This window comes from Streptomyces sp. NPDC053474 (assembly GCF_044544845.1).
Lineage (GTDB): Bacteria > Actinomycetota > Actinomycetes > Streptomycetales > Streptomycetaceae > Streptomyces.
Map to the genome: position 1 here is coordinate 432,382 of NZ_JBITXV010000002.1, position 55,014 is coordinate 487,395.

General features: G+C 71.8%; 58 protein-coding genes, 2 tRNA genes and 1 pseudogene (2 of these 61 cut by a window edge). 23 read left to right on the top strand and 38 right to left on the bottom strand.

Going from position 1 to position 55,014, the window contains the following annotated elements; all coding sequences use genetic code 11:
• A protein-coding gene (pknB, locus tag ACIG3E_RS05535) for a Stk1 family PASTA domain-containing Ser/Thr kinase (RefSeq protein ID WP_399611595.1) crosses the window boundary here: on the top strand, nucleotides 1-149 show its final stretch. The gene continues 1,894 nt to the left of window position 1, outside the view; 149 of the gene's 2,043 nt are visible here — the last part of the coding sequence; its start codon lies off the left edge, out of view; it ends in the stop codon at nucleotides 147-149.
• Nucleotides 150-244: 95 nt separating this feature from the next.
• On the opposite strand, the gene ACIG3E_RS05540 is transcribed toward pknB, so the two are convergent.
• From ACIG3E_RS05540 to ACIG3E_RS05560, 5 genes are all read right to left on the bottom strand, one after another.
• A complete protein-coding gene (locus ACIG3E_RS05540; RefSeq protein ID WP_399611597.1) occupies nucleotides 245-979 on the bottom strand; it encodes a class E sortase in 735 nt (244 codons plus the stop codon).
• 36 nt (nucleotides 980-1,015) lie between these two features.
• Complete coding sequence (locus ACIG3E_RS05545) at nucleotides 1,016-2,086, bottom strand: class E sortase (RefSeq protein ID WP_399611599.1); 1,071 nt, start codon at nucleotides 2,084-2,086, stop codon at nucleotides 1,016-1,018.
• Nucleotides 2,083-2,721 (bottom strand): aminodeoxychorismate/anthranilate synthase component II, encoded by a 639-nt coding sequence (locus ACIG3E_RS05550; RefSeq protein ID WP_030683943.1) that lies wholly within the window; start codon nucleotides 2,719-2,721, stop codon nucleotides 2,083-2,085. The genes ACIG3E_RS05545 and ACIG3E_RS05550 overlap by 4 nt, the downstream gene beginning before the upstream one ends.
• Before the next feature lie 228 nt (nucleotides 2,722-2,949).
• Complete coding sequence (locus ACIG3E_RS05555) at nucleotides 2,950-3,651, bottom strand: class E sortase (RefSeq protein ID WP_399611603.1); 702 nt, start codon at nucleotides 3,649-3,651, stop codon at nucleotides 2,950-2,952.
• A 23-nt stretch (nucleotides 3,652-3,674) separates the two neighbouring features.
• On the bottom strand, nucleotides 3,675-4,466 hold the full coding sequence (locus ACIG3E_RS05560) for a DUF881 domain-containing protein (protein WP_399611605.1): 792 nt from the start codon (nucleotides 4,464-4,466) through the stop codon (nucleotides 3,675-3,677).
• A gap of 143 nt (nucleotides 4,467-4,609) precedes the next feature.
• On the opposite strand from ACIG3E_RS05560, the gene crgA reads away from it, so the two are divergent.
• A complete protein-coding gene (gene crgA / locus ACIG3E_RS05565) occupies nucleotides 4,610-4,867 on the top strand; it encodes a cell division protein CrgA (RefSeq protein ID WP_138960810.1) in 258 nt (85 codons plus the stop codon).
• Nucleotides 4,868-5,308: 441 nt separating this feature from the next.
• Here crgA and ACIG3E_RS05570 read toward each other — a convergent pair whose 3' ends face one another.
• Entirely contained in the window at nucleotides 5,309-6,202 is an 894-nt protein-coding gene (locus tag ACIG3E_RS05570) for a rhomboid family intramembrane serine protease (protein ID WP_399611610.1), read from the bottom strand.
• A gap of 162 nt (nucleotides 6,203-6,364) precedes the next feature.
• Nucleotides 6,365-6,898 carry a peptidylprolyl isomerase gene (locus ACIG3E_RS05575; protein WP_399611612.1) on the bottom strand — a complete coding sequence of 178 codons (534 nt, stop codon included), beginning with the start codon at nucleotides 6,896-6,898 and terminating at the stop codon, nucleotides 6,365-6,367.
• Between the two features lie 376 nt (nucleotides 6,899-7,274).
• Here ACIG3E_RS05575 and ACIG3E_RS05580 point away from each other — a divergent pair, with 376 nt between their 5' ends.
• The gene (locus ACIG3E_RS05580) at nucleotides 7,275-7,988 is read left to right on the top strand and encodes a DUF5324 family protein (RefSeq protein WP_399611615.1); all 714 of its coding nucleotides are present in this window, start codon (nucleotides 7,275-7,277) and stop codon (nucleotides 7,986-7,988) included.
• 126 nt (nucleotides 7,989-8,114) lie between these two features.
• Here the strand turns inward: ACIG3E_RS05580 and ACIG3E_RS05585 are convergent, their stop codons facing one another.
• The gene (locus tag ACIG3E_RS05585; protein ID WP_399612177.1) at nucleotides 8,115-8,330 is read right to left on the bottom strand and encodes a hypothetical protein; all 216 of its coding nucleotides are present in this window, start codon (nucleotides 8,328-8,330) and stop codon (nucleotides 8,115-8,117) included.
• A gap of 307 nt (nucleotides 8,331-8,637) precedes the next feature.
• Here ACIG3E_RS05585 and ACIG3E_RS05590 point away from each other — a divergent pair, with 307 nt between their 5' ends.
• Nucleotides 8,638-9,420 (top strand): M23 family metallopeptidase, encoded by a 783-nt coding sequence (locus ACIG3E_RS05590; protein WP_399611617.1) that lies wholly within the window; start codon nucleotides 8,638-8,640, stop codon nucleotides 9,418-9,420.
• A gap of 21 nt (nucleotides 9,421-9,441) precedes the next feature.
• Here the strand turns inward: ACIG3E_RS05590 and ACIG3E_RS05595 are convergent, their stop codons facing one another.
• Nucleotides 9,442-9,726 carry a hypothetical protein gene (locus ACIG3E_RS05595; RefSeq protein WP_242719953.1) on the bottom strand — a complete coding sequence of 95 codons (285 nt, stop codon included), beginning with the start codon at nucleotides 9,724-9,726 and terminating at the stop codon, nucleotides 9,442-9,444.
• A 223-nt stretch (nucleotides 9,727-9,949) separates the two neighbouring features.
• Between ACIG3E_RS05595 and ACIG3E_RS05600 the strand changes: the two genes are divergently transcribed.
• Nucleotides 9,950-10,234 carry a chaplin gene (locus ACIG3E_RS05600; RefSeq protein ID WP_399611621.1) on the top strand — a complete coding sequence of 95 codons (285 nt, stop codon included), beginning with the start codon at nucleotides 9,950-9,952 and terminating at the stop codon, nucleotides 10,232-10,234.
• Nucleotides 10,235-10,315: 81 nt separating this feature from the next.
• Here ACIG3E_RS05600 and ACIG3E_RS05605 read toward each other — a convergent pair whose 3' ends face one another.
• The 8 genes from ACIG3E_RS05605 to ACIG3E_RS05640 all read right to left on the bottom strand — a co-directional run bounded on the left by ACIG3E_RS05605 (nucleotide 10,316) and on the right by ACIG3E_RS05640 (nucleotide 15,557).
• Complete coding sequence (locus tag ACIG3E_RS05605) at nucleotides 10,316-11,185, bottom strand: tyrosinase family protein (RefSeq protein WP_399611624.1); 870 nt, start codon at nucleotides 11,183-11,185, stop codon at nucleotides 10,316-10,318.
• A gap of 45 nt (nucleotides 11,186-11,230) precedes the next feature.
• Nucleotides 11,231-11,623, bottom strand: a complete 393-nt coding sequence (locus ACIG3E_RS05610) for a tyrosinase family oxidase copper chaperone (protein ID WP_399611627.1) — start codon at nucleotides 11,621-11,623, stop codon at nucleotides 11,231-11,233.
• Between the two features lie 143 nt (nucleotides 11,624-11,766).
• A complete protein-coding gene (locus tag ACIG3E_RS05615; protein WP_399611629.1) occupies nucleotides 11,767-12,273 on the bottom strand; it encodes a hypothetical protein in 507 nt (168 codons plus the stop codon).
• Between the two features lie 175 nt (nucleotides 12,274-12,448).
• Nucleotides 12,449-12,952, bottom strand: a complete 504-nt coding sequence (locus ACIG3E_RS05620) for a DUF5949 family protein (protein ID WP_399611632.1) — start codon at nucleotides 12,950-12,952, stop codon at nucleotides 12,449-12,451.
• Nucleotides 12,953-13,237: 285 nt separating this feature from the next.
• A complete protein-coding gene (locus ACIG3E_RS05625; RefSeq protein ID WP_399611634.1) occupies nucleotides 13,238-13,477 on the bottom strand; it encodes a chaplin family protein in 240 nt (79 codons plus the stop codon).
• Between the two features lie 132 nt (nucleotides 13,478-13,609).
• The gene (locus ACIG3E_RS05630) at nucleotides 13,610-13,888 is read right to left on the bottom strand and encodes a hypothetical protein (protein ID WP_138960796.1); all 279 of its coding nucleotides are present in this window, start codon (nucleotides 13,886-13,888) and stop codon (nucleotides 13,610-13,612) included.
• 335 nt (nucleotides 13,889-14,223) lie between these two features.
• Complete coding sequence (locus tag ACIG3E_RS05635; RefSeq protein WP_399611637.1) at nucleotides 14,224-14,976, bottom strand: hypothetical protein; 753 nt, start codon at nucleotides 14,974-14,976, stop codon at nucleotides 14,224-14,226.
• A gap of 341 nt (nucleotides 14,977-15,317) precedes the next feature.
• Complete coding sequence (locus tag ACIG3E_RS05640; protein ID WP_030683987.1) at nucleotides 15,318-15,557, bottom strand: chaplin; 240 nt, start codon at nucleotides 15,555-15,557, stop codon at nucleotides 15,318-15,320.
• 833 nt (nucleotides 15,558-16,390) lie between these two features.
• Here ACIG3E_RS05640 and ACIG3E_RS05645 point away from each other — a divergent pair.
• The 8 genes and pseudogenes from ACIG3E_RS05645 to ACIG3E_RS05680 all read left to right on the top strand — a co-directional run bounded on the left by ACIG3E_RS05645 (nucleotide 16,391) and on the right by ACIG3E_RS05680 (nucleotide 26,090).
• Complete coding sequence (locus ACIG3E_RS05645) at nucleotides 16,391-17,554, top strand: glycosyltransferase (RefSeq protein WP_399611640.1); 1,164 nt, start codon at nucleotides 16,391-16,393, stop codon at nucleotides 17,552-17,554.
• A complete protein-coding gene (locus ACIG3E_RS05650; RefSeq protein ID WP_399611642.1) occupies nucleotides 17,551-19,107 on the top strand; it encodes a sugar transferase in 1,557 nt (518 codons plus the stop codon). The genes ACIG3E_RS05645 and ACIG3E_RS05650 overlap by 4 nt, the downstream gene beginning before the upstream one ends.
• Before the next feature lie 6 nt (nucleotides 19,108-19,113).
• Nucleotides 19,114-20,499: an O-antigen ligase family protein gene (locus ACIG3E_RS05655; protein ID WP_399611645.1), complete on the top strand. Its 1,386-nt coding sequence runs from the start codon at nucleotides 19,114-19,116 to the stop codon at nucleotides 20,497-20,499.
• Entirely contained in the window at nucleotides 20,496-22,241 is a 1,746-nt protein-coding gene (murJ, locus tag ACIG3E_RS05660; protein WP_399611647.1) for a murein biosynthesis integral membrane protein MurJ, read from the top strand. Before ACIG3E_RS05655 ends, murJ begins: the two co-directional genes overlap by 4 nt.
• Nucleotides 22,231-22,959 (top strand): annotated as a pseudogene (locus tag ACIG3E_RS05665) (polysaccharide deacetylase family protein); the annotation flags it as partial. The gene murJ and the pseudogene ACIG3E_RS05665, both read left to right, overlap by 11 nt.
• Before the next feature lie 230 nt (nucleotides 22,960-23,189).
• Entirely contained in the window at nucleotides 23,190-24,338 is a 1,149-nt protein-coding gene (locus tag ACIG3E_RS05670) for a glycosyltransferase (protein WP_399611649.1), read from the top strand.
• Nucleotides 24,331-24,975, top strand: a complete 645-nt coding sequence (locus ACIG3E_RS05675) for a lipopolysaccharide biosynthesis protein (RefSeq protein ID WP_399611652.1) — start codon at nucleotides 24,331-24,333, stop codon at nucleotides 24,973-24,975. The genes ACIG3E_RS05670 and ACIG3E_RS05675 overlap by 8 nt, the downstream gene beginning before the upstream one ends.
• A gap of 17 nt (nucleotides 24,976-24,992) precedes the next feature.
• Nucleotides 24,993-26,090, top strand: coding sequence for a GNAT family N-acetyltransferase (locus ACIG3E_RS05680; protein ID WP_399611655.1), 1,098 nt, complete (start codon nucleotides 24,993-24,995; stop codon nucleotides 26,088-26,090).
• Between the two features lie 34 nt (nucleotides 26,091-26,124).
• Here the strand turns inward: ACIG3E_RS05680 and ACIG3E_RS05685 are convergent, their stop codons facing one another.
• Complete coding sequence (locus tag ACIG3E_RS05685; RefSeq protein ID WP_399611657.1) at nucleotides 26,125-27,417, bottom strand: glycoside hydrolase family 26 protein; 1,293 nt, start codon at nucleotides 27,415-27,417, stop codon at nucleotides 26,125-26,127.
• Nucleotides 27,418-27,544: 127 nt separating this feature from the next.
• On the opposite strand from ACIG3E_RS05685, the gene ACIG3E_RS05690 reads away from it, so the two are divergent.
• Nucleotides 27,545-28,777 (top strand): ATP-grasp domain-containing protein, encoded by a 1,233-nt coding sequence (locus ACIG3E_RS05690; protein WP_399611660.1) that lies wholly within the window; start codon nucleotides 27,545-27,547, stop codon nucleotides 28,775-28,777.
• Nucleotides 28,778-28,854: 77 nt separating this feature from the next.
• Here the strand turns inward: ACIG3E_RS05690 and ACIG3E_RS05695 are convergent, their stop codons facing one another.
• From ACIG3E_RS05695 to ACIG3E_RS05705, 3 genes are all read right to left on the bottom strand, one after another.
• Complete coding sequence (locus tag ACIG3E_RS05695; protein ID WP_399611662.1) at nucleotides 28,855-30,138, bottom strand: chaplin family protein; 1,284 nt, start codon at nucleotides 30,136-30,138, stop codon at nucleotides 28,855-28,857.
• Between the two features lie 120 nt (nucleotides 30,139-30,258).
• Nucleotides 30,259-30,516 (bottom strand): chaplin, encoded by a 258-nt coding sequence (locus tag ACIG3E_RS05700; protein WP_399611664.1) that lies wholly within the window; start codon nucleotides 30,514-30,516, stop codon nucleotides 30,259-30,261.
• Nucleotides 30,517-30,841: 325 nt separating this feature from the next.
• On the bottom strand, nucleotides 30,842-31,252 hold the full coding sequence (locus ACIG3E_RS05705; RefSeq protein WP_399611666.1) for a rodlin: 411 nt from the start codon (nucleotides 31,250-31,252) through the stop codon (nucleotides 30,842-30,844).
• 340 nt (nucleotides 31,253-31,592) lie between these two features.
• Between ACIG3E_RS05705 and ACIG3E_RS05710 the strand changes: the two genes are divergently transcribed.
• Together ACIG3E_RS05710 and ACIG3E_RS05715 are read left to right on the top strand one after the other, a co-directional pair.
• Entirely contained in the window at nucleotides 31,593-32,003 is a 411-nt protein-coding gene (locus tag ACIG3E_RS05710; RefSeq protein WP_399611669.1) for a rodlin, read from the top strand.
• 581 nt (nucleotides 32,004-32,584) lie between these two features.
• Complete coding sequence (locus ACIG3E_RS05715; RefSeq protein ID WP_399611673.1) at nucleotides 32,585-32,992, top strand: rodlin; 408 nt, start codon at nucleotides 32,585-32,587, stop codon at nucleotides 32,990-32,992.
• Between the two features lie 690 nt (nucleotides 32,993-33,682).
• On the opposite strand, the gene ACIG3E_RS05720 is transcribed toward ACIG3E_RS05715, so the two are convergent.
• Nucleotides 33,683-34,024: a hypothetical protein gene (locus ACIG3E_RS05720; protein WP_399611675.1), complete on the bottom strand. Its 342-nt coding sequence runs from the start codon at nucleotides 34,022-34,024 to the stop codon at nucleotides 33,683-33,685.
• A gap of 401 nt (nucleotides 34,025-34,425) precedes the next feature.
• On the opposite strand from ACIG3E_RS05720, the gene ACIG3E_RS05725 reads away from it, so the two are divergent.
• Nucleotides 34,426-35,226, top strand: a complete 801-nt coding sequence (locus tag ACIG3E_RS05725; protein WP_399611677.1) for a hypothetical protein — start codon at nucleotides 34,426-34,428, stop codon at nucleotides 35,224-35,226.
• 51 nt (nucleotides 35,227-35,277) lie between these two features.
• Here ACIG3E_RS05725 and ACIG3E_RS05730 read toward each other — a convergent pair whose 3' ends face one another.
• The 5 genes from ACIG3E_RS05730 to ACIG3E_RS05750 form a co-directional block, all read right to left on the bottom strand.
• Nucleotides 35,278-36,579, bottom strand: a complete 1,302-nt coding sequence (locus ACIG3E_RS05730; protein WP_399611680.1) for an NAD(P)/FAD-dependent oxidoreductase — start codon at nucleotides 36,577-36,579, stop codon at nucleotides 35,278-35,280.
• An 84-nt stretch (nucleotides 36,580-36,663) separates the two neighbouring features.
• A complete protein-coding gene (locus tag ACIG3E_RS05735) occupies nucleotides 36,664-37,077 on the bottom strand; it encodes a DNA-binding protein (RefSeq protein WP_399611683.1) in 414 nt (137 codons plus the stop codon).
• Nucleotides 37,059-37,343: a hypothetical protein gene (locus ACIG3E_RS05740; RefSeq protein WP_399611684.1), complete on the bottom strand. Its 285-nt coding sequence runs from the start codon at nucleotides 37,341-37,343 to the stop codon at nucleotides 37,059-37,061. The genes ACIG3E_RS05735 and ACIG3E_RS05740 overlap by 19 nt, the downstream gene beginning before the upstream one ends.
• A gap of 174 nt (nucleotides 37,344-37,517) precedes the next feature.
• The gene (locus ACIG3E_RS05745; RefSeq protein ID WP_399611687.1) at nucleotides 37,518-37,937 is read right to left on the bottom strand and encodes an arsenate reductase ArsC; all 420 of its coding nucleotides are present in this window, start codon (nucleotides 37,935-37,937) and stop codon (nucleotides 37,518-37,520) included.
• Nucleotides 37,938-37,987: 50 nt separating this feature from the next.
• Complete coding sequence (locus ACIG3E_RS05750) at nucleotides 37,988-38,623, bottom strand: three-helix bundle dimerization domain-containing protein (protein ID WP_399611690.1); 636 nt, start codon at nucleotides 38,621-38,623, stop codon at nucleotides 37,988-37,990.
• Nucleotides 38,624-38,697: 74 nt separating this feature from the next.
• Between ACIG3E_RS05750 and ACIG3E_RS05755 the strand changes: the two genes are divergently transcribed.
• Both ACIG3E_RS05755 and arsB read left to right on the top strand, forming a co-directional pair.
• Nucleotides 38,698-39,009 carry an ArsR/SmtB family transcription factor gene (locus ACIG3E_RS05755; RefSeq protein WP_399611692.1) on the top strand — a complete coding sequence of 104 codons (312 nt, stop codon included), beginning with the start codon at nucleotides 38,698-38,700 and terminating at the stop codon, nucleotides 39,007-39,009.
• Nucleotides 39,009-40,112: an ACR3 family arsenite efflux transporter gene (gene arsB / locus ACIG3E_RS05760; RefSeq protein WP_399611694.1), complete on the top strand. Its 1,104-nt coding sequence runs from the start codon at nucleotides 39,009-39,011 to the stop codon at nucleotides 40,110-40,112. Before ACIG3E_RS05755 ends, arsB begins: the two co-directional genes overlap by 1 nt.
• 66 nt (nucleotides 40,113-40,178) lie before the next feature.
• Here the strand turns inward: arsB and ACIG3E_RS05765 are convergent, their stop codons facing one another.
• Entirely contained in the window at nucleotides 40,179-40,745 is a 567-nt protein-coding gene (locus ACIG3E_RS05765; protein WP_399611697.1) for a TIGR02391 family protein, read from the bottom strand.
• A gap of 254 nt (nucleotides 40,746-40,999) precedes the next feature.
• Complete coding sequence (locus tag ACIG3E_RS05770) at nucleotides 41,000-41,359, bottom strand: ArsR/SmtB family transcription factor (RefSeq protein WP_399611699.1); 360 nt, start codon at nucleotides 41,357-41,359, stop codon at nucleotides 41,000-41,002.
• 108 nt (nucleotides 41,360-41,467) lie between these two features.
• On the opposite strand from ACIG3E_RS05770, the gene ACIG3E_RS05775 reads away from it, so the two are divergent.
• The gene (locus tag ACIG3E_RS05775) at nucleotides 41,468-42,811 is read left to right on the top strand and encodes an NAD(P)-binding domain-containing protein (protein WP_399611702.1); all 1,344 of its coding nucleotides are present in this window, start codon (nucleotides 41,468-41,470) and stop codon (nucleotides 42,809-42,811) included.
• A gap of 136 nt (nucleotides 42,812-42,947) precedes the next feature.
• Here ACIG3E_RS05775 and ACIG3E_RS05780 read toward each other — a convergent pair.
• Nucleotides 42,948-43,020: transfer RNA gene (locus tag ACIG3E_RS05780), tRNA-Ala, on the bottom strand.
• Between the two features lie 184 nt (nucleotides 43,021-43,204).
• Here ACIG3E_RS05780 and ACIG3E_RS05785 point away from each other — a divergent pair.
• Entirely contained in the window at nucleotides 43,205-43,753 is a 549-nt protein-coding gene (locus tag ACIG3E_RS05785) for a DNA-binding protein (protein ID WP_138960712.1), read from the top strand.
• A gap of 52 nt (nucleotides 43,754-43,805) precedes the next feature.
• On the top strand, nucleotides 43,806-45,503 hold the full coding sequence (locus tag ACIG3E_RS05790; RefSeq protein ID WP_399611706.1) for a protein kinase: 1,698 nt from the start codon (nucleotides 43,806-43,808) through the stop codon (nucleotides 45,501-45,503).
• Nucleotides 45,504-45,517: 14 nt separating this feature from the next.
• Here ACIG3E_RS05790 and ACIG3E_RS05795 read toward each other — a convergent pair whose 3' ends face one another.
• Nucleotides 45,518-47,044 (bottom strand): hypothetical protein, encoded by a 1,527-nt coding sequence (locus ACIG3E_RS05795; protein ID WP_399611709.1) that lies wholly within the window; start codon nucleotides 47,042-47,044, stop codon nucleotides 45,518-45,520.
• Between the two features lie 247 nt (nucleotides 47,045-47,291).
• Nucleotides 47,292-47,420 (bottom strand): DLW-39 family protein, encoded by a 129-nt coding sequence (locus ACIG3E_RS05800; RefSeq protein WP_003999697.1) that lies wholly within the window; start codon nucleotides 47,418-47,420, stop codon nucleotides 47,292-47,294.
• 323 nt (nucleotides 47,421-47,743) lie between these two features.
• On the opposite strand from ACIG3E_RS05800, the gene ACIG3E_RS05805 reads away from it, so the two are divergent.
• Entirely contained in the window at nucleotides 47,744-48,079 is a 336-nt protein-coding gene (locus ACIG3E_RS05805) for a DUF6344 domain-containing protein (RefSeq protein ID WP_172382851.1), read from the top strand.
• 66 nt (nucleotides 48,080-48,145) lie between these two features.
• Here ACIG3E_RS05805 and ACIG3E_RS05810 read toward each other — a convergent pair.
• The 6 genes from ACIG3E_RS05810 to recF form a co-directional block, all read right to left on the bottom strand.
• Nucleotides 48,146-48,222, bottom strand: a tRNA-Ile gene (locus ACIG3E_RS05810).
• Between the two features lie 239 nt (nucleotides 48,223-48,461).
• Nucleotides 48,462-49,175, bottom strand: a complete 714-nt coding sequence (locus ACIG3E_RS05815) for a DUF3566 domain-containing protein (protein ID WP_399611712.1) — start codon at nucleotides 49,173-49,175, stop codon at nucleotides 48,462-48,464.
• A gap of 18 nt (nucleotides 49,176-49,193) precedes the next feature.
• Nucleotides 49,194-51,779: a DNA gyrase subunit A gene (gyrA, locus tag ACIG3E_RS05820; protein WP_366796166.1), complete on the bottom strand. Its 2,586-nt coding sequence runs from the start codon at nucleotides 51,777-51,779 to the stop codon at nucleotides 49,194-49,196.
• A gap of 56 nt (nucleotides 51,780-51,835) precedes the next feature.
• Nucleotides 51,836-53,932, bottom strand: a complete 2,097-nt coding sequence (gyrB, locus tag ACIG3E_RS05825) for a DNA topoisomerase (ATP-hydrolyzing) subunit B (protein ID WP_399611714.1) — start codon at nucleotides 53,930-53,932, stop codon at nucleotides 51,836-51,838.
• Between the two features lie 286 nt (nucleotides 53,933-54,218).
• Nucleotides 54,219-54,797, bottom strand: a complete 579-nt coding sequence (locus tag ACIG3E_RS05830) for a DUF721 domain-containing protein (RefSeq protein WP_399611716.1) — start codon at nucleotides 54,795-54,797, stop codon at nucleotides 54,219-54,221.
• Nucleotides 54,794-55,014, bottom strand: partial view of a DNA replication/repair protein RecF gene (gene recF / locus ACIG3E_RS05835; RefSeq protein ID WP_399611719.1) — the final stretch only. It continues 904 nt past the right edge of the window; only the last 221 of its 1,125 coding nucleotides appear in the window; its start codon lies beyond the right edge, outside the window; the stop codon is at nucleotides 54,794-54,796. The genes ACIG3E_RS05830 and recF overlap by 4 nt, the downstream gene beginning before the upstream one ends.

The following is a 55,014-nucleotide window of genomic DNA, read 5'->3' on the forward strand; positions in this document are numbered from 1 at the left end:
CGAAGGTCAAGCCCGGCACCGCCATCAACCTGACGACCGTCGGCGGCAGCGGCGGCAACCCGGGCGGCGGCGACAACGGCGGCGGTGACGACGGAGGCGGCGGCTTCATCGAGGGCGCCACCGGCTTCGGCCGCCACGAGCGGGACTGAGTCCCGAGCCCCATACGGAAAGAGCCCCGGCACCACCCGGTGTCGGGGCTCTCTCGTGCGCGGGCCGCGTCGGCGGAGCTCGGGCGGCCTGCGCGTCAGCGGAGCTCGGGCGGCGGTGTCCGCTTGTTGTCGACCTTCTCGACGCGCTCCAGCTCGCCCCACACCACGTAGCGGTACGTCGACGTGTAGACGGGCGTGCAGGTCGTGAGGGTGATGTAGCGGCCGGGCTTCTTCGCGCCCGACTCCTTCGGGACGGGGTCGAGGACGCGGACGTTGAACTTCGAGGTCTCGGGGAGGGTCTTGTAGACCTTGTACACGTACCACTTGTCGCGGGTCTCGAAGACGATCGGGTCGCCCTCGCCGATCTTGTCGATCTTGTGGAACTTCGCACCGTGGCCGTCGCGGTGGGCGGCCAGCGAGAAGTTGCCCTTCGCGTCCTGCGGCAGGGCGGACTTGACCGGGTCCGTGTAGTAGCCCGCGACGCCGTTGTTGAGGGTGTGGGTGGCGGTGCCCTTCTTCACGAGGATCTCGCCGCCGCCCATCGCCGGTACGTGGAGGAAGCCGATGCCGTCCTTGGTGTTCAGGGCGCCGGGGCCACCGGCCCAGTGGTCGCGGACGCGGTCGCCCTGCTTCCTCGCCTCGCGGTCCGCTATGACGTTGGTCCACCAGAGCGAGTAGACGACGAACAGACCCAGGACCAGGCCCGCGGTGATGAGGAGTTCGCCGAAGACGCTGACGGCCGTCGCGATGGGCCCGCGGCCCCGCGGCGGCGGCCCGTCCGCGGGCTTGGACTCGTCGGCCCGCTCGTCCTCTTCGGTGGTGGCTGCCACTGCATCCGCCCTGTCTGTCTTGGCTTTCCGGCGCCCTTAGTCGACCAGCGCGGCCGGTTTCCCCTTGGTCCGTGGCCGGTCTTCGACCATCTTGCCCCACACGATCATTCGGTACTTACTCGTGAACTCGGGGGTGCAGGTGGTCAGTGTGATGTAGCGGCCTGGTTTCGTGAAGCCGGAGCCCGGTGGGACGGGGCCGAGGACAGTCGTGTTGCCGGGGCTGGTCTGCGGGAGGATGCTCGCCATCTTGTAGACGTAGTACGTGTCCTGCGTCTCGACCACGATCGGGTCGCCGGGTTTGAGCCGGTTGATGTACCGGAACGGCTCGCCGTGGGTGTTGCGGTGTCCGGCGACGGAGAAGTTGCCGGGGTCCGCGTCCGGCATCGGGGTCTTGGTGCCGCCCTCGCTGTAGTGGCCGACCATGCCCCGGTCGAGGACCTTGTGCTTGTCGATGCCCTCGGCGACCGGCACGACGACGTCGAGCTTGGGGATGTGCAGCAGCGCGAAGCCCTGGCCCGGCTCGAAGACGCCGGGCTTGCCCTTGCCCTTCGCCCAGTCCTCCTGGAGGTCGCGGGCGGCGGCGTTCGCCTGCTGATGGGCCCTTATGTTCGTCCACCACAGCTGGTACGTGACGAACAGGAGCATCAGGACGCCCGCGGTGATGAACAGCTCGCCGATGACGCGGCTCGCCACGGTGGCCGGGCCCGGTCTGCGGGCGCGCTCGGCGCGCCGGGCTTCGAGCCTGGTCAGCGGGCGCTCCGGCGGGCTCTCGGCGGCGGGAGCCGCCCGCGCCCGGGCCTTCGCGCCCCGGCGGCCCTTGCGCTTGGCGGCCTTCCGCCGCGCGGCCCGGCCGCCCGGCACCACCGACCCGCCCGCTATTCGGCGGGTGTCCGCCGTCCGCAGGCCGATGGTCTCGTCGTCCGGCGGCGGATCGTACGCCGGTACGTACGGCTCCGGGGCCCCGGGAACCAGCCGTTCCGGCACGGGCTCATCGGGGGCAGGCGCGTCGGGGACAGGCGCGTCCGGCGCCGCCGCGCTGCGGAACCACGGTGACGGATGCTCCCCCGCCCCCGTCGCGTCGGCGCCCCCGTGCGCCTCCGCGGTCACGCCGTGGCCCTGCCCACCACCGGGGCGAGCCCGCTCGATCGTGCGACGGCCCCGGCGTCTCCGCACTCGGCGAGCCAGTTGGCGAGCATCAGGTGCCCGTGCTCGGTGAGGACGGACTCGGGGTGGAACTGCACGCCCTCGACGGGCAGTTCGCGGTGGCGCAGGCCCATGATGATGCCGTCCGCCGTGCGGGCGGTGACCTCCAGCTCCGCGGGCACCGTGGCGGGCTCGGCCGCGAGCGAGTGGTACCGGGTCGCGGTGAAGGGCGAGGGCAGGCCCGCGAAGACGCCCTTGCCCTCGTGCGTGACCGGCGAGGTCTTGCCGTGCAGGAGCTCCGGCGCCCGGTCCACGACGCCGCCGTACGCCACGGCCATCGACTGCATGCCCAGGCAGACGCCGAAGACGGGCACCCCGGTGGCGGCGCAGTGGCGCACCATGTCCACGCAGACGCCCGCCTGCTCGGGGGTGCCGGGGCCCGGCGACAGGAGGACGCCGTCGAAGCCGTCCTGCGCGTGCCGCAGCTCGACCTCGTCGTTGCGCAGGACCTCGCACTCCGCGCCCAGCTGGTACAGGTACTGCACGAGGTTGAAGACGAAGCTGTCGTAGTTGTCGACGACGAGGATGCGCGCGCCCATCAGTTGTCCACCGTCACGTCGTTGAAGGGAAGCAGGGGCTCGGCCCAGGGGAACACGTACTGGAACAGCACATAGACCACGGCGAGGACCAGCACCAGGGAGATCAGTGCCCTCACCCATGCGTTCCCCGGCAGATGTCGCCAGATCCAGCCGTACATGCCGTCCCTTTCGTCGCCACACGGCCACCCGGCCCCAGCGCACCGGCCGTCGCCGCCGTACCGCACCAGACTAACGGCGCAGTGCCTCGGGTTTCCCGGCGTCCACAGGCTGGGTGGCGTCCAGATGGGCCCAGGCGATCAGCCGGTGGCTGTGGCCCCACTCGGGCTCGCAGGTGGTCAGGGTGAGATAGCGGCCGGGCGCGCGGTAGCCGGAGCCCCGCGGCACCGGGTCGACGACCCCGATGTCACTGGGCAGCGTCTTGTACGGCTTCTTGTCGATGCGGTACGTGAACCAGGTCGTGCCGTCGGTCAGGACGACCGCGTCGCCGGGGCGCAGTGCGGGGAAGTCCTTGAACGGGTCGCCGTAGGTGCGCCGGTGTCCGGCCACGGCGAAGTTGCCCCGCTGGCCGAGCCGGGCGGTGCGCGCGTAGTGGCCGAGGCCCTTCTTGAGGGTGTCGGTGGCGGTGCCCTGGAGCACGGGCTTGTTCCACGTGAAACCGAAGCGGGGGATGTACATGACGGCGAAGGGCTCGCCGTCTTCGTAGGGCCCGGTCTCCTTCGCGAGGAGCGGGGCCGCGCCGCCGTCCTTCCCGTCCCTCGCGGCCAGGGACTGCTCGGCCCACCGGTCCTGGAGGCGGTCGATCTGGTCGTCCATGGCCCGGTCGGCCTTCACTCCGGTCCAGAACAGCACGTAGACCACGAAGAGCACGATCAGGGTGCCGACGGTGACGCACAGTTCGCTGACCGTCCGGACGAGCACGCGCACCGACACCGCAGGGACCTCCCGAGCGAGCGCTACTCCACAGGCTTCGCGTGGTGGAGGTTCACTGTGCCCGAGTAGCCGGGAAGAGTCACCGCCCCGTCGTCGTCGACTTTCCAGCCGAGCCCGTAGGCGTTGACGTACAGCATGTAGTTCTGGATCTCGGGCGAGGCGGCGAGGGCCTTCTTGAGGCGGTCGGGGTCGCCGATCGCGGTCACCGTGTACGGCGGTGAGTAGACGCGGCCCTGGAGGATCAGGGTGTTGCCGACGCAGCGCACGGCGCTGGTGGAGATCAGCCGCTGGTCCATGACCTTGATGCCTTCCGCGCCGCCCTGCCACAGGGCGTTGACCACGGCCTGGAGGTCCTGCTGGTGGATGACCAGGTCGTTGGGCTGCGGCTCGGGGTAGCCGGGGAGCTTGGCGGTGGCGTGCGGCGGGGCGTCGGTGAGGGTGACGGAGACGGCCTGGCCGCGCAGCTTCTTGGTGCCCGCGTTCCGCTCCAGGGCGCCGAGCCGGGCGTCGTCGGCCTTGGTGCCGGGGCTGTCGCGGCGGGCGAGGGACTCGACCTCGTCGCGCAGCGAGCCGGTGGACGCGTCCAGGTCCCTGTTCTTGCGGCTGCGCTCCTGGATGAGGTCGGAGAGCTTCAGGAGGGAGTCGTCGGTGCGGATGTTGGTGCCCTTGGCCGTGTTGAAGCTGGTCATGAAGAGCAGCCCGGCGAGCGCGAAGACGCCCGCGGTGAGCACGCGGACCGGCCGCAAGCGGCGGCGTCGGCCCGTGCCCGGGGAAGGCCGGCCCGGGCCCGTGGGGAAGTCGGCGGAATTGCTCAACGTACCCTTATCTCCTTCACCGCCGCGGAAGCACTACGCTAACGGACGCCCGGGGGAAGACTTAGCGCACCGTAGTGTCCGCCCCCGGCGCCGGACCCCAGTTACCTGCGCGGCCACGCAGCGCATCGACAGGAGAGACCCTCGTGCCGAAGTCACGTATCCGCAAGAAGGCAGACGACTACACGCCCCCGTCGTCGAAGAAGGCGACGAACATCAAGCTGACCAGCCGCAGCTGGGTCGCTCCGGTGATGCTGGCGATGTTCCTGATCGGCCTCGCCTGGATCGTCGTCTTCTACGTCACGGACGGCGAGCTTCCGATCGATCCGCTGGGGAACTGGAACATCGTGGTCGGCTTCGGCTTCATCGCCGCGGGCTTCGGCGTCTCCACTCAGTGGAAGTAACGAGCCGGGGTCACGCCGGGGGCGGAACGCAAGCCCTGGCCTGAGTTATCCACAGCGCGAGCGGTGCCATCCACAGGCCTGGGGAAAGGTCTGAAGATCTGTGGATAACTCTCCGGACGTTGACGCCGGTGTGACTGGCCGACCGCCCTGCCCCGGCCCGTCCACCCCTTGCCCCGCCTGGGAAAACCCGGATCGGCGACGCGCGGAACAGACGTTCCCCACTTCGTGCACAAGATCGGGCACAGACTGTGGACAACCTGGGGTGAGACGGTGGGGACAACCCCGTATCCGCACCGGATACGGGGATCGTCCTGTACGCACCCTGGGCACTGCCATCGCCCCCGAGCCGGGCACGGGACTGTTCCACATCCCCGGTCGACAACGGACGTGGCCCCGCCCGGGAACGGGCAGGGCCACGGACGCCTCGGCTGAACCGGTGCCTCAGGTGAGCTGCACGGTCCGCACGATCACGGTGGCCGCGATCACCAGGAACACCAGGGCGCACGTGCCCCACTGCACCAGGGCCCGGCGCTCGCGCGGCGCGTGCACCATGCCGTACGCGATGGCGACCCCGGCGACGAGACCGCCGACGTGCGCCTGCCAGGCGATGCCGCTCCAGGTGAAGGTGAAGAGCAGGTTCAGCGCGAGCAGGGCGATGACCGGACGCATGTCGTAGTTCAGTCGGCGCATCAGGACCGCCGTCGCGCCGAGCAGGCCGAAGATCGCCCCGGAGGCGCCGAGCGAGGCGTCACTGGGGTCCGAGACCAGATACGTCAGGGCGCTGCCGCCGAGCCCCGACAGCAGATACAGGGCGAGGAACCGCGCCCGGCCGAGCGCCGCCTCCAGGGGGCCGCCGAGCCACCAGAGCCCCAGCATGTTGAACGCGATGTGCCAGATCTCCTGGTGCGTAAACATGGCCGTGACCAGGCGATACGCCTGACCGTCCGCCACGCCCTCGGTAGCGGGGAACGGCTCGGGGGGCCACCGGCCGATCAGGAACAGGTCCCCGACGAGGTCCTCACGGGCGCGCACCGCGACGAACACCAGCACGTTGAGCGCAAGGATGATCTTCGTGAGCAGGCGCGGGTCCTGCGTGAGCGTGCCGCCCGCCAGCGTGCGCGGCTGAGTGGCCGCCGGGGCGTGCCCGGTGCCGGAGCCGCCCTTGACGCACTCGGGGCACTGGAAGCCGACGGAGGCGCTGATCATGCACTCCGGGCAGATCGGACGCTCGCAGCGGGTGCAGCTGATCGCCGTCTCCCGGCCGGGATGCCGGTAGCAGCTCGGCAGGCTCTGCGCGTCCTGCGGCCCCTGCGGGCTGCCTGGCGCCTGGTCCATCGCGGTCCCCTCTGGTCTGCCGTACGCGGGCGGCGTCGGCATGCTGGTCAACGCGCCGCCCCGCCCTCCTCTACGGATGGGCGGGGCGGTTTTGTTCCCCGGCGGGCGGGATCTCACCGGCGGGCGGGAGCTCCCGGCGGACGGGATCGAGCGTGGAGGCGCTCAGCCCTCGCGCGTCTCGAAGACGACGGACTCGATGACGACGTCGTTCACCGGGCGGTCCGTGCGCGGGTTGGTCTGCGTACCGGCGATGGCGTCCACGACCTTCTTGCCTGCGTCGTTGGTGACCTCGCCGAAGATGGTGTGCTTGCGGGTCAGCCACGCGGTCGGGGAGACGGTGATGAAGAACTGCGAGCCGTTGGTGCCCGGGCCCGCGTTGGCCATGGCGAGGAGGTACGGCTTGTCGAAGGCCAGGTCCGGGTGGAACTCGTCCTCGAACTCGTAGCCCGGGCCGCCGGTGCCGTTGCCGAGCGGGTCGCCGCCCTGGATCATGAAGCCGCTGATCACCCGGTGGAAAACGGTGCCGTCGTACAGCTTGTCCGTGGACTTCTTGCCGGTGGCGGGGTGCACCCACTCGCGCTCGCCCTGGGCGAGCTCAACAAAGTTCCTGACCGTTTTGGGCGCGTGGTTCGGCAGAAGCCGGATCTCGATGTCGCCCTGGTTGGTCTTGAGAGTGGCGTAAAGCTGCTCAGCCACGATCTGCCTTCCGTTGTCCTCTGTGACCCTCCGATCCTCGCACGGACGGGTTTGGGACGAGTAGCCGCCGAGCAGGCGCCCCTGGGGAGGATCCGTGGCATCGTCGTCGGCGGGCCCTGCCCGTACCGGATCGAGCGGCTTCGCCCCTCACGGACCGCGCGGCTCCGGGTGCGCCGGGAGCCGCGGTACGAGCCGCGCCCGACGCCGGGCCGCACCCCGTGTCGCACCGGCGGCCGGGGCGGACCGACGCGCGCCCCGCGCTTGTGGGGGCGCCCCGGATGCCCATCCGCGCGTGGACCGGTTTCATCCCGGCAGGCATGATCCCGGAAAGGGTGGAAAGGTGACATACCTATACGCCACCAAGGAGGAGGATCCCGTGACCCGCAAAGACAGCGTGCGTGCCGCGGCCGACTCGGCGAAGGAAAGCGCGCGGCACGCCGCGGACGCGGTGGCGCCCTACGCCGAAGAAGCCAAGGACCGGGCCGCCCACCTGGCACAGGAGGCGCGCTCGCGCCTCGCCCCGAAGGTGTCGCAGGCGGCGCACACCGCCGCCGACCAGGCCCGCGCCCAGTACGGGGCGCACGTCGCGCCGCGCGTGGTGCAGGCACGGGGGCATGTGCCGCCGAAGCTCGACCACGCGGCGCACGAGGCCGCCGTCCGCACCCGCAGGGCCGCCCGCCAGGCCGCCGACTTCTCGAAGCCCCGCATCGAGCACGCCGTGGCCGTCTCCGGACCGGTCCGCGAGGAGGCGGCGGCCCGGGGTGCGGCGGCGCTCGCCGCGCTGCGCGGTCAGGTGTCGCCGCAGGAGATCAAGGAGATCGCCCGCAGGCAGGAGCGCCGGTCCCGCACCGGCCGCACGGTCAAGCGGCTCGCCGTGCTCGGCGTGCTCGGTGCCGCCGCGATCGCCGTGTGGAAGTGGTGGGACAAGCAGGCCAACCCGGACTGGCTGGTCGAGCCCCCCGCGGCCACGGAGGTCCCCGACCGCACCCCGCTGACCTCGGTGGACGGCAGCGGCCAGGCGTCCCTCGACCCCGAGGTGCAGGCGAAGCAGGCGGAGGCCGAGGCGGAGAGCGGGGACGAGCGGGGCTGACGCGAGGTCCGAGGGCGGGGAGGGGCGGGGCGCCACGGGCCTCGCCCTCACCGCACGCCGGGCCGCGAAGGCCCCCAGCCCCGACCCGGTGAACCAGCCTCCCCCCCCCCCGTCGACCAGGCCCCCTCAGGGATCCAGCCTTCCCTCCACCATGTCCCGCGCCACCCCTGCCAGGTGCACGGAGAGCATGCCCGCCGCCTGCTGCACCATCGAGGTCCTGTTGATCAGGATGGTGTTGAAGAGCACCCCGAATTCGCCCGAGTTGATCTCCAGGAGATCGCGGTAGTCCGCGTACGAGGAAATGTCGGCCTCGGCCATGCGCTTGTGGATGCGGCGCCCCAGGGACGAGCGCTTTTACCCGGTGAAATCGAAGCCGCGGGCGTCTCGGAGAAAGTCGAGAAGTTCCTCCAGCGGCCGCCTCGGGCATGCCCTTGAATTCCGCTGACCGTGGATCCTGGACGATCACGGTCCCGCCGCGCGACGTAGACCGTGCCCGGCAGCTCGCCCAGGGCGCGGAATCCCCCGGCCGACGAAGCGACGGCCACCACCGCGTACGAGCCGTCGGGGACGGGGCCCCTGCGCCCGCGCGTTACGCCAGGTGGCGCAACCGGGCGTGCGCCGCCCCGCCGCCCCCGTTGTCCTAGCGGACATGGGCTCCCACATAGACGGCCCGCAAACAGCGGGCAGAACTCGACGTGACGCACTCGGCATCGGCGTGGTCCTGCTCGCCTCAGGAGCGCTCGGCATGGCGGGCACCCCGCCGGACGCCGTCACGGACCACGACGGTCCCGACGGCCCGGACGGCCCGGACGCTTTCGACAGCCCGGCCGGGCTCGACGGGCTCGACGACCTCGACGGACCCCTGGATCCGGACGACGTCGCAGACGACGACATCACGGGCTTCGACGACACCGCAGACCCGCACGAGGACTGCGTGGTCGGCTACGACCCGCACTTCGAGGACGACCTGGCGGCGGCCGACGCCGCGGTCCCCGAGGTCCGCGCGCTCACCGGACCGCCGCGCCGCTTCGCGCGCCCCCTGCGCCGCCGCTTCCGCGTCAGCGCCCGCTACGGCATCCGCGGCAACTGGCTCGCGGGCCACCACACCGGCATCGACCTGGCCGTGCCCCGGGGCACCCCGGTGTACGCCGTCGGCTCGGGCGTCGTCGTGCTCGCCCGCTGGTCGGGGGCGTACGGCAAGGCCGTCACGGTCCGCATGCCGGACGGCCACTACGCGCTGTACGCGCATCTGAACCGCATCTCCGTGCGGCAGGGGGCGCGCATCCGCACCGGTACCCGCATCGGCAGCAGCGGCAGCACGGGCCGCGCCACGGGACCCCACCTCCATCTGGAGATCCGGTCCCGGCGCGGCTACGGCTCGGACATCAACCCGGTCGGCTATCTGGCCCGGCGCGGGGTCCGGCTCACCTAGCGGGCGCGGCCCGGCGCGTGCTCAGGTCTGCACGGCGGGGACGAGCTGGGTCACCGGCTGCACCAGGTCGGTGACCTGGTGCAGCTCGTTCAGCCGGTGGAGGCCGCCGAGCTGGCTGGACACCGTGGGCACGGCGTCGTGCTGCGCCTCGGGCAGCGGCATGCGGCCCAGCTCGTCGATGGTGGCCATCGGCGAGATCTCCTTGGCCTGCTGGGCGCCGGTGGAGGCGTGGGCGGCGGGTGCCACGAGCGCCGCCGCACCGGCGGCGAGGGACACGGCGGCCAGAATTCGTCGCGCTGAAGTCATGCCTTCAGCAACGGCGGAGCGGCCCGCGGGACACGGCCACGCCCCGCATTCCGCCCACCGCTGGCACTAATGGCCTACAGAAGTACTGCTCGAATCGCCGCACCTGTTCGATCTCCCGAAGATCATCGACGAATTCACGCCGTTACTTCACATCAGAGCGGCGCGTTAGAGCAATCGCGGCCACACCCACGCGGCCGTGCTTTCCAATTCGAAGGAGAACGTGATGTCTCGCATCGCGAAGGCAGCCGCCCTTACGCTCGGCGCGGGTGCCGTCGTGCTGGGCGGCGCCGGACTCGCCTCGGCCGACGCCGGCGCGCACGGCGAAGCCAAGGGTTCCCCCGGTGTCCTCTCGGGCAACCTGATCCAGGTTCCGGTCCACGTCCCGGTCAACGTCTGCGGCAACACCATCGACGTCGCCGGCCTGCTGAACCCGGCGTTCGGCAACACCTGCGTCAACAACGGCGGCACCGGCGGCGAGGGCGGCTACGGCCACGGCTACGGCCACTGAGCACGCCACCAAGGAGAAGCCCCCGGCGAGCTGCTCGCCGGGGGCTTCCCGTTTCCCTCGTACTGGATTCCCCGTACTGGCTCACGCGTAGCGATAGATCCGCTCGTGGTCGAGCATGTCGTCCGGAGTCGTCCGCCACGGGGGCATCGGCTCGTTGCGGGCGACGACGCGGCCGTGCCCCGGCTCGCCGAGGCCCGGCGGGCGCTCCGGCAGGAACCGCGCGCCCCTGCGGCGCTCCCGGTCCCAGCGGCTCCACAGCAGGTCCACGAACGCGTGGTTCAGCCAGAACACCGGGTCGTTCACGGAGCCGCCGCCCAGCATGTGTCCGCCGACCCAGCGGTGCACGCGGTTGTGGTTGCGCCACCGCGCGGTGCCGACGCCGGACGTCCAGCCCTCCAGCTTGTTGCGGAAGCCGCCGTCCGCCCGCGAGTCCCAGGGCGGGACGTCGTACCGGGAGTCCTTCATCGCCCACTCCACGTCGGCGGACGTGGGCAGGTCGATGGGGTTCGAGGGATTGCCGAACGCGCGGGTGAGGAAGTCCCCGTCGGTGACGCTCTCCTTGATCCGCCAGAGCCCGTTGCGGCGCGCGAACGGGCCGGTGAGCACCTGCCGGTCGCCCTCGCGCCCGTTGCCGCCCAGGAAGCCGTCGCCCCACAGGGACGCGGCCGGGGTGCGGTCACGCGTCCAGTCCCAGTACGGGACGGTGACCGCGTCGTCGACCCGCTGGAGGGCCCGCTCGAAGTCGAGCAGGAAGCGCCGGTGCCAGGGCAGGAACGTCGGCGTCATATGGGCGACCCGGAGCCGCTCCTCACCGTCCGCCACGTAGAAGTCGATGTGCGTACGGACGAATTCGTCGTACTCGCCCCGACGCTTGAGGCGCAGCACCGCGTCCACGAATCTGCGCCGTTCCGCCCCGGTCAGCCGGTTCTGGTTCTTGCGTGTGTAGGCCACGCGCGCCCCCTTCGCATTCCCTCGCGCCCCGTGCGGTCGGGGCCGTCAGTGGGTGTGACCGCTCAGCCGCGCCGTCACCCCGAGCTCGTCCACGGCCCCGCGGGCGGCCGCGAGCGGGGTCGCGTACGACCCGTAGTGGTCGACCATGGTCAGGTAGGTGCCGTCGGCGCGGCGCATGAGGCCGAGCTGTCGGCCGTCGACCGTGACGCGCCACCGGTCCGCGCCCGCGCCGCGCTCGCCCAGGACCGGGTCGCCCTGGATGCGCCGCCCCCGGTACATCTCGTCGAACGAACCCTCGTCCGGGGCGCCCGGCGGGGTGGCCCGCGCCCCGCTCGCCCGCATCACCCCCACGGCGGCGAGCGTGGCCGCGGCCGCGACGCCCAGCAGGTGGCGCCGCCCGAGGCGGTGGGTCAGTGGCGTACCGGGCGCTGCGCTCATGTGCTCCCTCTTCCGCGGCCGTGTGCTGCCGGACCTCTAACCGCCCGACCCCCACGGTCCGTTACGGGCCGGGGTGCCGCGGGCCCGGCCGCACCGGCGTGGGGCCCGCCCGGTCCACCGGGCCTGCGGGCGTCCCCAGGGCGTCAGTTGAGGCCCAGGTCGGCGGCCGGCTGCGCGCTGAGCAGGGGCTGGTGCAGGCCGCCGCCGGGCAGGCCGAGCGGCGGCAGGGCGGTGCCGTCGGCGCCCGGCGTGCCCAGCGGCGCCTCCAGCGTGGCGCCCGGCGTGAGGGCGTACAGGTCGGAGCCGCGCGCCGACAGGTCCACGCTCTTCAGGCTGTCCTCGCCCACCACGTCCGTCAGCGGGGCCGTGACCCGTACGTCGGGCAGCGCGTTGCTGACCGGGATCTGCGGGACGGCCCGCTCGGGCAGCAGCTTGCCCTCCACGTAGCGGGGGCCTTCGAAGTCGCCGCCGGGCAGCGGCACCGGCAGGGTGCTGGTGACCTCGGGGGTCTGCAGCCCCAGGGAGTGCTTGACCCCGTCGAGCGGCACGGTCACGCCGGGGTGGTCCGCCGCGGCCGCGGTCGACGCCGCACAGGCTGCCGCGGTGCAGGCGAGGGCCGTGGCGATGGCCCCCCTCGTGGTGTGCTTCATGGCTCGGATCCTTTCGCTCACGGCGACCACTCGGTTCGCACAGGCTCAACGAGCCCGCCCCGCGCACCAGCACAAACTTCGCCCGAGCAACCGAATACTCGCTTTAGCGGATGATCCCCTCGACTGATCTCCCTGCCGGGGTTCCTTCGGCCGGGACGGCGGCCGTGGCGCTGCTTCAGACGCGCAGCCGCTGCACCGGCAGCAGGCAGTGCGTGGCGTTGGTCAGGGTCTCCTCGTCGCCCGCGAAGGACCTGAGGTTGTCCTCCGACACGGGTGCGCCGGGCGTACCCTCCGGCCACGCACGCGTGGTCATGATGAAGTACGCGTGCCCGCGCTCCTGTACGGCGGCCAGCCACTCGGGCGGGACCACGCACTGGGCGTTGACGTGCGGCATGCTGACGACCGCCTGCCCCGCCTCGACGAGCAGGGTCACCGGCAGGCTGGGGTTGCGCGCGCCGTCGAGGAGCGGGCCGCCGACCGGCAGACCGGAGTTGTGCAGCAGCGCGCCGACCGCCTCCGCCGAGACGTCAGGACCGCCCTCGGCGTCCCCCAGGGGATAGGCCATGAGAAAGGCCATGTCCTTTTCCTCCTCGGGGTGTTCACCGCTCCAGGCGATGACACCCAGGGTGCCCATGTCGGCCGCCCGGAAAGGACGCTGCTCGCTCGGTTTCGTGGTCATGGGCGAAACCGTAGCGACGCGCGCGGCACGGATTTCGCGCTTGTCACCTAAGTGGCCGAAAGGCCGTTCCGCATCACACGAAGGGAGGAGCCGGTCGAACGCGTGCGCTGGGGCTGGGCTCCGCATGTGGTCGGGGACGCGAAAGGCCGGTCCGCGGAAAGGGTTCCGCTGACCGGCCTTTGAGTGCCGCGTTCGCCCGGGAGCACCGAGGGTGCCGGAAGCACCGAGAGCGTCGGGCGATGTCCCTTGGCGTCGTGCCGGGACGCAACGTGCCGCGGGCGAACGTCAGTTGTTCGCGCCGCTGTTGCCGAACGCCGGGTTCAGGGCGCCGATCAGGTTCGCGGTGTTGCCCACGACGTTGACCGGGACGTTCACCGGGATCTGGCCGACGTTGCCCGAGCCGAGACCCGGGGAGTGCGCGGCGTCAGCGGCGGCGTCGGCGTCGGCGAAAGCGGTCCCCGACGCGGCGCCCGCGGCCATACCGGCGGCGGCGAGGGCGAGAGCGGCCTTCTTGGCAGTGTTCATCATCAAACCTTCCCTTAGGGTTTGGCTGAAGCCTAGGGGCGGAATTCAGGGGATTCCTGGAATAACACGCCCAAGCATTTTCGGTTTCCCGTTCGGCTCAGCCCACCCGAAGGGAAACAGGAATTCGGGCGGCTAGTTGGCGAGCGGCAGGCCGCCGAGCAGCTGCGTCGGGCCGCCGCTCGCGTTCAGCCCGTCCGTGGCCTGCTTGACCGTGTTGACGACCGAGTTCTTGTTCTCGGTGTCCAGCATGTTGGTGTTCAGCGGCGCCGCGTCCAGGGTCGACTGGCTGAGCAGCGTGTCCAGGCCGCCGTTCAGGCTGGTGGGCGTCAGGTCGTTGGCGAAAGCGGGCGCGGCGGCACCGGCGATCGCCATCGATCCAGCGAGGACAGCGGCAGCCTTCAGGGGCTTCATCGTGTTCCTTTCTTGGTAACTCTTGTCACCGTTGGCCGGGTCACCAATGGGCTTCACTGCTCAGGCAATTACTTCTGCCTGTCGTCTCTCTCACCGGTCCTAACGAGCGGAACTCGGCACGGAAACCCCTGAAACTCAAACTTCCCGGAACCCACTCGATGGCAGGGAACCCGCATTCTTCTCATATCAACTGGACTACGCACACGTGAAGTTGACGAACGCGTGACGGTCCGCCCATGACGAGACCCGCCGCACCGGTGCGTTCCGGTGGGGCGGGTCTCGTCATGCGCGCCCCGGAAGGGACGCGTGCTTCTCCGGTCCGCTCGCTTCCCTGGCTACTCCTCCACCGGGAGTGGGACGGGCAGCTTCGGCAGCGGCAGGGCGTCCGTCGGCAGCTTGGGGAGCGGGGGCAGGCCCGGCAGGTTCGGCACCGGAAGGCCACCGCTGAGCACCGTGGCGACGACCGTGCTGACCAGGCTGGTGAGTACACCGGTGACGGCCGGGACGACCTGCGTCGGGTCGCCGCTCGTGACGGCCTTGACCAGGGTGTCCACCGCGGTCTGGAGCGCCTTCAGGGCGTCGTCCTTGACGTCGAGGGGGACCTGCGCGGCCTGCGGGCCGCCCAGCGGCAGCTTCGGCAGCGCGGCGGGGAGCTGCGGCACGGCGGGGGCAGGCGGGACGGCGGGCGCGGCCGGTGCGTCCGGTACGGCCGGTGCGGCCGGTGCGGCCGGTGCCTGGGGGACGCCGGGCACGGCGGCGGGCGGGGCGACCGGCGCCCCGGCGGTGATCTTGGCGATGGCCGCCTTGACCGCGTCGGCGAGCTTGGCGGCGTCGGCGGCGGGCAGCTGGCCGTTGTCGGCCTTGAGCGCGGCGTTGAGCAGGTCGGTGACGGGGGTGAGGACGGCGCCCAGGTCTCCGAGCGCCGTCACCTGGCCGAGCAGCGCGTCCGCCCCGGGGACGGGGGCCTTCACGGCGGTCGCTTCCTGGCGGGCCTCTGCCTGCATGGCTATGGCCGGTCCGGCCGTGCCGAGGAGAAGCGCCGCGCAGAGCGTGGTGGTCGCGATACGCCGTGCGGGTGTAGCACGCATAGGTCGTTCCCTTTCGGTGGTCCGTCGGATCTTGTGATCACCGTGAAAGGGAGGCTCGCCCTCCGCAACCGAGCGGGCGCGTCGCGTCACACCCCCCTGCGGGCCGACCGACCGTTTACGCAGGTGGGAAGCGGAAGTACGGGGCGGCTCCCGGGCGTTGCGGCTACCCGCCATTCGAGTACGGACCCGAGGGTGCGACACGCCGACGCTACGGGGCCGACACGCCGGGGCGGCCGTCCGCGCCGGTCACCCGGACGGGGCACGGGGCGAGGGCGCCGCCCGACGCAGGGAAACGGCCGCCCCGCAGGCTGCGGGGCGGCCGTACCGATCGAGGCGTCAGCTCAGTCGTTGACGCAGGTGTTGCCGAACGCCGGGTTCAGCAGGCCGATCACGTTGATCGTGTTGCCGCAGACGTTCACGGGCACGTGCACCGGAACCTGGATGACGTTGCCGGAGACGACACCGGGGGAGTTGGTGGCGGCACCCTGCGCGCCGCTGTCGGCGGCGGCGACACCGGCGCCACCGGCCACGGCGGCGGCCGCGACGGCGGAGAGGGCGAGAGCCTTGGTGGTACGCGACATGGAGAGTTGCTCCTTGGTCAAATGACGCTTGTGCCGTGCGGGATGCCCGGCGCGTGGATCAACGGCCACGCCTGACGGTCGGTTGTGCCCCGGACGGGTGATGGATGGGGCGAGCCATTTCGGTGACAGCCGTGTCGCCGTGTTGCCCCGCCGTGTTACTCACACCAGCGGCCCACGTCCACAAAGCCGCTCCGGCCTGCGAATTGACCACCCGCTTCACAGTTTCGACACACGCGGTCGGGTCACGGAGAAGGCTCTTGGCTCCCGCTACAGTTGCGCTTCCTCTTGAGGAATTTCAGCCAAAGATGTGCTCATGCCACAAATGTGCATATTCACTCGGTTAGCCCCACCTTCGCCCCCCGCACTCCTCTTTACGCCCGCCTCCGAGCTCCAGCGTTTCTCCGCTTCTCCCACTCCGGAAGGCCAACGCCGTCATGTGCCACTCCCCGGGCCCGCGTCGCGTCCTCGCCGTCCCGCTGCCGTGCGCCGCGTCCTCGCTGGTGCCCGGGCACGCGGCGGCCGCGCCACCCGGTGACGAGGGGAAACACGGTGAGTCGACAAAGAGGTATCACGCGCCGCGCCGCACGGAGGCCGTACGCGCCGCCGCCCCCGCGATCACCTCCCGCCGGGCGGTCACCCGGACAGCGGCACCGGGCCACTGCCCCCTCGTCGGGGCCCGTTCCGTCCGCGGCCCTCGGCCTGTCGGGGGCCCTCGGCCTGTTGGGGGCCCTCGCCCCTCCGCCCCGCGCGGCTTCCTCCGGGCCGGGACCACCGCGGCCGTCGACGCCCGGCGGTAACGCACCTTGCCTCGCACCCACCCAGAGGAATCGCGCATGCCGCAGCCGTCGGTCCTCCCTCCCCCGCGTGTCCTGCACGTCAGCCAGCCCGTGGACGGCGGGGTCGCGCGCGTGGTCCTGGACCTCGTCGAGGCCCAGCGCGCCGCGGGCCTCGACGTCCATGTCGCCTGCCCCGGAGGCGTCCTCACGGGCGACCGCGGGCACGACTGGGCGGCGAGCCGCTCCCCCGGGCCCTCGCTGTGGTCCGAGGTCCGCGAGCTCGACCGCGTCGTGTCCCTCGTACGCCCCGACCTCGTGCACGCCCACAGCGCCAAGGCGGGTCTCGCCGTGCGGCTCGCCGTGCGCGGGCGCGTGCCCACCGTCTTCCAGCCGCACGCCTGGTCGTTCGAGGCCGTCGGCGGGGTGACGGCCGTGCTCGCCCGCGCCTGGGAGAGGCACGGCGCGCGCTGGACGACCCGGCTCGTGTGCGTCAGCGAGGCCGAGCGGCACACCGGGCTGCGCGCGGGCGTCGGCGGCACCGCCCGGGTCGTCCCCAACGGCATCGCCGTCGACCGCTTCCCGCCCCGGAACAGGGAGGCGAGCCGGGCCGAGCTGCCGCTGCCCCCGGCCCGCGACGCCGCGACGCCGCTGGTGGTGTGCGTGGGGCGGCTGTGCCGCCAGAAGGGACAGGACGTGCTGCTCCGGGCCTGGGCGGCCGTCACCGCGGCGCTGCCCGCCGCCCGCCTCGCCCTCGTCGGCGACGGGCCGGACGCCGAGGCCCTGCGGGCGCGCGCCGACGGCTCGGTGCTCTTCGCCGGCGCGGTGCCGGACGCGGCTCCCTGGTACCGCGCGGCCGACGTGGTCGTCCAGCCGTCGCGCTGGGAGGGCATGGCGCTGGCCCCGCTGGAGGCCATGGCGTGCGGCAGGACCGTCGTGGTCACCGAGGTGAACGGCGCGCGCGAGAGCCTGCCGCCCGACCTCGTGCCCCACTCCCTGGTGCCGCCGGAGGACCCCGACGCCCTGGCCCGCGCGCTCATCGCCCTCCTCGGGGACCGGGCCCTGCGCGACCGGCTCGGGGACCGGGCGCGCCACCACGTACTCGACCACCACGACGTGCGGCACACCGCCCGCGCGATCGAGGAGGTCTACCGCGAACTGCTCGGCACGGCACCCCCGACGTACGCGGCCGCCACGAAGGACAGGGAGCGCACCAACCCGTGAGTGCGGAACGAACCGTCGTCACCTCGTCAGGGGAGCTGAGACAGCACCAGCAGGACCCGGCCGCGGCCGTCGTCGTGGCACCCCGGGAGGCGCTGGCCAAGCGCGTCGGGCACGGCCCCTGGCGGCCCGCGCGCCGACGGCGGTTGGCGTGGCCGCTGTTGGCCGTCGACGGGGGCGCGGCGGCACTCGGTGTGTGCGCGTACGCCGTGTCCGAGGCCGCTGGGTCCGGGCCCCTGCCGGGGTCCGCGGCCGACTGGGTGGCGGCCGCTCCCTGGACCCTCGTCTCCTGGGCCGCCACGGTCGCGCTGCTCACCACGGCCGTCGTCGCGCTGCACGCCCACGGCGGTCTGTACCGGCCCGCGCGGATGCCCCGCGCGCTCGACGAACTGCCCCCGCTCGGCGGGCGCGTGGCGGTCGCCTGGTGCGTGGCGGCCACGTGCGCGACCTCCCTGTCCGGCCTTCCCGTCCTGCCGCCGCTCACTCCGCTCGCCTCCCTGTCGCCCGTCCCGCTCGTGACGGCGTGCGCGGCCCACTGCGCGCTGAGCACGGTCGGCCGGGCCCTGGTGTACGCGCGGTTCCGCAGGGCGCTCGCGCGCGGGCCGCGGCCGGTGCTCGTCCTCGGCCACGGGCCCCGCGCCCGCGCGGTCGCCACCGCGCTGCTGCGCCATCCCCGGTGCGGGATGCGCCCAGTCGGTGTCGTCTGCGACCCCGCCGACCTCGCCGCCCAGGGCCAGGAGACGGCACCCGGCCTGCCGGTGCTCGCCACCCTGGACGAACTCCAGCGCGCCGCCGTCCAGAACGACGTCCGCACCGTGCTGATCGCCACCGGCCGTACGGACTCCCGCGAGCACTGGCTGCCCGCCCTGCGCGCCCTCGGCTGCGACCTGTGGGAGCTCGCCCCGGTGCCGTCCCCCGCGGTGCGCCAGCACGTGGCCGGGTTCCCGTGCCGCCCGCTGCCGCCCGGCGGTCCGCTCCGCACCAGCCTGCGCAAGCGCGCCCTCGACGTGCTGGTGTCGGCCGCGCTCCTCGTGCTCGCCGCGCCGGTCCTGCTGGTGTGCGCGGCGCTCCTGCGCGGCCTGGAGGGACCCGGCATCGTGTTCCGCCAGGAGCGCGTCGGCAAGGGCGGCCGTCCGTTCACCCTGCTGAAGTTCCGCACCCACCGGCCCGCCGACCCGCAGGAGGCCGCGACCCGGTGGAGCGTCGCCGACGAGCACCGGATGAGCGCGTACTGCCGCTTCCTGCGCCGCACCTCCCTCGACGAGCTGCCGCAGCTGTGGAACGTGCTGCGCGGCGACATGAGCCTGGTCGGGCCGCGCCCCGAACGCCCCTACTTCGTGGCCCAGTTCAGCCAGAAGTACCCCGACTACGCGCTCCGCCACCGCATGCCCACCGGCATCACCGGGCTCGCCCAGATCCACGGGCTGCGCGGGGACACCTCCATCGAGGACCGGTGCCGCTTCGACAACGCGTACATCGACAGCTGGTCGTTCTGGCAGGACCTGTGCATCCTGCTGCGCACCGTCGGCTGTCTCGTACGACACTCGGGGAGCTGACCCACGGTGCCCACCGCTGACCACGCGCTGGCGCCGCCCGCGTCGGCCTCCGCGCCGCCGTACCTCGCCGCACTCGTGCCCGCGGTGCGGCGGGCCGCGCCCGTGCTGCCGATCGTCGCCGTGGTGGCGCTGCTCGCGCTTCCGGTGCCCGCGGGGGTCTCCGGCGACGGGCCGCAGATCACGGTCGCCGACGTGGCCTCCGGGCTCGTCGTGGCGCTGTGCGTCCTGACCGCCGTGCGCTCCGCGCGGCGCCCGCTGACCCGGGCCGCCGCGCTCCTGTTCGGCCTGCCCGTGGTCGGCGTCACCGCCGCCGCGTGCGCCGCGCCGACCGGTGGCGCCGCGCTCGCCGGGGCCGCCCGCTACCTCCAGATCTTCGTCCTGGTGCCGCTCGCCGTCCTCGCGCTGCTCCGGGACGGCCGCGACGTACGCCTGGTGGCCTGGGCGTTCGTCGGGCTCGCCGGGTGGCAGGGCGCGCTCGGCGTGCACCAGTACGTCACCGGGACCGGCGCCTCGTACATGGGCGAGGACATCCGCGCGGTCGGGACGTTCGGGCCGACCGACGTCATGGGGATGGCCACCGTCGTGTCGTTCGGCGTGGTCTGCGCCCTCGCCCTCGCCTTCCGCGACGGCGCGCCCCGGCAGCGGGCCGCCGCACTCGCGTGCGCGGCGCTGCTGCTCGTCCCGCTCGCCCTGTCCTTCAGCCGGGGCGCGTGGATCGCCACGGCCGCGGCCTGCGGCGCGGTCCTGGTGCTCGCCGGGGTGCGGCGGGCGCTGCGCGTACTGCTCGCCGCGACCGCCGCGGCCGTGGTCCTCGTCGGCGGCTTCGGGGTGGGCTCGCAGATGCTCCAGCAGCGCCTCGGCAGCATCACCGAGGTCGCCGACGCGCCCGACCAGTCGGTCACCGACCGGTACACGATGTGGGCCGCTTCGCTCGACATGTGGCGCGAGCGGCCGGTCACCGGCGTGGGCCTCAAGGGCTTCCCCGAGTACCGCGACAGCCACGCCTCCGTCGCGCTCTCCTCCGGCAGCGACACCGCGGGCGCGGGCCACGGCTTCACCCGTCAGCCGCTCCTGTCCCCGCACAACATGTACTTGCTGATCCTCAGCGAACAGGGGCTGCTCGGCCTGTGCGCCCTCGCGGGCTGCTGGGTGGGCCTCCTGGCCTGCGGGCTGCGGCGCTGGGCCCGCACGCGCGCGCTGCCCCCGGCCGCGCCCGGCGACCGCCTCGACTGCGCGCTCCTGGCCTGCGGCCTCCTCGTGTGGCAGCTGGTCGACTTCCTGTACGCCGACATCGGCGGGCCCTCGACGGTCCTCACGGCCATCGTCCTGGGGGTCGCGGCCTGGTGGGGGGTCGGCGACCACACGCGGCGGCGGGAGGTGCCCGCGCCATGATCACGGCCTCCGGGGGCGGGGACACGGGAGCGCTGCGGCCTCCCGGGGAGGCACCCGTCGACGTACGACCGCCCGAAGGGTCCGCCGACGGTCGGCAGGCGGTTCCTGCCGACCCTCACGGTCAGGGGGAAGCTCCCGCCGAGAACGGGCCCGCCTCGGCCGATGCCGAGCCCGCGCGGGGCAGGAGGTTCCTCGCCAAGGCCGCGCTCGTGACCGCCGCGCTGTCCGTCGCCGGGTCGCTGCTCGGGCTCGCCCGGGACCAGGCGCTCGCGCACTTCTTCGGCGCCGGGACCGACACCGACGCCTTCCTGGTGGCCTGGACCGTGCCGGAGATGGCGGCCACGCTCCTCATCGAGGACGGCCTGGCCTTCTTCCTCGTACCGGCGTTCAGCCTGGCCCTCGCCCAGCGCGGGCGCACCACCGGACGCGACCCCGTGCGGGCCCTCGTCGCCGCCTCGCTGCCCCGGATGTGCCTGTGCTTCGCGGCCGCCGCCCTGGCCCTCGCCCTCGCGGCGCCCTGGGTGGTGGCGGCCCTGGCGCCCGGCCTGCCGGACCAGCGGCTCGCCGTGGACTGTACGAGGCTGACGGCGACCTGCGCCTTCTCGTTCGGCCTCGCGGGCTACTGCAGCGCCGCCCTCCGCGCCCACCAGCGCTACACCGTTCCCGCCCTGATCTACGTCGTCTACAACACGGCCATCATCGCCACGCTCGCCCTGCTCGCCGCGCGGTGGGGCGTCCGGGCGGCGGCGGCCGGGGTCGCGGTGGGCGGCGCGCTGATGGTGGTCGCGCAAGTTCCGTCGCTGTGGCGGCAGTTGCGACGCGGCTCCGGTACGGGCACCGCCGGGGCGCTCACCGAGCCGACGGCGCCCCGGCTGCGGACCACGGTCATCTGGACCGTGCTGCTCTTCGCGCTGTGCCGCCAGTCGCAGGTCCTCATCGAGCGCTTCCTGGCGTCGTCGCTGCCCGGCGGCGCCATCTCGCATCTGAACTACGCGCAGAAGGTCGCCCAGATGCCGATGGCCCTGGCCCTGATGCTGTGCACCGTCACGTTCCCCGTCCTGGCCCGGGCGCAGGCCGAAGGGCAGACCCTCAAGGCACGCGACCGCGTGGAGCGGGACGTCGTGATGGCCGGGTGCGTGGTGCTGCTCGGCGCGGCCGCCGTGATCGCCGGGGCGCACCCCGTCATCCAACTCCTCTTCGAGCGCGGCGCGTTCACCCCCGAGGACACCGCCGCCACGGCCTCCGTCATGCGCGTGTACTCCCTGGGGCTCCTCGGCCACACCCTCGTCGGCGCCCTCGCCCGCTCCTACTTCGCGGGGGGCCGCGTCACCTGGGCGCCCGTGACCGCGATGGGCCTCGGCATCGTCGCCACGGCGGGCCTCGGCGTACTGAGCGTCGGCACCTTCGGGGTGTACGGGATCGCCGCCGCCAACGCCATCGGCATCTGCCTCACCGCCACGCTGCTGCTGCGCGGGATGGGCCCGCGCACCGTCCCCATCCGCATCCCCAAGGTCGTCGCGGAGCTCGCCGGGCTGGTCATCGCCGCCGCCGTCGCCACGCTCCTGGGCGCGCTGTGCGCACGCTCCCTGACCGCACCGGTGCCCGCCCTGCTGGCCTGCGGCCCGACCGTGCTCCTGACCTTCGTCCTCGTGGCCTGGTTCCTGCGCGTCGGCCCGCTGGTCTCCGCCGTCTCCGCCCTCGGCCCCGCCCTACGAAAGCTGGCTTCGCGTCATGACCGCTGACACCAGACCCGTCCCCCGCGCCGCCTCCACACGGTCGTGGATCGCCATGTACCACTCCGTGGACCGCTGCCCCGACGACCCGTACCGGATCACCGTCACCCCCGAGCGCCTCGACGCCCAGCTCGCCCGGCTGCGCCGCCGCGGCCTCACCGGGGTGTCCATGGCCGAGCTGCTGCGCGCCCGCGCCGAGGGCCGCGCGGACGGGCTCGTCGGCCTCACCTTCGACGACGGCTACCAGGACTTCCTGGACCACGCCCTGCCGCTGCTCCACCGCCACGGCTGCACCGCCACGCTCTTCGTCCTGCCCGGCCGCCTCGACGGCGACAACGCCTGGGACCCACTGGGCCCGCGCAAGCCCCTCCTCGGCGCCGAGGGCATCCGCGCCGCGCACGACAGCGGCATGGAGGTCGCCTCGCACAGCCTGACCCATGTGGACCTCACCCGGGCCGACGACGAGCAGCTCCAGCACGAGATCGCGGGCAGCCGCAGCGCCCTCGTCCAGCTCATCGGCGCCCCCGTGGACGGCTTCTGCTATCCGTACGGGTACGTCGACGCCCGGGTCCGGGACGCGGTCCGCGCGGCGGGCTACCGCTACGCCTGCGCCATCGACTCCGGTCCGCTCACCGGGGACTTCACCCTGCCACGCGTCCACATCGGGCAGCAGGACATCGGCGTACGGCTGTGGTTGAAGGAGCGCCTGAACAAGGCGCGGGGGAGGACGCTACCGACGGCGGGGAGCCCTTCGGCGGGTGTGCCCTGCGGGCATGTTTCACGTGAAACAGCCGCGCGCGCACCGCGGGAGGCGTCCCCCCGCCCGGCACGGGAAGCGACCGTCCGGGCCCCTCGGGACTCGACCGCGCGTGTTTCACGTGAAACATCGGCGGGCTCGGCGGCCGACCCTCGCAGCACCTCGACCACGGCAGCCGCGCCACCCAGGGGAGTGAAACCGTGAGGGCCCTGCACGTCATCACCGGACTCGGCATGGGCGGCGCGGAGCAGCAACTCCGTTTGATGCTGCGGCACTTGCCCGCCAGCTGCGATGTCGTCACGCTCACCAACCCTGGCTCCGTCGCCCGCCAGATCATGGCCGAGGGCACCCGCGTCACCCACCTCGGCATGTCCGGCAACCGCGATCTGTCCGCCCTGCCCCGGCTCACCAAGCTGATCCGCGCCGGGCGCTACGACGTGGTCCACACCCACCTGTACCGGGCCTGTCTGTACGGCCGGATCGCCGCCCGCCTCGCGGGTGTCCGCGCGGTGGTCGCCACCGAGCACTCGCTGGGCGAGTCCCAGATGGAGGGGCGGCCCCTGACGGGCGGCGTACGCGCCCTGTATCTCGCCGGGGAGCGCCTCGGCCGTGTCACCGTCGCCGTGTCGCCCGCCGTCGCCCGGCGCCTGCACCGGTGGGGGGTGCCGAGGCAGCGCATCAGCGTCGTTCCGAACGGCATCGACGCGGACCGCTTCCGCTTCGACCCCGCCGCCCGTGCGATCACGCGCCGCCGTCTGGACCTGCCGGAGGACGCCTACGTCGTCGGGGGAGTGGGCCGCCTCACGCCCGGCAAGCGCCTCGACGTCCTGCTGCGCGCCGTCGCCCAGCTCCCGGGGGACGTCCTGGCCGTGCTCGTCGGCACGGGACCGCAGGAGGCCGAGCTGCGAGAGCTCGCCGAGCGGCTGCGGATCACGAGCCGCGTGCGCTTCGCGGGGGAGGCCCGGCACGAGCCCGAAGTCACCCCGTCGGACGGCACCGACCTGCCCGCCCTCCTGTCGGCCATGGACGCGCTCGCCTCCCCCTCGCCCGAGGAGGCCTTCGGGCTCGCCCTCCTGGAGGGCCTGGCCAGCGGGCTTCCCGTGCTCTACGCCGACTGCCCGGCCATCGACGCCCGGCCCTGCGCCGAGCGCGGCCTCGCCATGCCCTGCCCGAGCGACCCGGACGCCCTCGCCCGCGCGCTGCACACCCTGCGCCCGCGCGGCAGCACGCCCCGCACGGCACCGCCCGCCGCCCACCACTACAGCGTCGCCCGCAGCGCCGGGCAGCTGATGAACGTCTACGAGTCGGCTCTCTCCGGCTCGACCTCGGAGGTGACCTTCGATGCGTAACCCCTTCCCCGCCAGGTCCGGTGACGTGCGCGCGCGTCTGACCCGGCTGCCCCGCTGGTGGCCGCTGCCCGCCTGCGCGCTGCTCGGCGCCACCGCGGGCGGCGCGTACGGCGTCCTGCACACCCCGCAGTACGCGGCGACCAGCTACGTCATCGCCGTGCCGCAGGAGCGCGCGGACCCGTCGACGGCCATCGGCTACGCGCAGGCCTACGGCCGGGTCGCGACCCAGCTGGCCGTCCTCGGCGACGCCCAGGTCGCGGCGGGCATGTCGGCCACGCGCCTCAAGGACAGCGTGCGCGTGGCGACCTCGCCGGACGCGCCGATGATCGCCATCACCGCGTCCTCGGCCCACCCGGGCGAGGCCGCGCTCACCGCCAACGCCGTGGCCCGCTCCCTCACGGTCAGCGCCAACCACACCAAGAAGAGCACCCAGATCAAGCTGCTCCCGTTCTCGCGCGCGCTGAAGCCCACCGCGCCCTCGTCGGTGTCGACGCCCGTGAGCGCCCTGGTCGGCACCAGCGCGGGCGGCCTCCTCGGCGGTCTCGCCCTCCTCGTCAGGCCCCGGCGCCCCGCCGCGCGGGAGGGGACGGCCGCCGTACCCGCGCCGACTCCGGTCCTGGCCGGGGACGCGGTGTGACGGCGGCGACCGGCGGTATGGCAGTCGAACTCTGCGTGCGACAGGAGGAGTTCGAGAGCCTGGGCGCGCCATGGGGACGGCTCTACCGGGCCTGCCACACGGCGACCCCGTTCCAGAGCCACGCCTGGCTGTCCTCCTGGTGGCAGTCGTACGGCACCCGGGGACGGCTGCGGGTCCTGCTCGTCCGGGACGGCGAGGAGTTGGTCGCGGCGGCGCCCCTCATGCGGGCGCGCGGCCCGCTGCCCGTGCTCACCCCGCTGGGCGGCGCCATCTCCGACTTCACCGACGTACTGCTGGACGAAACAGCCGCCGACGACGGCCTGCGCGCCCTGACCGAAGGCCTCGCGGGCCTGGCACGCGGCGCGCTGCTCGACTTCCGCGAGGTCCGCCCGGGCGGCTGCGTGGAGCGCGTGTACGCGCGCTGGCGCGGGCCCCGCCACGTCGTGGACGACTCGCCGTGCCTCGAACTCCCCCCGCTGCCCATGGAGGAGCTGCTCGCCCGGCTGCCGACGCCCCGGGCCCAGCGCACCCGCGCCAAGCTGCGCAAACTCGCGAAGCTCGGCGTGGAGTCACGCGTCGTCCCCGCGGAGGACGTACCGGAGTCCCTGGGGACGCTGCTGCGCCTTCACCAACTCCAGTGGGAGGGGCGGAAGGTGACCACCGAGCACCTGCGGCCGCGCTTCCGCGAGCACCTGATCCGCTCGGTGCGGCCCATGGTCGCCGCGGGCGAGGCGGTCGTCACCGAGTTCCGCCTGGACGGCGAGGTGATGGCGGCGGATCTGACCCTCCTCTCCGGCGGGCTTGCCGGGGGCTATCTGTACGGCGCACATCCGCTGCTGCGGGAGCGCAAGGCGGACGTCGCAACCATGCTCCTGAACGCCTGCACCCGGCACACCGCGGGCGAACGGCCCCGCACGCTCAGCCTGTTGCGCGGCACCGAGCCCTACAAGCAGCACTGGCGCCCCGACCCGGTCGTCAACCGCCGCTATCTGCTGGCCCGGACCGGCACGGCCCCGCTGCTCGCCGCGGCCGCCGCCTCGGCGGCCGGACGCCGCTGGGGCAAGCGGCTGCTCGACGCCCGGCGTGAGCGTCGCGGTGACGCGGCCCCCGAGTAGGTCCGCGCCACCGCGACCGCCTGTGCGGCCCGCCTCAGCGGTCCCTGCGCCACCAGTCGAAGCGCAGGCACAGCTTGCCTCCCAGCCAGTACTCGACCCAGTCGCCGAGGTCCAGCGGCGAACACTCGGTCGGGGTCGGCTTCGGCTCGGTCGGCTTCGGCGGCGTGTCCCCGCGTCCGGTGAGGAGTTCGCGGTAGACCCGCGAGGACCGGGGGTTGGTGGAGCACTGCCACACGCCGTGCGGACAGTAGTCGGTGATGGTGTTGTAGAGCGGCTGCTTGTCGTCCATCCAGGCCAGCATGCGGCGCATGTACTCCGCGTTGTCGCCGTTGCGGAACAAGCCCCATTCGGGATAGGAGATGGCCTTCTTGTGCCGCGCCGCGAACTCGACGTGGTCCTTGAGCCCGTACGGCTCGCTCACCTGCTCGTCGAACGCCATGCCCCGCGGCTGGTCGTACGAGTCCATGCCGACGATGTCGACGACGTCGTCACCGGGATAGCACTCGGTCCAGGGCACGGCGTCCCGGCCGCGGCTCGGCGTGAAGTCGAACCTGAACTTCTGCCCGGGCACCGCGCGCATGGCCGTGACGATGCGCTTCCAGTACGCCTTCCAGGACTCGGGGTCGGGGGCGCACCGGTGCGTGTACGTGGTGCCGTTCATCTCCCAGCCGAGCACGAGGACCGTGTCCGGCACCCCGAGGTCGACCAGGCGCCGCGCGAGCACCCGGTAGTGCTCGTCGAACTCGCCCGCCGCGCCCCGGCGCAGCAGCGAGCGCACCGCGTAGTCGCCGACGCCCTCCTCGTTGCGGTCGAGCATCGGCACGTTCAGCACGAACAGCCGGTCGTCCTTCTCCTTGCGCCAGTCGGCCCAGCTCTCCAGGAAGTCGGGCGCGCCCTCGATGTTGCTCCACCGGTCCCCCGGCAGATACGTGTGCCCGACCCGCAGCTGCGCGCCGCCCAGCCATTCACTGAGCTCCTGGATCCGGCGGGGGCCGCGCGAGCCGTAGTCGACGTACGCGCCGAAGGTGCTCGCCCCGGCGGGCTCGGCGGGTGCGGCGGGCGACGGCACGGCGGGGGCGACGGGCGGCCGGGGAGCGACGGGACTCGCGGGCACGGGTCTTGCGGGGGTGGCCGGGGACGCCGGAGTCTCCGGGGTCGCCGGATCCGCTGGCGCGGGCGTTGCGGGCGTGGCGGGCGGGGGCGGGTCGTCGGCACGCCGGATGTCCACCGTGTATCCCGGCCCGGCGGCCAGCGCGGCCGACATAATGACTCCGGCGGCAATAAAGACCGCGCGTTTACCGCGTCGATGACTGTGTCGGGCCCTCATGCCTGCTCCTCGATTCCGCCTCCGCTTACTGACGCTCAGTCATTTTTATGTGTATTGCGCCAATCGAGCTCCTAATCCTCCGCGCCGACAGATCGCCCCTTTGGGCGATCGAACAGTAAGGGCGAAAGTGCAGCGTCTGGATACACGCATCCCCGCGGTCCTGCTGCGGATCGACAGGAATTCCTTCCACCACGGAACACTGGGCGCGGTGCGCTCCCTGGGGCGGGCGGGAGTGGAGGTGCACCTGGTCGCCGCCGACGCGCACAGCCCGGTGGCCCGCTCGCGCTATCTGCACCGGATGCACCCGCCGCCCGGGCCCGCCGCACCCCTGGCCGAGGTGGCCGCCGCGCTGCTCCGCGTCGCCGCCACCCTGCGCGGGCCCGCCGTCCTCATCCCCCTGGACGACGCGGGCTCCCTGGCCGTCAGCGCGCTGCGGACCGAGCTGAGCGACCGGTTCCTGCTGCCCGCGATGGCACCCGGCACGGCGGAGAGCGTGGCGGACAAGGCGGCGCTCGCCGAGCTGTGCGCGGCCGCGGGAGTACCGCATCCGCGGACCGAGCTGCCGGACTCGGCGAGCCGGGCCGCGGCGGTCGCCCGCAGCCTCGGCCCGGCGGCGGTGGCCAAGTGGAGCCGCCCCTGGTGCCTGCCGCGCGACGCGGGCCTGCACAGCACGGTGGTCGTCCGCTCCCCCGGCGAGGCCGCGGCCCTGTTCGAGCGCGGCGCGGAGGCGGGCAGCCCCCTGCTGCTCCAGGCCTTCGTGGCGGCGGGCGGCGGCAGCGACTGGTTCGTGCACGGGTACGTGGGCCGCGACGGCCGTGTGCACGGCGGTGGCACGGGACGCAAGCTGCGCGCCTGGCCCCGCGCGGCGGGCATCACCGTGCGCGGCGAGTGGGTGCCCAACCCCGCCCTGGAGGCACTCGCCGCCCGGCTCATGACGACGGTCGGCTACCGGGGCGTCTTCGACCTCGACTTCCGCCAGGACACCGCGACCGGCACGTACCACCTGCTCGACTTCAACCCGCGCCCCGGCGCCCAGTTCCGCCTCTTCGCCGACGGCGCCGAGCTCGACGTCGTACGCGCGCTGCACCTGGACCTGACGCACCGCCCCCTGTCCGCGCCGCGCCCCCTGCCCGGCCGGACCTTCCTGGTGGAGAACTACGCCCCGCTGAGCGCGCTCCTCCCGCACCAGAGCACGGCGCGCGAGCTGGCCTGGCACGCCCCGGACGACCGCGCCCCCGGCACGGCCCTGCGCAGCCTGTGGGGCCGCAATGTCGCACGGCGACTGCGGGACCGCGTACGCGCGCGTGCCGTACCGGCGTCACGGACGGGCGTACGGGAACCGGAGCGGCTCGGTAGCTGAGCGGCCCGGACATGTGTGAAGCGTGGGGGCCGACCCGGTCCGGGTCGGCCCCCACGCTTCACGGGGTGAACGTCCGGCTACGGCCGGGCCGTGGCGCGTCCGCGTCGGTAGAGGACCGCACCGGCGCCGAGCAGCGCGGCGCTCGCCGCCGCGGCACCGAGGAGGCCGGGCTCCGCACCCGTCCGCGCGAGCTGGGCCCGGGGGGCGGGGACGACGTCGACCCGGGGGGCGGGCGGCACGGCCGGGGCCTCGTGCACCGGCACGGGGGCCTTGGGCGGCGTCACCGACCGGGGCGGAGCCTTCGGTTCCGGCGCCGTGGGCTCGGCGGGGCGGACCGGCGGCTTCCCGCGCGGCGGCATCGGCTGCTCGTGCGGCGGGGTGGGCGTGGAGTCCTCCTCGCAGCGGTTGCCGAAGACCGGGTTGAGGGCCGCGACGATGTCCACGGTGTTGCCGCAGAGGTTCAGGACGGGCTCCAGGGGGAGCTGCCCGAGGTTGCCCGACAGGAGACCCGGCGAGCCCGAGGCCTCACCCGTGGCCGTGGCTCCCGAACCGGCGGGCCGGGGAGCCGGGGGCGGCGTCGTGACGGCGCGCTGGGCGACCCGCTCGGCCGTGGGGCGCGCGGCGGGCTTGGCGGCGGGCTTGGGGGCGGCCTCCACCGCGGGCCTGGCCGCGTGCCTCGCGGCCGGGGGCTGCGTGCGGGGGGACTCCTGCCGCGGGGCGGCGGGTGCCGCGTGCCTGGGGGCCGCGTGCCGCGGGGACGTGTGCGGCCGGGACTCCTGCCGCGGGGACACCGGGGCGGGGTGGACCGTCGCGCGCTGGCTGGAGCGGTCGGCGCGATCGGCGTGGTCCGCGCGGTCGTACGCCTCCGAGCGCTCCCCGTATCCGTGCGCCGTCGAGGGCTTCCGCGCCTTCGGGGCCGCAGCGGTCCGCCGCTCCCGGGCGGGCTTCGCCGTCTCCCGGGCGGGCTTCTTCGCCTCGTGGGCGGACTTCTTCGCCTCCTCAGCGCGCTTCGTCGCTTCGTGCGGGGGCTTCTTCACCTCCCGGGCAGCGGTCGTCGCCTCACGCGCGGGCGTGGTCGTCTCCTGGGCGGGGGCCGACGGCTGCTGCTGTGCGCGGGCGGCGGCGCGCTCGGGGCGGGCCGACCGCCCCGTGTTCGCGCAGCTGTTGCCGGTCGTCGGGTTGAGGCCTGCCGCGGCGTCGGCGGTGTTGCCGCAGATGTTCACCGGCACTTCCACCGGGGCCTGCACGCTGTTGCCCGACAGGAGGCCGGGAGAACCGTGGGCCGCTCCGCTCGCGTCAGCCGCGAGGGCGGAGGTGCCAGACAGAGACAGGATGCTCGACGCCGCGGCGGCGGAGAGCATTCCTTTACTGAGGGCCTGTCGCAATCTAGTGATCTTCCTCTGTGCGGTGGAGCCGGCCTTGGCACCGAGTGGTACGCCAAGGCCGGCGAAGGCGCAGCCTGAACAGCTGGGCTGGCTGCGTCAGTCGTTGACGCAGGTGTTGCCGAACGCCGGGTTCAGCAGCGCGATGAAGTTGGCGCTGTTGCCGCACACGTTGACGGGAACGTGGACGGGAACCTGGATGACGTTGCCGGACAGCACGCCCGGGGAGCCGTGCGCGCCACCCTTGGCGTCGGCGTCGGCGAACGCCGGGGAAGCCACACCCAGAGCCAGAACCGCGCCCGCGACGATGGCAGCGCTCTTTTTGAGCTTCACAACATTTCCCTTCTGTCGGGTCACGCCTATACGGCGGTCGAAACCGGGCGGTCAATATTTGCTTCCCGCACCGTGACCTGAGTCCTGTTAACGAGTGAAACTGGGCGAGGAAACCGAGATGGTGCCGCGGTTCGGAATTTCACTCGATTGACTCAGCAGGCCAAGAGGCCCTGAACCAGCGAGAGTTGAACACCCACGCGCGGAATCCGGACCGCAGTGGCCCAAAGAATCAGAAGCTCAGCCCGCACAATACGACCGCACACCGCACGGGCACAGAAAGGGCCGCCCGGGCCGCCACCCCCGAAAACGAGGTACGGGCGGCCCGGGCGACCCGGGAACGCTGGTGCGATCAGCCGTTGTTCACGCCGTTGCCGGACAGCGCCGAGATGTCGTCCAGGATGTGCGACAGCGGCTCGTCGCCCTTGGCCTGCGTCGAGTTCTCGACGCACTGCTGGTTCTGCGGCGCCGACAGGATCGGGATGTCCTGGACGGCGACCGGGATCAGGCCGATGATCGAGCCCACGTTGGCCTTGATCGGCACGCCCGCGCACAGCTTGTTCAGCGAGCCCTGGACGGCCGAGAGCTGCGGGCTCATCTTGCCGTGCGTGGCCGAGTTGCCGAACGCCTGCTTGGCGTCGTTGCCGCTCATCGAGTGGGTGCCGTTGTCGTCACCAATGGCCAGCGCGGTGGGCGCGGCGGCGGCAGACATTCCGACGACGGACGCGGCGACCGCGGCCGCTGCCATTGACTTCTTAAGCATTTCCTGTTCCTTTTCCTGGACAGAGACACGGCTTGCTTCAGCCCGGTTCAACAGGCCTACCAGGCGCCCGGTTGCGCACGTTCACCCCATCGGATCTCTTTCCGGGAGAGAACTCGACACCACACCGATCAACACGTCCGCAGCACAGAAATCAGCTGATCGCACCACCCTTGTCCTTTTGTCATTTCTTCTCCTTCCGTCCGTCTCTGCAGGGAAGTAGGAGATTCATATCCAACATGTGGGCCATCCGAGTGAACCGGAGCAACCACTGGCCATAGCGGCAGTTACCCAAGGTGCTCCTGGAAGGGGCGGAGACGGGGCTCATCAGAAGGGAAATCCTGTGCTCAAGAAGGTTATGGCCGCGACCGCGGTCACGGCTTCCGCCGTAGGCATGGCCGCCGCGATGGCACCCACCGCGAGCGCCATCGGCAACGACCACGGCACCACCTCGGCGAGCGGCAACGGCGCCTCGCAGGCGTTCGGCAACTCCGCCACGTACGGCAACATGAGCCCGCAGATGGCACTCATCCAGGGCTCGTTCAACAAGCCCTGCATTGGCCTGCCGGCCAAGGTGAACGCGGGCTCGCTCGTCGGCGCGATCCCGGTCGCCGTCCAGGACATCAACGTCCTGTCCGCCCCGCAGAACCAGCAGTGCGTCGAGAACTCGACGCAGGCCAAGGGCGACGAGCCGCTGTCGCACATCCTGGACGACATTTCCGTCCTGGCCGGAAACGGCGTCGGCAACCACTGACGTCCGCCCGTCGCCCCCGGTACCAGCGGGCCGCCACGCTCTCCTCGGCGGCCCGCTGTGCTGTGAGGGGGCGCCCCGCACCGGGCCCGGGCCGACTCAGGGCCGGGGCCAGAAGTCACGTCCCACGAGCTTCTGCCACTCCTGATCGGGTCGGCCCGGAACTGTCTTTCCCTGAGCACTCCACTTGTGCAGAAGCGATTCGTAGATCGGCTCAACACGGCATTCCGAGGAACGCCTGCTGACCGGAATGACACCCTGCCTCTGCCATTTTCCGCCAGGGTTGCTCATGCCCTCACCTCGACACCGTGAAGCTTTCGCTGTCTTACGTATTCGATCGCCTTTTGCGTACTTGACCTACGTACCTGATTGCCCGCCTGGCAAAACAGCGGGCGGCCGCTTCGGATACACGCGGACGACACCCCTGTAATACCCGAGCGACACCCGATCGGTTCCACGATTCCACGATTTGAGCGATGACCTCACTAATGGACCGGCCGGGTCGAGGGGCGCAACTCCGGCGCCACCACTCAGTTGATCATCACGCGGCTCCGTAACGGAGCCTCTTTCCGAAGGGAACCCACATGAAGAAGGTCCTGGCCTCCGCCGCCATCGCCGCGTCCGTCGCGGGCATGTCGGCCGTCGCGGCCCCACAGGCCCTCGCCATCGGCAACGACTCGGGCACCACCTCGAAGAGCGGCAACGGCGCCTCGCAGGCGTTCGGCAACTCCGCGACGCACGGCGACATGAGCCCGCAGATGTCGCTGGTCCAGGGCTCGCTCAACAAGCCCTGCATCGGCCTGCCGGCCAAGCTGAACGCGGGCGCCATCGCCGGACTGATCCCGGTCGCCGTCCAGGACATCAACGTCCTGTCCGCCCCGCAGAACCAGCAGTGCGTCGAGAACTCGACGCAGGCCAAGGGCGACGAGCCGCTGTCGCACATCCTGGACGACATTTCCGTCCTGGCCGGAAACGGCGCCGGCAACCACTGACGCCTCCTCCCTCCCGCCACCGTTCGGGGCCGGCCACCGCCGTGGCCGGCCCCGAACGCGTCTTCGGCGGCGCCACGCCCGCCGCTCGTCTTCCGGTCGGGTGAAGGCGCGAGCGGTCCGCATCCCCTTCCGCGAGTCATCTGCGGCGGAGCAAAGATGCCCTGTTTGGATGCGGATTAACCAGATTGTCTGCTTGTCTGCATGGAGGGATCCGATCATGCGAGTTCTGAGAAAGTCCGGGACGGCCTTGGCCATGGCCGTCGGCACGGCCTGCGCCGTCGGCGTCGCCTGCGGCACGGCCCTGGCCGGGGACGCCGATCAGGCGCCAGGAGCAGCCGAGGTGCACGCGCCACCCCCGGCCGCGGCGGCACCACCTGCCCCAGCGGGGCCCGCCGCGCGGAAGGCCGAGTCACCGTCGGGCGACACCGCCCCGGACAGCGCCGCCGCCAGAAGAGCCGAGCCCCCATCACCCGCCACCGACAAGCGGTCTGAGGCCCCGTCATCGGCGGGCGAGTACGGCAGCCAGGACAGATACGGCCACCACGGCCCTGCCACGAACCGCGGGGACTCGTCTGAGTACGGCGCAGACGACACGCACGGTCCCGACCACGGCGATGCCGACGGGCACGGCTACGCGGACGGCTACGGAGACAGCGGGGAGCCCGGGTACCGCGGCTCCAAGGATTCCGGTTACGGCGACGACCACGGGCCCTCCGGGTACGGCGACACCCCGTCCACCCCGCCGCCCACGACGAAGCCGCCCACGACCCCGCCTCCGACGACGCAGCCGCCCACGACCCCGCCGCCCACGACCCCGCCGCCCACGACCCAGCCGCCCACGACCCAGCCGCCCACCTCGCAACCCCCGACGACGCAGCCTCCGACGTCCCAGCCCCCGACCTCCACCCCGCCGACGTCGCAGCCCCCGACCTCGGGGCCGCCCACCTCGCAGCCCCCGTCCCCGTCACCCAGCACCTCACGGCCGCCGGAGATGCCCCAGACCGGCTCCGGCAGCACCATCGCGCTCGTCACCGCGAGCGGCCTCCTCATCGGCGCCGGAGTACTCGTACGACGCCTGAACCGCCGATTCGGTGACCGAGCGTAATGATCTGAACCAGGGTCAGCAGCCGGGCGGCCACCCCACCAACCGCCTCTGACCTGCGGAAATACCACGAAGATCGACGTGGGGCCCACCTTGGCACCTCAAGGCGGGCCCCATGCGATTGCACGAGCGAATATCTACGCGCACCCGTCCATCGACGTGCTGCGCCCTACCCCATACCAGAACATTCTGGTGCATCCCCGGTGATCAGCTCGGCACCTGCGGCGAAACGTTCCTGCGGTTTCTGGGGCGCTGGACGGCGGGACATGACCGCGGTGTCCCGGTGCCCGGGCACACCTTCCTCTCCCGCCCCTCCCGGAGGTGACCGTCCGTGGTCCTCGTCATCGTCGTCGCCGTCATCGCCCTGCTCGCGGGCCTCGCGGCGAACCGCTTCCTGCGGCCCCGGCTGACCAGCGAGGACGACGACAAGGGCATGGCGGTCAAGGACCTCGTCGGCCCCCTGCTGACGCTGACGGTGCTGCTCCTGGCGTTCGTCCTCGTCACCGCCTCCGGCTCCTACGGCAAGGCCGAGAACGCCTCCCGGGGCGAGGCCCGCGCCCTGGACCAGCTCACCGAGGCCGCCGAGTACGCGCCCGATGCCCAGCGGGCACGGATCCAGGCCGACGCCGTCTGCTACGCCCGGGCCGTCCGGGCCCAGGAGTGGCCCGCCATGGCCGACGGCGACGGATCATCCGCGCCGAGCGTGTGGTCGACCGACGTGCGCCGCGCCTTCCGCGACCTGGAGGGCAAACCCGTCTTCGGCATGCTGATCGCCGCCGACAACAAGCGCTCCGACGAGCGTGAGGAACGCCTCACCCAGGCCACCGCCAGCATCCCCAGCGCCATCTTCTGGTTCCTCCTGGCCACCCTCATCGTCACCGTGGTGGCCCTCGGCGTCTGCCTGCCCCGCAAGAACAACCGCGGACAGCTCATCACCCTCACCGTGATCACCGCCCTGCTCGCCACCATGCTGTGCATCATCCGGGACGTGGACCGGCCCTTCGGCGGCATCATCGACGTCAAACCCACCGCGATCACCGAAGCCGAACGGCAGGCCGCCCGCGACCTCCGCGTCCACCACACCAAGGCCGAACTGCCCTGCGACGACCAGGGCCACCGCCGCGCGACCTGACCAGGACGGCTCACACCTGGCACAAGCACACAGCCCCGCCTGGGGCCTGCCTCAGCACAGCCCGAAGGGCGGCCGAAGGTAGTCCGGTCGGCTCGGTGAGGCGGCGGACACCGTCATCGGGGCGAACGTCTCCTGGGGCAGCGGGAAGTCCCATGGCTGCTCCAGGACGACAGTTGAGGCGAGGCGCCCGATCTCGTCGGACCCGCGGGCGCCGTGACCGTTGCCGCCGACGGCCACGGTCAGGGTTTCGCCCTCGTCCAGATGCCCGATGTACGGATAGCGCGAGGGCGTCTTGTCCACGACGCAGCATGCCTCGCGGACGCAGACCGGCTCCAGCTGGGGGAGCAGGATCCGCGACATGCGGGTGAGGAAGTCCGACTGCTCCGGTGTGACGCGCTGGTGGGCGTACCAGGCGTGCGCCTCACCGGCCGTGTGCAGCTCGCGGACGATCGGCTGCATTGCCGGGCCGACGCGCAGGTACCACCGGCCATCGGGATAGCGGACGGGCGGGATCAGGTACGCGGACAGGTTGTCGCTGCCCGAGTCCTGGGGGTCGATGGTCACGACGGTGGGCAGGCGCCGGAGTGCGGGGAGCTGGCGGTCGGCGACCTCGAAGAGCAGGTTGGGTTCGGTGAAGACCTGGAGATCGAGTCGCTGCGGGCTGGGAAGGACGTGGGTGTGGTTGACCAGGGAGCCCGCCGCGATGAGCACGCGTTCGGCTCTCACCGTCACACGTCCCGCGCTCTCGGCGGCGTCGACATCCACGTGCCACAGGCTCGTCCTGCCGTCTCGTCGGACCGAGGCGGCCGTGCCGCGCAGCAGCCGTGCCCCGGACGCTGTCGCCAACCGCGTCTGGGCTTCGACCAGTTGGCGCGGGTTGACGTAGCCAGCGCTCTCGCGCTCCAGGAGTCCCTCGACGCCCCCGACCATCGGGGGCAGCCCCAGGCCGGGGAACGCCTGGCGCAGTTCGGCTTCGAGCATCCGCTCCACGACCACGCCGTCACCCTCACTGGCACGCAGCATCGCCTCGGTGCGCTCCCGAAGAGAGGCGGCGACCAGCGCGAGAGCCCCGCATTCGTGGAAGAACTCCACCCCGGACTCCGCCTCGATGTCCCGGTAGCGCGCCGCTGAACGGCTGTCCACGGTTCCCCAGAAGCGGTCCCACCCCAGGCAGGGCGCGATGCGGGACTCGTCGTGGTGCGAGCTGAACTCGGGCAGGCGAGCCGTCTGCGGTCGTACGGGCTCCAGCGGGCCGACCACCATCGTGTCGGCCCCCGCACGGCTGAGGTACTTGGCCGCCGCCGAGCCGAACATTCCAGCACCGACAACCAATACGTCGACTTCCAGCGACACAGCACTCCTCATGTGGTCGAGGGCGGGGCGACACGGGCGTTCGAAGGCCGTCAGGGGGTGGCGGCGGGCGAAGTCGAGGCGGACTCATACGGCGACGAGGCGCACCCGTCCGCCACAGAGCTTGGTCATGTCGTCGACATCCGAGGTCAGCATGGCCACAGGCCGCTGCTGCCGCAGCGCGGCCTCGGCCACGGCGGCGTCGATGGCGTACTGGTGACCGTGCAGCCCGGCGGCGATCAACAGGGCCGAAGCCGCCTTCGCCTCCTCATCCCCCACCGGGATCACGCGGAGGCCGGACAGCAGCTGGCTCAGCCGGGCCGTGTTGGTGCGGGCGGGCAGGGCCTCGATGATGGTGAGCGCACAGATCACCACCTCCATGCCACGCGAGCGTGCCTCCGCGACCAGGGCGACCACGCTCTCGTCATCAGCCAGCAGCTTCGAGAGCCCCTCGCTGTCCAGGACGAGCGTCCCCTCATGGCTCAGCCTGCGGCGGGCCACTGGTCTTCCTCGGCGAACACCTCGTCGAAGACCTGCCGCGCCCGCTGTCGCGTCCGCTCGGACATCGGCCCCTTACGGCTCTCGTAGTCGGCCAGGTACTCGTCCAGCACCTGCCCCCTCAGCTCCCGCTCGACGGCCGCAGCGATGAACGCGGAGAACTCCCGCTTGCCGACCCGGGCCCGGATCGCCTCAGCGGTGCCCTCGGGCAGGGAGAGGCTGACCCGCGTCGCTGGCCCTTCACCGATGCTGTACGTCGTCTCGGACATACGCCCCATTGTGTCAAACAAGTAGGAAACCGGAAGGCCGTGCATGACCGGGCCCACCCCAGGCAAATCGGGAAAAAACACCCCCCTGGCCGCGTTTCCGCAGGTCAGAGGGGTTCATAGAGGTGGAGCCTAGGGGCCAAGGCTCCCGTTTACATCTCGTTGGATCCCACTCGATCACGTCTGGTGCCGGGCGTCGATCTCGGCGATCAGTGCCTCGATGCGTTCCTTGATCTGGTCGCGGATGGGGCGCACGGCCTCAACCCCCTTGCCTGCGGGGTCTTCCAGGGCCCAGTCGAGGTACTCCTTGCCGGGGAAGACCGGGCAGGCGTCGCCGCAGCCCATGGTGATGACGTAGTCGGATGCCTGGACCGCCTCGGTGGTGAGCACTTTGGGCTGGGCGGTGGAGATGTCGATGCCGACTTCCTTCATGGCTTCGACGGCGGCCGGGTTGACCTGGTCGCCGGGGAGGGATCCGGCGGAGCGGACCTCGATCCGGTCGCCCGCGAGGTGGGTGAGGAATCCGGCGGCCATCTGGGAGCGTCCGGCGTTGTGGACGCAGACGAACAGTACGGACGCGGCGGGGGTGGAGGGCATGGGTTCTTCCTTCGCGGATCAGGTCGACGGGTATGCCCGTCAGGGCGGGTTCACCCTTCTGGGAGGGTGGCGAGCAGGTCGGTGATGTGGGCGTCGATGGTGTCGCGGATCTCGCGTACGACGGCGATGGGGGCGCCTTCGGGGTCGGGGACGGGCCAGTCCAGGTAGCGGGGGCCGGGCACGATGGGGCAGGCGTCGCCGCAGCCCATGGTGACGACGACGTCGGCGGCCTGGACGGCCTCGTCGGTCAGCGGTTTGGGGAATGTGTGGCTGGCATCGACTCCGGCCTCGGTCAGTACCTGGTCCACGAAGGGGTCGGTGGCGGCGGCCGGCGTCGTGCCCGCGGAGGAGACCCGTACGAGGCCGCATGCGCGGTGGGCGAGCAGGGCGGCGGCCAGTTGGGAGCGTCCGGCGTTGTGGCTGCAGACGAACAGCACTCGCGGCAGCGTGCCGTCGGGCCTTTTGCGGAGATGGTCGAGGGCGTCGAGGCGCTCGGCCGTCCATCGCTCGGCCAGCACGACCAGGTGCGTGGAGGTGCTGGCGGTGGCCGCGAGCTGGGTGTAGGAGTCGGCGATCAGTGCCTGGACGGTCTCGGTGGAGAAGCGGCCGGTGTAGCGGGCGGCCAGGCGGGCGGCACCGGCGGCGAAGCGGGCGGCGGGGAGGGAGGGCGGTGTGGGTGCGGTCATGAGGACCCCTTCTGAGGGCTCCACTGTTCAGCTTGGACTGGTATCAGCCTCAGGTGATGTGACAGTATCAGCCCATGCTGACGTCAGTCGACACTGAACTGATGCGGGTGCTCGCCGATCCGCTCAGGCTGAAGATCGTGACCCTGCTCGCCCACGAGACGCTGTGCACCACCCACCTGGTCGCCGAGACCGGCGCGAAGCAGACCAACCTGTCCAACCACATGAAGGTGCTGCGCGAGGCGGGCGTGGTGGACACCGAGCCGTGCGGCCGTTTCATCTACTACAAGCTCAAGCCCGAGGTCCTCGACGCCCTGGCCGCCTCCTTCTCGGGCCTGGCGGCCGCCGCGCGCGAGACGATCGAGACCGGCCGGAAGCGGGCCTGTTGATGACGAGTACCGATCGGGCGGGTACAAGCACGCCCACGCACGCGGGCCCTGCCGAGTCGGGCGTCGTCGCCAAGCTCTCCACCCTTGACCGCTATCTGGCGGTGTGGATCCTTGCCGCGATGGCCCTCGGCCTCAGTCTGGGGCGGCTGGTCCCCGGCCTGAACGACGCGCTCGCCAAGGTCGAACTCGGCGGGATCTCCCTGCCGATCGCGCTCGGCCTGCTGGTCATGATGTACCCGGTGCTCGCGAAGGTCCGCTACGACCGGCTCGACGCCGTCACGGGCGACCGCAAGCTGATGGCCTCCTCGCTGGCCGTCAACTGGCTGATTGGCCCGGCTGTGATGTTCGCGCTGGCCTGGATCTTCCTGCCGGACCTGCCGGAGTACCGCACCGGCCTGATCATCGTCGGGCTGGCGCGCTGCATCGCGATGGTCATCATCTGGAACGACCTGGCCTGCGGCGACCGCGAGGCCGCCGCCGTGCTCGTGGCGCTGAACTCGGTCTTCCAGGTGGTCGCCTTCGGCCTCCTTGGCTGGTTCTACCTCGACCTGCTGCCCGGCTGGCTGAACCTGGGCGAGGGCGAGCACCTCGACATCTCCATGTGGAAGATCGCCCTCAACGTCGTCATCTTCCTCGGCGTCCCGCTGCTCGCCGGGTTCCTGACCCGCCGGATCGGCGAGCACAAGCTCGGCCGCGAGCGCTACGAGGCCGGCTTCCTGCCCAGGATCGGGCCGTGGGCGCTGTACGGGCTGCTGTTCACCATCGTGATCCTCTTCGCCCTGCAAGGGAAGACGATCACCTCGCAGCCGCTGGACGTGGCCCGCATCGCGCTGCCGCTCCTGGTGTACTTCGCCCTGATGTGGTTCGGCACCTTCGCCCTGGGCAAGGCGATCGGCCTGGCCTACGACCGCACCGCCACGCTCGCCTTCACCGCCGCGGGCAACAACTTCGAGCTGGCCATCGCCGTCGCCATCGCCACCTTCGGCGTCACCTCCGGCCAGGCCCTGTCCGGCGTCGTCGGTCCGCTGATCGAGGTGCCGGTCCTGGTCGCGCTCGTCTACGTGTCGCTGGCCTGGCGACGGAGGTTCACGCCCGCCGCCTGAGGGGGACGCAGCGCGCGTCGGCCCGCCCGCTGGCCGGGGCGGGCCTAATGCCGTGGGGCGGCATGCTCAGACCGTCACCAGCGTGGCGGTGTCGATCCAGCGGGCAAGAGCGCTGAAGGCGGCCAGCTGTTCCAGGGCCTCGTGCTCCGGCAGTTCGGGCAGGCCGTCCTCGTGGCTGTTGGGATTGCGGATTCCCGCGTAGCACCCCTCGGCGAAGGCCATGGCACCGCGGTGGACACTGCGGAAGGTGTCGCTGCCGTCATCGGTCATGAGCCGCAGCCGCGGCTCGCCGGGCTTGGGGCCACCGAGCGAGAAGACGTTCTGGAAGAGTTTGGTCTCGCTCAAGTCCCGGCGGCTGGCCTTGTTCTGCGCCTCCGCGTTCACCTTCTTGGCGGCGGCCGTCACCGCTTCCCGGAAGTGACCGCTGCCCCACAGCGCCCGTGCGCCGTCCCAGACCCACGGGTGCATCACTGCGGCGCTGAGCTGGGGCGCGTCGTCACCGAGTCCTGCCCGCACCTCGGCGTCGCGCAGCAGCACCACATCGGCCCGCTGGGCCGCCTCGATGTGCTGGCACCAGCGATTGATCGTCTTGTTGTGATCGTCAGGGACTTCGGTGCGCCAGCGGGGCAGCACCCGGTCCAGGATCTGCTCGACGACCTGGCGGCGCTGGCGACGATGTCCTCGGTCGCCCCGCGCGTGGACAGGCGGCTGGAAACGATGAACACGCCCGGAGGGTCGGGCTTCCGGTACAGCTCGGTCAGCTGGAGAAAGTTCGCGAGCTCCTTGCGAGCCCAGTCCACATCAATGGCCATCCGCCCATCCTCCCCGGTGCCACTGACAACCCCCGCCCTTTCGGGCGGAGTTCGCGCACGCTGGAGAGGCCGCGTTCAGGACACCGTCAGCAGCTTGCCCATCGCGGCGAGCACACTCGGCTCGACCCGGTAGTACACCCATGTTCCGCGCCGCTCGGAGGCAAGCAGCCCGGCCTCCTTCAGCTTCTTCAGATGGTGGGACACCGTCGGCTGGGAGACCCCGACATCGGAGATGTCGCACACGCACGCCTCCCCGCCCTCGTGTGAAGCGACCAGAGAGAAGAGCCGCAGCCGGACCGGGTCCCCGAGCGCCTTGAACATCTTCGCGGTCCGCTCGGACTCCGCGGCCGTCAGCGGCCGCTCCGTCAGCGGCGGGCAGCACGGGGCCACCTGCTCGTTCATGGCGCGCAGCTCCAGCCCACTCAACTTCGACATGCGTCAATATTGACATCCGCCGAATCAATAGGGCAACCTCCGAGACGTCGAGGATATCGACATCTGTCGAATCAGAAGATCGATGCCACTCTCCTTCTGGAGCACGTCATGAGTGAGAACACTTCCGCGGCCCTGCCCATCGTGGTCATCGGCGCCGGCCCCATCGGACTTGCCGCCGCCGCCCAGCTGCTCGACCGCGACCTCGAACCGCTGGTCCTGGAGGCGGGAGAGACCGCGGGCGCCGCTGTTCGCGAGTGGTCGCACGTCCGCCTCTTCTCTCCCTGGGCCGAGGTCACCGACCCGGCCGCCGAGAAGCTCCTGGCCCCCACCGGCTGGGTCAAGCCCGACGGGGCCGCATACCCCACCGGCGGCGACTGGGCCAAGCAGTACCTCCAGCCGCTCGCCGACGTCCTCGGCGAGCGAGTCCGCTTGAACACCCGCGTCACCGGTGTCTCCCGTACCGGCCGCGACCGCGTCGTCGACGCCGACCGTGACAAGCAGTCCTTCACCGTCCACATCCTGCGCGCTAACGGCAGCGAGGAGCGCATCCTCGCCCGCGCCGTCATCGACGCCTCCGGCACCTGGGCCACCCCCAGCCCGCTCGGCGGCGACGGCCTGCCCGCCCTCGGCGAGCGCGCGGCGGCCGACCGCATCGCCTACCGCGTGCCCGACCTGAAGGACCCTGCCGTCCGTGCGCGCTACGCGGGCAAGCGCACCGCGATCGTCGGCTCCGGCGCCTCGGCCTTCACCGCCCTCGCCTACCTGGCCGACCTGGCGAAGGAGACTCCGGGGACACACGCGGTATGGATCCTGCGGCGCGGCATCACCAGCTCCACCTTCGGTGGCGGAGCAGCCGACCAGCTCCCCGCCCGCGGCGCGCTGGGCCTCGCCGCCAAAGCCGCCATGGAGGAGGGCCACACGGACACTGTGACGGGCTTCCGCACCACCGCCGTCGAGCGGTCGGGAGACCAACTGGTGCTCGTCGGCGAGGACGGCCACCGCCTCGACCCGGTGGACGAGGTGATCGGCCTCACCGGCTTCCGCCCCGACCTGACCTTCCTCGACGAACTCCGCCTCGGCCTGGACGAACGCCTCCAGGCCCCGACCGCCCTTGCCCCGCTGATCGACCCCAACATCCACTCCTGCGGCACCGTCTACCCGCACGGCGTGAACGAGCTGTCCCACCCAGAAGGGAACGTCTACCTGGTCGGCATGAAGTCCTACGGCCGCGCCCCCACCTTCCTCGCCATGACTGGCTACGAGCAGACCCGCTCCATCGCCGCTGCCCTGGCCGGAGACCAGGAAGCCGCCGAACGTGTCGAGCTGACCCTGCCCGAAACCGGCGTGTGCGGGGGCGCGGGTCTGTTCGACGAGCCCTCCACCGAACAGACCGGCGAGGACAGCGGGTGCTGCGCCGCCCCGGCAACGACCACCGCCTCTGGCGGCTGCTAGGCCCTCCTGACCCGGGCCTAGGGGAGACGCCAAGTTCGATCCCCCGGCGCCTTTGCACCCGCGCTGTGCTGACATGTCAGCACGAAGAAACCCCTTCCGACCCAAGTTACCGCAGGTCAGAAGGGGTTTCATCACGTGGAGCCTAGGGGAGTCGAACCCCTGACATCTGCCATGCAAAGACAGCGCTCTACCAACTGAGCTAAGGCCCCGGACAACGACACCGGTACGTGAAGACCACGGCCCGGGGAGCGTCGCAGACCAGAGTACCGGGTCCCACCGGGGATCTCGCAAAAGGATTGGGGGTCCCCGTGCGCGACCACTCTCCGTAAGATGCTCGACGTGGTTCGCGGCAGCGAACCGCAGTCCAATGGGGAAGCGATGGGGAGACGCAACATGGACGCTGCACAGCAAGAATCGACCGCAAGAGCACGGGAACTCCAGCGGAATTGGTACGGGGAGCCGCTGGGGGCACTCTTCCGTCGCCTCATTGACGACCTGGGCCTGAACCAGGCGCGGCTGGCCGGGGTGCTCGGCCTGTCCGCGCCCATGCTGTCCCAGCTCATGAGCGGCCAGCGCGCCAAGATCGGCAATCCGGCCGTGGTCCAGCGCGTCCAGCTACTTCAGGAGCTGGCCGGGCAGGTCGCGGACGGCAGCGTGAGCGCCGCCGAGGCAACCGACCGCATGGACGAGATCAAGAAGTCCCAGGGGGGTTCCGTACTGACCAACACCACCCAGACCACGTCGAGTTCGGGTGCCCCCACGGTGAAGCGCGTGGTGCGCGAGATCCAGTCGCTGCTGCGCTCCGTCGCGGCGGCGGGCGACATCATCGATGCCGCGGACTCCCTCGCCCCGACCCACCCGGAACTGGCAGAGTTCCTCCGGGTGTACGGGGCGGGCCGCACCGCGGACGCCGTCGCCCACTACGAGGCGCACCAGAGCTGAGCCGTCGGCCGGGCCGCTGCCGGGCGGCCCGGAAGGGGAGCGGGGCACGACCATGGGTGAGGTCTTCGCCGGCCGGTACGAACTCGTCGACCCGATCGGCCGCGGGGGAGTAGGCGCCGTCTGGCGTGCCTGGGACCAGCGGCGGCGCCGGTATGTGGCCGCCAAGGTCCTGCAACAGAGAAACGCCCATACGCTGCTCCGCTTCGTGCGGGAGCAGGCACTGCGGATCGACCACCCGCATGTGCTCGCCCCCGCGAGCTGGGCCGCCGACGACGACCAGGTCCTGTTCACCATGGACCTGGTCACCGGCGGCTCGCTCGCGCATGTCATCGGTGACTACGGAGCGCTGCCGCCCCGCTTCTGCTGCACGCTCCTCGATCAGCTCCTCGCCGGTCTCGCCGCGGTGCACGCGGAAGGCGTCGTGCACCGCGACATCAAGCCCGCCAACATACTCCTCGAGGCCACCGGGACGGGACGCCCGCATCTGCGCCTGTCCGACTTCGGCATCTCGATGCGCAAGGGCGAGCCACGGCTGACCGAGACGGACTACGTGGTGGGCACGCCCGGATACGTCGCTCCCGAGCAAATCCTCGGCGCCGAGCCGGACTTCACCGCCGACCTCTTCGCCGTCGGCCTCGTCGCCCTCTATCTGCTCCAGGGCGCCAAGCCGGACGCCAAGGCCCTCATCGAGCACTTCGCGGCACACGGCACCCCGGGCGCTCCCCGGGGCGTACCCGAGCCGCTGTGGCAGGTCATCGCGACGCTGCTGCAACCCGATCCGCAGGCGCGCTTCCGCACCGCCACGGGGGCGCGCAAGGCGCTCGCCTCCGCCGCCGAGGTGCTGCCGGAGCCCGGCCCCGACGACGAGCTCGTCGAGATCTTCGACCAACTGGGCCCGCTACCCGAGGGTTTCGGCCCCGACGGCCCCCTCACCCCCGCCCCCAATCCACCACCGCCCAACCCACCACCACCCCAGCCACCTTCGCCCCAGCCTGCGGCCTCCCAGCTGCCCGCGTCCCAGCCGCACACGCCATCGCCCGTACCGCGGCCACCCACGGAGCAACCACCCGTGGGCCAACCGTCCATGGCCCAGCCCGCTGCGGGCCAACCGGCCCTCGGCCAAACCGCCACCGGCCAACCGGCCCTCGGCCAAGCCCCCGTTGGCCGCCCACCCCTGCCCCAGCACCCGATGGCGGAGCCGTCCACGCCACAGCGCCCCGTCGCGCCACCCCCGCTCACACCGCAGCCGTCCACGCCCTCCACACCCCCCGTGTCTCAACCACTCGCCCCACCGCCGTCGCACCCTCCGCACTCCCCGATGTCGGAGACCGGCAGCTTCCACCTGCCCCCGCCGACGCAGGCACCCCCACAGCCCGCGCAGCCACCCACTCCCCCTGCGCACACTCCGCATGCGGCATCCCCCCGTCCGCCCGCACGGGCGGAGGACGACCCCTCACAGGCCACGGGCTCCCCGGTGCGGCGCGCCTACGCGTACGCCCCTAGTTCTCCCTACACCGCTCACCCGGCCCAGGTTCCGGGACCTCTCGCCCCGGTTGAAGCCCTGCTGTCGCCAGGGCCCGCGGAGTCGGCAGCGGCGCCGCAGGAGGAGAAGCCCTCGCGCTCCCGCGCCGCCCGCTCTCACGCGGCCCGGCCGCGGCGCAACGGCCCGCCCGTGAAGGTGGCCCTGCCGATGCTGCTCGCCGCCCTGGCCTGTTTCGCGGTGGGCTTCTGGGCCCTGTCCCGCATCTGAGGCGCGGCGGACCCTCAGGCCGAAGCGCGGCGCCCCGTCGCCCGTCTCCGCCCCACCAGCGTCCACACCCCCAGCACGGCCACCAGGACCGTTCCGGTGCCGATGCCCGCCGCGGCCAGGACCTTCATGGCTGCGTCGCCACCCGTGCCCGCGGCGGCGGCCGCGCCGCGCCCACCAGGCCCGCCGGAGGCACCGCCCCGTGCCGCCGCCTCGTCCCGCTCCGTCACGCCGAAGGCGTCCGCGGGCCGCGCCGCCCCGGCGTACGCAGGTCCCGGCCGCCGCTCGCCAAAGACGCCCACCCGCAGGGTCAGTCCGACCGCCCCGTCGCCGAACCGCGCGCCGACGTCCGGGTCCAGAGAGACCGCCAGGTAGTACCACCCGGCGAAGCGCACTCCCGCGACCCGGGAGATGGGCGCGTACCGGTTCTCGTAGGCGACGGGCGGCAGCGTCGGCAGCGTGGCCGACTTCTGGCGGCCGTCGTACGCGGTGTCCATGTCATCGACCGGGCCGCGCGCGGGGTTGAACACGGACACGACCAGCGCGGACGTGACGTACTCACGGCTTGCGGCACCGCCGCCCGCCCCGGACCCCCGCGACCTGCCGGAACCATCGGATCCGCCAGAGCCCCCGATCCCGCCGGAAACCCCGGTGCCCCGCGCCCCGCCGACCTCGACCGTGGCGGACAGCCGCTGACCCCAGTCCACCGGCACGCGGTAGTAGCGCGTGCGCCCCGGCTCGACGCCGTCGCCCCAGACACCCCTGTCCAGGGCCTTGGCCGTGCTGAAGCTGCTGCCTCCCGCGCGCGGGCGGGCCGGGCCCGCGGGCGGAACGGGAGTGCCCGGGTCCCCCGTCCGGGGCGGTGTGGTCGCGCCCCGCTCGGCGAGCGCGGGCTCCGAGCTGACGTGGAGCTCCAGATCCCAGGTCTCCGTAGTGGACGGTTTCGCGGTCGGGGACGAAATCGACGACCTGGAGTCGACGGTCCGCTCGACGACTACGTAGTAGGTGCCTGCCGTGGCGCACTGGCGCTGGTCCGGCCCGAGGACGCGCGAGGCCGACGCGGTGAGGGGGCGGGGGCTGCGCGAGGCGCCGAAGCGTACGGAGCCCGAGTCGCAGTCGAAGCCGTTCGCGTCCTCGACGGACACCCGGATGCCGTCCGCGAAGCCCACCTGGCTGCCGAGGCCGGGGAGCGCGGTGGCGGAGACGTAGACGTTGTCCTTGGCGCCCAGGTCGAGCCGGTAGTAGAGCTGGGTCGTGCCACCGGGACCGGGGGGCTTGATGGAGCTCCTGTACGTCGATCCCGGCATGAGCGCGCGGCTCCCAGTGCTGCTCGGCGTACCCGCGACGGTCCGTACGTCATCGGCGAAGGCGTAGGGCTGCGGCCGCGGAGTCTCGGCGGCGTGCGCGGTCGCGGGGAGCGCGGTCGCGGGGAGCGCGGTCGCGGGGAGCGCGGTCGCGGGGAGCGCGGCCGCGCACCACACCGCGCTCAGGAGCGCGGCCCCCGCGCCCGCCACCGCCCGACGGCTCGCCCGGTGCCGCGTCACGCCGCTCTCCACCTCACCCTCCATTGATTTGCCCAAGCAAGCAATGAAATTGCGTAAGTGAATCAAGGGGGTCGCAGCCGCCGACCAGGGCGGCCCCAGCCCCTCCCGCCCCGGCGGGGACCATCGCAGGCGCGGACCGGGCGTCAGCCGCCCAGCCCAGGAGGAGCAGGACAAAAGCCCCCTCGCACAGCACAGGGCCCCGACCGCTCTAGCGATCGGGGCCCTGTGACGAGACTGCCGTCGATACTCACGAACCCGTGGGCACGGAGTCAGTCGCCTCCGTCCACAGATCCTGCTCGGCGCGATCCGCCTGGATCTGGCGGTACACGAGGAGCCCGCCGATGGCGGCCAGTGCGACCAGGAGAAGCTTCTTCACCGCGCGACCTCGTCTTTCCTTGACGTAGGGGACTTCTGGCGCCCGACTATACACACCGACCGATACCGATCGGTGACCTGGATCGGCCTCAACTCCCCTCCGGAACACCGCAGTAGATGCGGACCGAATCCTTCCGCCTACGCTCCGTCCCCAGCGCGGTTCGCCGAGCTTGCCCCGCTTCCCGCTTTCTCGGGCCTCCTGCACCCATCTGGGTGGTGTTCATCTGAACATCGGCGCGACGCGAGCGTCGGTCCCCCACTGTCGGCCCCGCATACACATCATGAGGAAAGTACGCAAATCGCCCAACCCGAAAGTGAGGGGCCATGCCCGCCACCAAGGCCATGAAGCTGTGGGCCACACTCGTCTCCGCCGTCCTCGCGCTGTTCGCCGCGCTCGGCTTCGCCTCCTCGGCGGCCGCGGCCACGCCGGTACAGGACGCCACGACGACGTGCAAGAGCACGACGAGCGCACAGGAGCACGTGCTCGCCGCCTGGGCGATGGCGTACGAACGGTCCCTGCCACCCACCATGAAGCAACGCATCCGCGCCGAGGCCCACGGCTCGACGCCCAGCTGCCGTCACCTCCCCACGACGGACGCGGAGGCCGCGGACGACGGCTCAGGGGCCCTCACGAGCGCGAGCCTCGCCGCGGAGCCGTAACCCCCAAGCGGTGGACGTCACCCACGCAGAAGACCCCCAGCCGATACCGGCTGGGGGTCTTCTTGCTGGTGGGGCTAACAGGATTTGAACCTGTGGCCTCATCCTTATCAGGGATGCGCTCTAACCAACTGAGCTATAGCCCCGCCGCGCTCTGTGGGGTGTCCCGCGCGCTGACCTCTGAAGATTAGCGCACGTGGGGGCCAGTCCCAAAATCGATGGCCCGTGGACCGGTGACCACGCGGAGCCTGAGGGCCACACGGAGCCCTGAAGGCCGCGCCGGAGCCGCGCAGCACGCTGCCGGGGCCCCTGTGCCCAGGAACCCCGGCAGCGTACGGAAGCGCGGCGGGAAAGCGGGAAAGCGTGGAAGAGGAGGACGGAAGGGCTACTCGTCCTCGGCCAGCGTCAGTTCCACGCCGCCGACGAAGCCCGCCGAGAGGTTGTAGATGAACGCGCCGAGGGTCGCGAGGGCCGTGGCGAGGACGACGTCGATGACCGCGATGATCGAGGTGAAGATCAGCACGCGCGGCAGCGAGAGGAACGCCTGGAGGTCGAAGCCGTTGGACTCGTTCGACCCCGTCGCCTCGGAGATCGTGCCGCCGACGGTGGAGAAGACACCCATGGCGTCCATGACCATCCACAGCGTCGCGGCCGCGACGATCGTGCAGATGCCGAGCGCGATGGACAGCAGGAAGCTGACCTTCATCACCGACCAGGGATCGGCCTTGGCCACCCGCAGCCTCGCCTTGCGCGTGCGCGGGGTGGTGCGCGCCCCCGTGCGCGGACGGCGGACCGCGCCGGACGGCGCCGCCTGATAGGCCTGCGGCGGGTGGTACGGCTGGGAGCCCTGCTGCTGGGGCGGGCGCTCACCGGGCAGGGCGCTGGATCCGCCCCCCGCGGGCGCGCCCTTCTTGGCAGCCCCGCCCTTGGCGGGGGCCTCGGTCTCGGACGTCTGCGTGCCGCGACCTCGGGTGTCTGTCACAGTCCCCCCCTGGGATCCATGAGACTCATGGGAGTCGTCATCAGTGGCGGAGCCACGGGCACCGTCCTTGCCGGTTCCACGCGATCCAGCCGCTCCGGCGCCCGGGGCTCCACTCACGATGACTCACTCCTCGCGCTACTCGGCCGGGGACGGTGTGCCCTCGTCCGTACCGACGGCCGGAGTGCCGTCAGACGATTCGTCGACCCCGTCGACTTCCTCGGCCTCGCGCCCGGCCTCGGCGTTACGAGCGATGCCGACGACGGCATCGCGCTTGCCCAGGTTGATCAGTTGGACGCCCATGGTGTCACGGCCCGTCTCCCTGACCTCGTTGACTCGCGTGCGAATCACACCGCCGGAGAGGGTGATGGCGAGGATCTCGTCGGTCTCCTCGACCACCAGTGCGCCGACGAGCTCACCACGGTCCTCGACGATCTTGGCGGCCTTGATGCCGAGACCACCGCGGCCCTGGACGCGGTACTCGTCGACAGGCGTCCGCTTCGCGTACCCACCATCGGTGGCGGTGAAGACGAACGTACCGGGCCGGACCACATTCATCGAGAGCAGCTGATCACCGTCGCGGAAGCTCATGCCCTTGACGCCGGAGGTCGCGCGGCCCATCGGGCGCAGCGCGTCATCCGTCGCGGTGAACCGGATCGACTGCGCCTTCTTGCTGATCAGCAGCAGATCGTCCTCGGCGGACACCAGCTCCGCGCCGATCAGCTCGTCGTCCGAACCGTCGTCCGTCTCACGCAGATTGATGGCGATGACGCCGCCGGAGCGAGGCGAATCGTAATCCTTCAGAGGCGTCTTCTTGACCAGACCGCCCTTGGTGGCGAGCACCAGGTACGGCACGGCTTCGTAGTCACGGATCGCGAGGATCTCGGCGATCGCCTCGTCCGGCTGGAAGGCGAGCAGGTTCGCGACGTGCTGCCCGCGCGCGTCCCGTCCGGCGTCCGGGAGCTCGTACGCCTTCGCGCGGTAGACGCGGCCCTTGTTGGTGAAGAACAGCAGCCAGTGGTGCGTCGTCGACACGAAGAAGTGGTCGACGATGTCGTCCTGCTTCAGCTTCGCGCCGCGCACGCCCTTGCCGCCGCGCTTCTGCGAGCGGTAGTCCTCGGTCTTGGTGCGCTTGATGTAGCCGCCGCGCGTGATGGTGACGACGATGTCCTCTTCGGCGATCAGGTCCTCGATGGACATGTCACCGTCGAAGGGCACCAGGGCGGAGCGGCGGTCCTCGCCGAACTTGTCAACGATCGCGGCGAGCTCCTCGCTGACGATCGCGCGCTGCTTCTCGGGCGAGGCCAGGATCGCGTTGTACTCGTTGATCTTCTGCTGGAGCTCGTCGTGCTCCTGGATGATCTTCTGGCGCTCCAGGGCGGCCAGGCGGCGGAGCTGCATCTCCAGGATGGCGTTGGCCTGGATCTCGTCGATCTCCAGGAGGCCCATCAGGCCCTCGCGCGCGACGTCGACGGTGTCGCTGCGCCGGATGAGCGCGATGACCTCGTCGATGGCGTCCAGGGCCTTGAGGAGGCCGCGCAGGATGTGGGCGCGCTCCTCGGCCTTGCGCAGCCGGAACTTCGTGCGCCGGACGATGACCTCGATCTGGTGGCCCACCCAGTGGCGGATGAACGCGTCCAGGGAGAGGGTGCGCGGCACGCCGTCGACGAGCGCCAGCATGTTGGCGCCGAAGTTCGTCTGCAGGTCCGTGTGCTTGTAGAGGTTGTTCAGGACGACCTTGGCGACCGCGTCCCGCTTGAGGACGATGACCAGGCGCTGGCCCGTGCGCGAGGACGTCTCGTCGCGGACGTCGGCGATGCCGCCGACCTTGCCGTCCTTCACAAGATCGGCGATCTTCTGCGCGAGGTTGTCCGGGTTGACCTGGTAGGGCAGTTCCGTGACCACCAGGCACTGGCGGTTGTGGATCTCCTCGACCTCGACGACCGCGCGCATCGTGATGGAGCCGCGACCCGTGCGGTACGCCTCCTCGATGCCCTTGCGGCCCACCACGAGGGCACCGGTCGGGAAGTCGGGGCCCTTGATGCGCTCGATCAGGGCGTCGAGCAGCTCCTCGTGCGAGGCCTCCGGGTGCTCCAGGGCCCACTGCGCGCCCGCGGCGACCTCGCGGAGGTTGTGCGGCGGGATGTTGGTCGCCATGCCGACCGCGATGCCCGCCGAGCCGTTGATCAGCAGGTTCGGGAAGCGGGACGGCAGGACGGTGGGCTCCTGGGAGCGGCCGTCGTAGTTGTCCGTGAAGTCGACGGTCTCCTCGTCGATGTCCCGGACCATCTCCATGGACAGCGGCGCCATCTTGCACTCGGTGTAGCGCATGGCGGCCGCGGGGTCGTTGCCCGGAGAGCCGAAGTTTCCGTTCGAGTCCACCAGGGGCATGCGCATCGACCACGGCTGGGCGAGGCGGACCAGCGCGTCGTAGATCGAGGAGTCGCCGTGCGGGTGGTAGTTGCCCATGACGTCGCCGACGACGCGGGCGCACTTGTAGAAGCCCTTCTCGGGGCGGTACCCGCCGTCGTACATCGCGTACAGGACGCGGCGGTGCACGGGCTTGAGGCCGTCGCGGACGTCCGGCAGCGCGCGCGACACGATGACGGACATCGCGTAGTCGAGGTACGAGCGCTGCATCTCGGTCTCGAGCCCGACGGGCTCGATGCGCACCGTCTGGCCCTCGCCGTCCTCGGAAGGGGTGGGGTTGTTCTCGTCGGCCATGGCCGGTCAAGATCCTTTCGTACGTCAGTCAGCAGCCGTCGGGGTGCCTGACCGGCTCAGATGTCGAGGAAGCGGACGTCCTTGGCGTTGCGCTGGATGAACGAGCGGCGCGCCTCGACGTCCTCGCCCATGAGGACCGAGAAGAGGTCGTCGGCCTGGGCGGCGTCGTCGAGGGTGACCTGGCCGAGCACGCGGTGCTCGATGTCCATCGTGGTGATGCGCAGCTCCTCGGCGTTCATCTCGCCGAGACCCTTGAAGCGCTGGACCGAGTCGTCGCGGATCCGCTTGCCGTTCTGGCGGCCGAGCTCGATGAGCGCGTCGCGCTCGCGGTCCGAGTACGCGTACTCGAAGTCGTCCTTGCCCCACTTGATCTTGTACAGCGGCGGCCGGGACAGGAAGACGTGGCCCGCCTCGACGAGCGGACGCATGAAGCGGAACAGGAACGTCAGCAGCAGGGTGTTGATGTGCTGGCCGTCGACGTCGGCGTCCGCCATCAGGATGATCTTGTGGTAGCGGAGCTTCTCGATGTCGAAGTCCTCGTGGACTCCGGTGCCGAAGGCCGAGATCAGCGCCTGGATCTCCTGGTTCTGCAGGATCTTGTCGACGCGGGCCTTCTCGACGTTCAGGATCTTGCCTCGGATGGGCAGGATCGCCTGGTACTCCGGGTCGCGGCCGGACTTGGCCGAGCCGCCGGCGGAGTCACCCTCGACGATGAAGATCTCGCACTTCGTCGGGTCGTTCGACTGGCAGTCGGAGAGCTTGCCCGGCAGGGACGCGGTCTCCAGGAGGCCCTTGCGGCGGGTGAGGTCACGCGCCTTCCGGGCGGCCACGCGCGCGGTGGCGGCCTGGATGCCCTTGCGGATGATGTCCGCGGCCTCGTTCGGGTTGCGGTCGAACCAGTCCGTCAGGTGCTCGTGCACGACCTTCTGGACGAACGTCTTCGCCTCGGTGTTGCCGAGCTTCGTCTTGGTCTGGCCCTCGAACTGGGGCTCGCCCAGCTTCACCGAGATGATCGCGGTCAGACCCTCGCGGATGTCCTCACCCGTGAGGTTGTCGTCCTTCTCGCGGAGCAGCTTCTTGTCGCGCGCGTAACGGTTCACCAGACCGGTCAGCGCGGCGCGGAAGCCCTCTTCGTGGGTGCCGCCCTCGTGCGTGTGGATCGTGTTGGCGAAGGAGTACACACCCTCGCTGTACTGCGAGTTCCACTGCATCGCGATCTCGACCGAGAGCATGCGCTCCTTGTCCTCGGCCTCGACGTCGATGACGGTCGGGTGGACGACCTCGCCCTTGCGGGAGTTGAGGTACGTCACGAAGTCGACGATGCCGCCCTCGTAGTGGTACGTGACCGAGCGGACCTCTTCGACGGTGTCGTCGGTGGCCTCGGCGGAGTCGGCGCCCGCCGTGGCCTTGGCCGACTCGCGCTCGTCGGTGAGCTTGATCGTCAGGCCCTTGTTGAGGAAGGCCATCTCCTGGAAGCGCCGCGCCAGCGTCTCGAAGGAGTACACGGTGGTCTCGAAGATGTCACCGTCGGCCCAGAAGGTGACCGACGTGCCCGTCTCGTCGGTGGCCTCGTGCCGCTCGAGCGGTGCCGTCGGGGCACCGCCCTTGTAGTCCTGCGTCCAGCGGTAGCCGTCGGTCTTGATCTCGACGGACAGCTTGGTGGAGAGCGCGTTCACCACGGAGACACCCACGCCGTGCAGACCGCCGGAGACGGCGTACCCGCCGCCGCCGAACTTGCCGCCCGCGTGCAGCACCGTGAGCACGACCTCGACGGCCGGCTTCTTCTCGACCGGGTGGATGCCCACCGGGATGCCGCGGCCGTTGTCGATGACGCGCACGCCGCCGTCGGCGAGGATCGTGACGTCGATGGTGTCCGCGTGCCCGGCCAGGGCCTCGTCGACGGAGTTGTCGACGACTTCCTGCACGAGGTGGTGCAGACCGCGCTCGCCGGTCGAGCCGATGTACATGCCGGGCCGCTTGCGGACCGCGTCCAGACCCTCGAGGACGGTGATGGCGCTGGCGTCGTAGGCCGTGCCCTCACCGGAGGCCTCGATGGCCTCGGGGGGCACGGCGCCGGCGTCGGCGGCAGTGGACGGGATGTTCTCGTTGGGGTTGCCGGAATCGGCCACGAAGCGCCCTTTCTGGCACAGCACAAAGCCAAGCTCCCGGCGCTGGCCGGAGCGGCTGCGGCGTGTTGCGTTGGTAAGCCTGGTTCAGCTCTTGCTCAGCTTCTCCCGCTGCTCCCCACGACTGGGGCGGGATTAGCTTCCAGTCTACCGGTAGCGCCGACAGTGATGGGGGTTTGCCGGTACCTGAGTCCGCATGTGCCGCCCTGAACCGGCATCAGCCGACTCCCCATATGCGCCCCCGGGCCCTAAGAGGCTCACAGCGGCACTCAGCGCTTCGGGCGGTCAACCCCCAGCTACCGACCGGATCTCGTCATCCGTAGGTGTCGCCGGGACCCGTGCTGCCGGGCGCCCGCAAGGGCCCGAAGCGGCGTGCGGGGCCACCGGGTCCGAGGACCTTGATGAGGCGTACGGTGCCGTGCCCGAGGTCCTCGTTCAGGCGCGCGACCAGCTGCGGAGCGAGCAGTCGCAGGTTCGTCGCCCAGGCCGTGGAGTCGCACTGGACGGTCAGGACGTGCTCGTTCTCGTCGTACCGCTGCGGTACGCAGTGCTTGGCCAGGTCCTCGCCGACGATCTCGGGCCAGCGGCCCATCACGCCGCCGACGGCCGCCGGGGTCTCCCAGCCGCGCTCGGTGATCAGACGGTTGATGGCGGACCCGAGCGGCAGCGGATCGCGCCCGTCGGAGCGCGCGCCCGAGCGCAGGCCGCCGCGCCGGGCCTGCTTCTTCTGGCGGGTCGCGTCCCCACGCGCGCGTGCCTGCTCCTTGGCGGCGCGCAGGGCCACGCGGGCGAGGTCGACGCCGGAGGGCTCGGGCGGCGCGGGCTTGGCCGCCCCGGCCCCCGCGGGCTGTGCGGGGCGGTCGGGCTTCGAGGCCTTGCCGGGCTCGGTCATACGCGCTCCACCTCGCCGCCGGACACGGCGTACCGCGCGCCCGCCAGGACGCCCGGTACGTCGTCGTCCACGGCGGCCGTGACCAGGACCTGCTCCCCGGGGGCCACCAGTTCCGCGAGCCGCTCGCGCCGGCGCGCGTCCAGCTCGGCGAAGACGTCGTCCAGGACGAGGACCGGCTCATTGCCCTCGGCCCGGAGCAGGTCGTACGAGGCGAGCC

Coding starts and splice junctions, on each gene's coding strand:
- ACIG3E_RS05610 (WP_399611627.1), bottom strand. CDS start 11,623: ATGAGCGCAGCGCCCGGTACGCCACTGACCCACCGCCTCGGGCGGCGC.
- arsB (WP_399611694.1), top strand. CDS start 39,009: ATGACGAGTACCGATCGGGCGGGTACAAGCACGCCCACGCACGCGGGC.
- ACIG3E_RS05625 (WP_399611634.1), bottom strand. CDS start 13,477: ATGAACACTGCCAAGAAGGCCGCTCTCGCCCTCGCCGCCGCCGGTATG.
- ACIG3E_RS05550 (WP_030683943.1), bottom strand. CDS start 2,721: ATGGGCGCGCGCATCCTCGTCGTCGACAACTACGACAGCTTCGTCTTC.
- ACIG3E_RS05705 (WP_399611666.1), bottom strand. CDS start 31,252: ATGCTTAAGAAGTCAATGGCAGCGGCCGCGGTCGCCGCGTCCGTCGTC.
- ACIG3E_RS05715 (WP_399611673.1), top strand. CDS start 32,585: ATGAAGAAGGTCCTGGCCTCCGCCGCCATCGCCGCGTCCGTCGCGGGC.
- murJ (WP_399611647.1), top strand. CDS start 20,496: ATGATCACGGCCTCCGGGGGCGGGGACACGGGAGCGCTGCGGCCTCCC.
- ACIG3E_RS05770 (WP_399611699.1), bottom strand. CDS start 41,359: ATGTCGAAGTTGAGTGGGCTGGAGCTGCGCGCCATGAACGAGCAGGTG.
- ACIG3E_RS05695 (WP_399611662.1), bottom strand. CDS start 30,138: ATGCTCTCCGCCGCCGCGGCGTCGAGCATCCTGTCTCTGTCTGGCACC.
- ACIG3E_RS05615 (WP_399611629.1), bottom strand. CDS start 12,273: ATGAAGCACACCACGAGGGGGGCCATCGCCACGGCCCTCGCCTGCACC.
- ACIG3E_RS05600 (WP_399611621.1), top strand. CDS start 9,950: ATGTCTCGCATCGCGAAGGCAGCCGCCCTTACGCTCGGCGCGGGTGCC.
- ACIG3E_RS05830 (WP_399611716.1), bottom strand. CDS start 54,797: ATGACCGAGCCCGGCAAGGCCTCGAAGCCCGACCGCCCCGCACAGCCC.
- ACIG3E_RS05675 (WP_399611652.1), top strand. CDS start 24,331: ATGCGTAACCCCTTCCCCGCCAGGTCCGGTGACGTGCGCGCGCGTCTG.
- ACIG3E_RS05685 (WP_399611657.1), bottom strand. CDS start 27,417: ATGAGGGCCCGACACAGTCATCGACGCGGTAAACGCGCGGTCTTTATT.
- ACIG3E_RS05755 (WP_399611692.1), top strand. CDS start 38,698: ATGCTGACGTCAGTCGACACTGAACTGATGCGGGTGCTCGCCGATCCG.
- ACIG3E_RS05785 (WP_138960712.1), top strand. CDS start 43,205: ATGGACGCTGCACAGCAAGAATCGACCGCAAGAGCACGGGAACTCCAG.
- ACIG3E_RS05620 (WP_399611632.1), bottom strand. CDS start 12,952: ATGACCACGAAACCGAGCGAGCAGCGTCCTTTCCGGGCGGCCGACATG.
- ACIG3E_RS05790 (WP_399611706.1), top strand. CDS start 43,806: ATGGGTGAGGTCTTCGCCGGCCGGTACGAACTCGTCGACCCGATCGGC.
- ACIG3E_RS05775 (WP_399611702.1), top strand. CDS start 41,468: ATGAGTGAGAACACTTCCGCGGCCCTGCCCATCGTGGTCATCGGCGCC.
- ACIG3E_RS05640 (WP_030683987.1), bottom strand. CDS start 15,557: ATGTCGCGTACCACCAAGGCTCTCGCCCTCTCCGCCGTCGCGGCCGCC.
- ACIG3E_RS05745 (WP_399611687.1), bottom strand. CDS start 37,937: ATGCCCTCCACCCCCGCCGCGTCCGTACTGTTCGTCTGCGTCCACAAC.
- ACIG3E_RS05805 (WP_172382851.1), top strand. CDS start 47,744: ATGCCCGCCACCAAGGCCATGAAGCTGTGGGCCACACTCGTCTCCGCC.
- ACIG3E_RS05750 (WP_399611690.1), bottom strand. CDS start 38,623: ATGACCGCACCCACACCGCCCTCCCTCCCCGCCGCCCGCTTCGCCGCC.
- ACIG3E_RS05645 (WP_399611640.1), top strand. CDS start 16,391: ATGCCGCAGCCGTCGGTCCTCCCTCCCCCGCGTGTCCTGCACGTCAGC.
- ACIG3E_RS05740 (WP_399611684.1), bottom strand. CDS start 37,343: ATGTCCGAGACGACGTACAGCATCGGTGAAGGGCCAGCGACGCGGGTC.
- ACIG3E_RS05570 (WP_399611610.1), bottom strand. CDS start 6,202: ATGGACCAGGCGCCAGGCAGCCCGCAGGGGCCGCAGGACGCGCAGAGC.
- ACIG3E_RS05630 (WP_138960796.1), bottom strand. CDS start 13,888: ATGAAGCCCCTGAAGGCTGCCGCTGTCCTCGCTGGATCGATGGCGATC.
- ACIG3E_RS05590 (WP_399611617.1), top strand. CDS start 8,638: ATGGGCTCCCACATAGACGGCCCGCAAACAGCGGGCAGAACTCGACGT.
- gyrA (WP_366796166.1), bottom strand. CDS start 51,779: ATGGCCGACGAGAACAACCCCACCCCTTCCGAGGACGGCGAGGGCCAG.
- ACIG3E_RS05595 (WP_242719953.1), bottom strand. CDS start 9,726: ATGACTTCAGCGCGACGAATTCTGGCCGCCGTGTCCCTCGCCGCCGGT.
- ACIG3E_RS05680 (WP_399611655.1), top strand. CDS start 24,993: ATGGCAGTCGAACTCTGCGTGCGACAGGAGGAGTTCGAGAGCCTGGGC.
- ACIG3E_RS05635 (WP_399611637.1), bottom strand. CDS start 14,976: ATGCGTGCTACACCCGCACGGCGTATCGCGACCACCACGCTCTGCGCG.